Annotated in this window: 59 protein-coding genes (2 of these 59 cut by a window edge); 24 read left to right on the top strand and 35 right to left on the bottom strand. The window is 32.1% G+C overall.

Translation table 11 applies throughout. The features are described from left to right. Together NMK29_RS01595 and NMK29_RS01600 are read left to right on the top strand one after the other, a co-directional pair. A protein-coding gene (locus tag NMK29_RS01595) for a M20/M25/M40 family metallo-hydrolase (RefSeq protein ID WP_108802887.1) crosses the window boundary here: on the top strand, position 1 shows a 1-nt sliver of it. 944 nt of this gene lie to the left of the window's left edge; only 1 of the gene's 945 nt is visible here; its start codon lies beyond the left edge, outside the window; only part of the stop codon is in view: it crosses the left edge, with 1 base visible at position 1. A gap of 54 nt (positions 2-55) precedes the next feature. Continuing rightward, a complete protein-coding gene (locus NMK29_RS01600) occupies positions 56-736 on the top strand; it encodes an SDR family oxidoreductase (RefSeq protein ID WP_108802888.1) in 681 nt (226 codons plus the stop codon). 11 nt (positions 737-747) lie between these two features. Here NMK29_RS01600 and NMK29_RS01605 read toward each other — a convergent pair whose 3' ends face one another. From NMK29_RS01605 to NMK29_RS01615, 3 genes are all read right to left on the bottom strand, one after another. Further along, complete coding sequence (locus NMK29_RS01605) at positions 748-1,137, bottom strand: hypothetical protein (RefSeq protein WP_108802889.1); 390 nt, start codon at positions 1,135-1,137, stop codon at positions 748-750. 198 nt (positions 1,138-1,335) lie between these two features. Continuing rightward, on the bottom strand, positions 1,336-1,803 hold the full coding sequence (locus NMK29_RS01610) for a hypothetical protein (protein WP_108802890.1): 468 nt from the start codon (positions 1,801-1,803) through the stop codon (positions 1,336-1,338). After that, entirely contained in the window at positions 1,800-2,585 is a 786-nt protein-coding gene (locus tag NMK29_RS01615) for a hypothetical protein (RefSeq protein WP_108802891.1), read from the bottom strand. The genes NMK29_RS01610 and NMK29_RS01615 overlap by 4 nt, the downstream gene beginning before the upstream one ends. Before the next feature lie 254 nt (positions 2,586-2,839). Between NMK29_RS01615 and NMK29_RS01620 the strand changes: the two genes are divergently transcribed. The 5 genes from NMK29_RS01620 to NMK29_RS01640 all read left to right on the top strand — a co-directional run bounded on the left by NMK29_RS01620 (position 2,840) and on the right by NMK29_RS01640 (position 8,769). Beyond that, entirely contained in the window at positions 2,840-3,700 is an 861-nt protein-coding gene (locus NMK29_RS01620; protein WP_108802892.1) for a DUF4349 domain-containing protein, read from the top strand. Between the two features lie 147 nt (positions 3,701-3,847). Then, complete coding sequence (locus NMK29_RS01625; RefSeq protein WP_234424239.1) at positions 3,848-5,560, top strand: VWA domain-containing protein; 1,713 nt, start codon at positions 3,848-3,850, stop codon at positions 5,558-5,560. Positions 5,561-5,627: 67 nt separating this feature from the next. Next, entirely contained in the window at positions 5,628-6,224 is a 597-nt protein-coding gene (locus NMK29_RS01630) for a SprT-like domain-containing protein (protein ID WP_108802894.1), read from the top strand. Between the two features lie 2 nt (positions 6,225-6,226). Then, positions 6,227-7,303, top strand: coding sequence for a mannose-1-phosphate guanylyltransferase (locus NMK29_RS01635; RefSeq protein WP_108802895.1), 1,077 nt, complete (start codon positions 6,227-6,229; stop codon positions 7,301-7,303). Between the two features lie 5 nt (positions 7,304-7,308). Next, the gene (locus NMK29_RS01640; RefSeq protein ID WP_108802896.1) at positions 7,309-8,769 is read left to right on the top strand and encodes a DUF389 domain-containing protein; all 1,461 of its coding nucleotides are present in this window, start codon (positions 7,309-7,311) and stop codon (positions 8,767-8,769) included. Between the two features lie 140 nt (positions 8,770-8,909). Here the strand turns inward: NMK29_RS01640 and NMK29_RS01645 are convergent, their stop codons facing one another. Beyond that, on the bottom strand, positions 8,910-9,674 hold the full coding sequence (locus NMK29_RS01645) for an ABC transporter ATP-binding protein (protein ID WP_027392641.1): 765 nt from the start codon (positions 9,672-9,674) through the stop codon (positions 8,910-8,912). Then, entirely contained in the window at positions 9,674-10,411 is a 738-nt protein-coding gene (locus NMK29_RS01650) for an ABC transporter permease (RefSeq protein ID WP_027392640.1), read from the bottom strand. Before NMK29_RS01650 ends, NMK29_RS01645 begins: the two co-directional genes overlap by 1 nt. Positions 10,412-10,527: 116 nt before the next feature. On the opposite strand from NMK29_RS01650, the gene pafA reads away from it, so the two are divergent. Continuing rightward, entirely contained in the window at positions 10,528-12,192 is a 1,665-nt protein-coding gene (pafA, locus tag NMK29_RS01655; RefSeq protein WP_035084950.1) for an alkaline phosphatase PafA, read from the top strand. Here the strand turns inward: pafA and NMK29_RS01660 are convergent, their stop codons facing one another. The 10 genes from NMK29_RS01660 to NMK29_RS01705 form a co-directional block, all read right to left on the bottom strand. Continuing rightward, positions 12,193-13,248: an FAD-dependent oxidoreductase gene (locus NMK29_RS01660; RefSeq protein ID WP_108802897.1), complete on the bottom strand. Its 1,056-nt coding sequence runs from the start codon at positions 13,246-13,248 to the stop codon at positions 12,193-12,195. Between the two features lie 67 nt (positions 13,249-13,315). Beyond that, positions 13,316-13,621, bottom strand: a complete 306-nt coding sequence (locus NMK29_RS01665) for a carboxymuconolactone decarboxylase family protein (protein WP_108802898.1) — start codon at positions 13,619-13,621, stop codon at positions 13,316-13,318. 16 nt (positions 13,622-13,637) lie between these two features. After that, positions 13,638-14,384: an SDR family NAD(P)-dependent oxidoreductase gene (locus tag NMK29_RS01670; protein ID WP_108802899.1), complete on the bottom strand. Its 747-nt coding sequence runs from the start codon at positions 14,382-14,384 to the stop codon at positions 13,638-13,640. A gap of 63 nt (positions 14,385-14,447) precedes the next feature. After that, on the bottom strand, positions 14,448-15,011 hold the full coding sequence (locus tag NMK29_RS01675) for a TetR/AcrR family transcriptional regulator (RefSeq protein WP_108802900.1): 564 nt from the start codon (positions 15,009-15,011) through the stop codon (positions 14,448-14,450). 76 nt (positions 15,012-15,087) lie between these two features. Continuing rightward, positions 15,088-17,391 carry a chondroitinase-B domain-containing protein gene (locus tag NMK29_RS01680; RefSeq protein ID WP_108802901.1) on the bottom strand — a complete coding sequence of 768 codons (2,304 nt, stop codon included), beginning with the start codon at positions 17,389-17,391 and terminating at the stop codon, positions 15,088-15,090. 443 nt (positions 17,392-17,834) lie between these two features. Continuing rightward, on the bottom strand, positions 17,835-18,683 hold the full coding sequence (locus NMK29_RS01685) for a glycosyltransferase family 2 protein (protein ID WP_108802902.1): 849 nt from the start codon (positions 18,681-18,683) through the stop codon (positions 17,835-17,837). A 21-nt stretch (positions 18,684-18,704) separates the two neighbouring features. Beyond that, positions 18,705-19,226, bottom strand: coding sequence for a methyltransferase (locus tag NMK29_RS01690; RefSeq protein WP_108802903.1), 522 nt, complete (start codon positions 19,224-19,226; stop codon positions 18,705-18,707). Positions 19,227-19,318: 92 nt separating this feature from the next. After that, entirely contained in the window at positions 19,319-20,377 is a 1,059-nt protein-coding gene (locus NMK29_RS01695; protein ID WP_108802904.1) for a 3-oxoacyl-ACP synthase III family protein, read from the bottom strand. Between the two features lie 107 nt (positions 20,378-20,484). Further along, complete coding sequence (locus NMK29_RS01700) at positions 20,485-20,862, bottom strand: group III truncated hemoglobin (protein ID WP_234424241.1); 378 nt, start codon at positions 20,860-20,862, stop codon at positions 20,485-20,487. A gap of 72 nt (positions 20,863-20,934) precedes the next feature. Then, positions 20,935-21,201 (bottom strand): hypothetical protein, encoded by a 267-nt coding sequence (locus NMK29_RS01705; protein ID WP_108802906.1) that lies wholly within the window; start codon positions 21,199-21,201, stop codon positions 20,935-20,937. A 111-nt stretch (positions 21,202-21,312) separates the two neighbouring features. Here NMK29_RS01705 and NMK29_RS01710 point away from each other — a divergent pair, with 111 nt between their 5' ends. Then, positions 21,313-21,663 (top strand): hypothetical protein, encoded by a 351-nt coding sequence (locus NMK29_RS01710; RefSeq protein WP_108802907.1) that lies wholly within the window; start codon positions 21,313-21,315, stop codon positions 21,661-21,663. 43 nt (positions 21,664-21,706) lie between these two features. Here the strand turns inward: NMK29_RS01710 and NMK29_RS01715 are convergent, their stop codons facing one another. Further along, on the bottom strand, positions 21,707-22,060 hold the full coding sequence (locus NMK29_RS01715) for a hypothetical protein (RefSeq protein ID WP_108802908.1): 354 nt from the start codon (positions 22,058-22,060) through the stop codon (positions 21,707-21,709). A gap of 149 nt (positions 22,061-22,209) precedes the next feature. Here NMK29_RS01715 and NMK29_RS01720 point away from each other — a divergent pair, with 149 nt between their 5' ends. The 8 genes from NMK29_RS01720 to NMK29_RS01755 all read left to right on the top strand — a co-directional run bounded on the left by NMK29_RS01720 (position 22,210) and on the right by NMK29_RS01755 (position 31,357). Continuing rightward, positions 22,210-22,896 (top strand): TetR/AcrR family transcriptional regulator, encoded by a 687-nt coding sequence (locus tag NMK29_RS01720; protein WP_108802909.1) that lies wholly within the window; start codon positions 22,210-22,212, stop codon positions 22,894-22,896. Then, positions 22,889-24,556: a peptidase domain-containing ABC transporter gene (locus NMK29_RS01725; protein ID WP_108802910.1), complete on the top strand. Its 1,668-nt coding sequence runs from the start codon at positions 22,889-22,891 to the stop codon at positions 24,554-24,556. Before NMK29_RS01720 ends, NMK29_RS01725 begins: the two co-directional genes overlap by 8 nt. Before the next feature lie 6 nt (positions 24,557-24,562). Continuing rightward, positions 24,563-25,915, top strand: a complete 1,353-nt coding sequence (locus NMK29_RS01730; RefSeq protein ID WP_108802911.1) for an HlyD family secretion protein — start codon at positions 24,563-24,565, stop codon at positions 25,913-25,915. Positions 25,916-25,918: 3 nt separating this feature from the next. After that, on the top strand, positions 25,919-27,322 hold the full coding sequence (locus NMK29_RS01735) for a TolC family protein (RefSeq protein ID WP_108802912.1): 1,404 nt from the start codon (positions 25,919-25,921) through the stop codon (positions 27,320-27,322). 328 nt (positions 27,323-27,650) lie between these two features. Further along, positions 27,651-28,052 carry a hypothetical protein gene (locus NMK29_RS01740; RefSeq protein ID WP_108802913.1) on the top strand — a complete coding sequence of 134 codons (402 nt, stop codon included), beginning with the start codon at positions 27,651-27,653 and terminating at the stop codon, positions 28,050-28,052. A 145-nt stretch (positions 28,053-28,197) separates the two neighbouring features. Continuing rightward, entirely contained in the window at positions 28,198-29,466 is a 1,269-nt protein-coding gene (locus tag NMK29_RS01745) for an alpha/beta hydrolase-fold protein (RefSeq protein ID WP_108802914.1), read from the top strand. A gap of 82 nt (positions 29,467-29,548) precedes the next feature. Beyond that, a complete protein-coding gene (locus tag NMK29_RS01750) occupies positions 29,549-30,304 on the top strand; it encodes an isocitrate lyase/phosphoenolpyruvate mutase family protein (RefSeq protein ID WP_108802915.1) in 756 nt (251 codons plus the stop codon). Positions 30,305-30,307: 3 nt separating this feature from the next. Then, the gene (locus tag NMK29_RS01755) at positions 30,308-31,357 is read left to right on the top strand and encodes a bifunctional transcriptional activator/DNA repair enzyme AdaA (RefSeq protein WP_108802916.1); all 1,050 of its coding nucleotides are present in this window, start codon (positions 30,308-30,310) and stop codon (positions 31,355-31,357) included. 93 nt (positions 31,358-31,450) lie between these two features. Here the strand turns inward: NMK29_RS01755 and NMK29_RS01760 are convergent, their stop codons facing one another. Next, entirely contained in the window at positions 31,451-34,681 is a 3,231-nt protein-coding gene (locus NMK29_RS01760; RefSeq protein WP_108802917.1) for a chondroitinase-B domain-containing protein, read from the bottom strand. A 335-nt stretch (positions 34,682-35,016) separates the two neighbouring features. Between NMK29_RS01760 and NMK29_RS01765 the strand changes: the two genes are divergently transcribed. From NMK29_RS01765 to NMK29_RS01775, 3 genes are all read left to right on the top strand, one after another. Beyond that, complete coding sequence (locus tag NMK29_RS01765; RefSeq protein ID WP_108802918.1) at positions 35,017-35,427, top strand: DUF3010 family protein; 411 nt, start codon at positions 35,017-35,019, stop codon at positions 35,425-35,427. Positions 35,428-35,575: 148 nt separating this feature from the next. Further along, entirely contained in the window at positions 35,576-36,955 is a 1,380-nt protein-coding gene (locus tag NMK29_RS01770; protein ID WP_108802919.1) for an exonuclease domain-containing protein, read from the top strand. Between the two features lie 94 nt (positions 36,956-37,049). Beyond that, positions 37,050-37,772, top strand: a complete 723-nt coding sequence (locus tag NMK29_RS01775) for an alpha/beta hydrolase (protein WP_159092177.1) — start codon at positions 37,050-37,052, stop codon at positions 37,770-37,772. A gap of 74 nt (positions 37,773-37,846) precedes the next feature. Here the strand turns inward: NMK29_RS01775 and gcvP are convergent, their stop codons facing one another. After that, on the bottom strand, positions 37,847-40,699 hold the full coding sequence (gene gcvP / locus NMK29_RS01780; protein ID WP_108802921.1) for an aminomethyl-transferring glycine dehydrogenase: 2,853 nt from the start codon (positions 40,697-40,699) through the stop codon (positions 37,847-37,849). A 135-nt stretch (positions 40,700-40,834) separates the two neighbouring features. Here gcvP and NMK29_RS01785 point away from each other — a divergent pair, with 135 nt between their 5' ends. Further along, entirely contained in the window at positions 40,835-41,662 is an 828-nt protein-coding gene (locus NMK29_RS01785) for a hypothetical protein (RefSeq protein ID WP_108802922.1), read from the top strand. Here NMK29_RS01785 and NMK29_RS01790 read toward each other — a convergent pair. Genes NMK29_RS01790 through NMK29_RS01800 form a run of 3 tightly spaced genes read right to left on the bottom strand, consistent with a single transcriptional unit; the run spans position 41,651 to position 42,769 of the window. Then, entirely contained in the window at positions 41,651-41,905 is a 255-nt protein-coding gene (locus NMK29_RS01790; protein WP_108802923.1) for a hypothetical protein, read from the bottom strand. The genes NMK29_RS01785 and NMK29_RS01790 overlap by 12 nt on opposite strands. 42 nt (positions 41,906-41,947) lie before the next feature. Next, entirely contained in the window at positions 41,948-42,208 is a 261-nt protein-coding gene (locus NMK29_RS01795; RefSeq protein WP_108802924.1) for a hypothetical protein, read from the bottom strand. A gap of 6 nt (positions 42,209-42,214) precedes the next feature. Further along, positions 42,215-42,769 carry a sigma-70 family RNA polymerase sigma factor gene (locus NMK29_RS01800; protein WP_027392615.1) on the bottom strand — a complete coding sequence of 185 codons (555 nt, stop codon included), beginning with the start codon at positions 42,767-42,769 and terminating at the stop codon, positions 42,215-42,217. Between the two features lie 176 nt (positions 42,770-42,945). Here NMK29_RS01800 and NMK29_RS01805 point away from each other — a divergent pair, with 176 nt between their 5' ends. Further along, complete coding sequence (locus NMK29_RS01805) at positions 42,946-43,509, top strand: hypothetical protein (RefSeq protein WP_108802925.1); 564 nt, start codon at positions 42,946-42,948, stop codon at positions 43,507-43,509. A gap of 167 nt (positions 43,510-43,676) precedes the next feature. Here NMK29_RS01805 and NMK29_RS01810 read toward each other — a convergent pair whose 3' ends face one another. The 11 genes from NMK29_RS01810 to NMK29_RS01860 all read right to left on the bottom strand — a co-directional run bounded on the left by NMK29_RS01810 (position 43,677) and on the right by NMK29_RS01860 (position 52,986). Next, the gene (locus NMK29_RS01810; protein WP_108802926.1) at positions 43,677-44,144 is read right to left on the bottom strand and encodes an SRPBCC family protein; all 468 of its coding nucleotides are present in this window, start codon (positions 44,142-44,144) and stop codon (positions 43,677-43,679) included. Next, complete coding sequence (locus NMK29_RS01815) at positions 44,141-45,058, bottom strand: TIGR01777 family oxidoreductase (RefSeq protein ID WP_108802927.1); 918 nt, start codon at positions 45,056-45,058, stop codon at positions 44,141-44,143. The genes NMK29_RS01810 and NMK29_RS01815 overlap by 4 nt, the downstream gene beginning before the upstream one ends. A 10-nt stretch (positions 45,059-45,068) precedes the next feature. Further along, entirely contained in the window at positions 45,069-45,509 is a 441-nt protein-coding gene (locus NMK29_RS01820; RefSeq protein ID WP_108802928.1) for a hypothetical protein, read from the bottom strand. Positions 45,510-45,513: 4 nt separating this feature from the next. Further along, positions 45,514-46,395, bottom strand: a complete 882-nt coding sequence (locus tag NMK29_RS01825) for a methyltransferase domain-containing protein (RefSeq protein ID WP_108802929.1) — start codon at positions 46,393-46,395, stop codon at positions 45,514-45,516. A 15-nt stretch (positions 46,396-46,410) separates the two neighbouring features. After that, positions 46,411-46,821, bottom strand: a complete 411-nt coding sequence (locus NMK29_RS01830) for a hypothetical protein (RefSeq protein ID WP_108802930.1) — start codon at positions 46,819-46,821, stop codon at positions 46,411-46,413. A 19-nt stretch (positions 46,822-46,840) separates the two neighbouring features. Continuing rightward, entirely contained in the window at positions 46,841-47,185 is a 345-nt protein-coding gene (locus NMK29_RS01835) for a hypothetical protein (protein ID WP_108802931.1), read from the bottom strand. Next, the gene (locus tag NMK29_RS01840; protein WP_108802932.1) at positions 47,160-47,534 is read right to left on the bottom strand and encodes a hypothetical protein; all 375 of its coding nucleotides are present in this window, start codon (positions 47,532-47,534) and stop codon (positions 47,160-47,162) included. The genes NMK29_RS01835 and NMK29_RS01840 overlap by 26 nt, the downstream gene beginning before the upstream one ends. Before the next feature lie 95 nt (positions 47,535-47,629). Then, positions 47,630-48,133 (bottom strand): GbsR/MarR family transcriptional regulator, encoded by a 504-nt coding sequence (locus NMK29_RS01845; RefSeq protein WP_108802933.1) that lies wholly within the window; start codon positions 48,131-48,133, stop codon positions 47,630-47,632. Between the two features lie 532 nt (positions 48,134-48,665). Then, positions 48,666-50,687, bottom strand: coding sequence for a M3 family metallopeptidase (locus NMK29_RS01850; protein WP_108802934.1), 2,022 nt, complete (start codon positions 50,685-50,687; stop codon positions 48,666-48,668). 584 nt (positions 50,688-51,271) lie between these two features. Then, a complete protein-coding gene (gene purE / locus NMK29_RS01855) occupies positions 51,272-51,757 on the bottom strand; it encodes a 5-(carboxyamino)imidazole ribonucleotide mutase (protein ID WP_108802935.1) in 486 nt (161 codons plus the stop codon). A gap of 71 nt (positions 51,758-51,828) precedes the next feature. Next, on the bottom strand, positions 51,829-52,986 hold the full coding sequence (locus NMK29_RS01860) for a 5-(carboxyamino)imidazole ribonucleotide synthase (RefSeq protein ID WP_108802936.1): 1,158 nt from the start codon (positions 52,984-52,986) through the stop codon (positions 51,829-51,831). 169 nt (positions 52,987-53,155) lie between these two features. Between NMK29_RS01860 and NMK29_RS01865 the strand changes: the two genes are divergently transcribed. Then, positions 53,156-54,262, top strand: a complete 1,107-nt coding sequence (locus NMK29_RS01865) for an adenylate kinase (protein ID WP_108802937.1) — start codon at positions 53,156-53,158, stop codon at positions 54,260-54,262. A 96-nt stretch (positions 54,263-54,358) separates the two neighbouring features. Beyond that, entirely contained in the window at positions 54,359-55,357 is a 999-nt protein-coding gene (gene obgE, locus NMK29_RS01870; RefSeq protein WP_108802938.1) for a GTPase ObgE, read from the top strand. A 14-nt stretch (positions 55,358-55,371) separates the two neighbouring features. Here the strand turns inward: obgE and NMK29_RS01875 are convergent, their stop codons facing one another. The 3 genes from NMK29_RS01875 to NMK29_RS01885 all read right to left on the bottom strand — a co-directional run. After that, entirely contained in the window at positions 55,372-56,799 is a 1,428-nt protein-coding gene (locus tag NMK29_RS01875; RefSeq protein WP_108802939.1) for a polysaccharide lyase, read from the bottom strand. A 255-nt stretch (positions 56,800-57,054) separates the two neighbouring features. Continuing rightward, on the bottom strand, positions 57,055-57,507 hold the full coding sequence (locus tag NMK29_RS01880) for a carboxymuconolactone decarboxylase family protein (RefSeq protein WP_108802940.1): 453 nt from the start codon (positions 57,505-57,507) through the stop codon (positions 57,055-57,057). Between the two features lie 76 nt (positions 57,508-57,583). Next, positions 57,584-57,671, bottom strand: the final stretch of a protein-coding gene (locus NMK29_RS01885; protein ID WP_108802941.1) for a Crp/Fnr family transcriptional regulator. 488 nt of this gene lie beyond the right edge of the window; only the last 88 of its 576 coding nucleotides appear in the window; the start codon falls outside the window, past its right edge; it ends in the stop codon at positions 57,584-57,586.

Here is a 57,671-nt window from a genome sequence, read left to right on the forward strand (position 1 = left end):
AAAAATTCAATCCTTTCGAGTTTTCAACACTCGAAAGGATTTTTTTATGAAAAACATGAAAAACATTATAATTACTGGGGCGAGCAGAGGAATAGGGTATGAGATGGCTAAGTTGTTTGCAGATGAAGGACATCAAGTTTTGGCTTTATCTAGAAATGAGAAACCTATTACTGCTCTAAATCATAAAAACATCCATACTTTTTCTTTTGACTTATGTAACTCTTCGGATTTACATAAATTAAAAAATTACGTTACTGATTCTTGGAATCAGGTTGATATCTTGATTAATAATGCTGGTAAATTATTGAATAAACCTTTTGGTGAAATTTCTACTCAAGAATTTGAAGAAGTGTATCGAGTAAATGTTTTTGGTGTAGCAGAAATTACTAGACTTATGTTACCTCATATGACAAAAGGAAGTCATGTGGTTACAGTTAGTAGTATGGGTGGAATTCAGGGAAGTATGAAATTTCCTGGTTTAGCGGCATATAGTTCCAGTAAAGGTGCTGTTATTACACTAAGTGAATTATTGGCCGAAGAATATAAAGAAAGTGGTGTTGCATTTAATGTTTTGGCTTTGGGAGCAGTACAGACAGAAATGTTAGAAGAAGCATTTCCTGGATACCAAGCACCGCTTACGGCTATTGAAATGGCAAATTACATTAAAGATTTTTCGCTTACCGCTAATAAATTCTATAATGGTAAAGTATTACAAGTTTCTAGTAGTACGCCCTAATTAACGAACTATTAAATATCGGTTAGCTTAAGATATTTGTAAAACTGATGAACCGTTAGCACTTTTTTAAACTCTTCATTTTGGAAGTACACAATATTACTTAAGTCCTTTGTTTTTTCTTTTTCAGAGGCGTTTGATTGAATTACTTTATTTGCTTGGATGGAGTATTTTATAATGACTCTTTTAATACGATTACTTGTATAATTACTAAGATTAAGTTCTTGTTGTAATAAAATAGTTCTTTGTTCAGCTAGATCAGCAAACAATTTTTTTTCAGCCTCCAGTTCCTCTTTTGTAAGTTCAACAACTTCTTGTTGATCTTGATTTTCATCTTCAATCTGGGTTTGCGCAATATTAGACGCACTGATGAAAAAAATAATTAAAATTGTAAAAATTCTCATAATACTCACTTTTAAATTTTCTTTAAGAAATGTTAAAAATAGGATGTCAAAAATATTAATTATTGATTAACAACAAGTTAAATGTAGCGAAAACTCGATAAATGTTAGCTTTTTTTCGATCAAAAACCCAAAAAACAATGGTTTTGTTACCATAAAAAGAAGGAAAAACCGTAAATTCTTGTTAAAAATTGGCTTTTTTTAATTTTTTGATGATGTAATTCTTTCAAAATTGGCTTTTGAAGTTTTAAATTGTACACCGTCAATTATTGTAGTTGAGGTTGTTATATATGAAATAATAGTATCACTTTTTTTATTTGCAAAGTGTATTTCAGTAATTATTTTGGTAACAGAATCAGAGAGTATTTCTGGTTGTTCTAGAAATTTTATTTGCCGTATTTTTTCTTGATTTTCTAGCCCTAATGAAGGTGTAGTGTCTTTCTCTATTTTAAATTCTGGATGATTCTTGATCAAGGTTTGCTTGTCTATATGATCTTGCAGTTTCTCTTCAACTAAAATAATATAGGCATCTTCTAGAGAAGTGGGTGACGCTTCTTCTTCAATATAAATATCTGCTTCTTCTGCATTAACAGGTTCCATACTTTTATGGGAATTGTTAGCACAACTCGTAATCACAATTAACAATAGAATATATACAAACTGTTTCATGGTTTAACTCTGAATTTTAGTTTAACAATTTGTCCCTTTACCCTTTTGGATTCTATAATTTCAATATTTTTTAGACTTTTTGTTGGTGTTGTAAGTTTTGTGATAAATTCATTTTTTGAATATACTTCTATTCCTAAACCTGAAGGTAAAACCTGAAATATAATTGCATTATCAGCAATCATTTTTGATAATTCACTTTTTCTGTTTTTCCAGTCTTCGAGTCTTCCATTAGCATAATAATGTAACATTAATGCGTAATCGTCCGTACTTACTTGGATGTTTTCGTTAGTAATCTTAGCTGTACTTCTAAAGATGGTATCCGTCTTATGATATGGTGATTTAATTACAAAACGAATAAAATCATCTTTTGTACTCCATCTAAAACACCCCAAACTATCACTTTTAGTATAGAAGGGTGATTGTTTGTTGTTTAATACAATGATGTCAATAGGTGTTTTGATAATCGGTTTGTTTCTATCTTGATCAATGAAGCAAAAAGTAAACGTATGATTTCTTGGAATAAGGAAATAAGCGGAGGTGATAAATAACACTCCGAGTAATAAAAAAACAAGCCATTTTGGTTTTAGTTTTTTCTTTTCTAGAATTTTGTTTTGTGGAATTGAAGATTTAAAATGAACCCAATTTTTATAGCCACAGTATTCAGATAACATATTAAGTACATCTACACGTGGTAATTTCTCGGTAGTGTTTTTAAAATAACTGTAGAAAGATTTTTCACTAATACTTCCTTTTACCTGTTTTCGTAAATCCTCCTGAAACAATATAATATCTTGCCCTTTCCATAGAGAGATATCATCGCTTGAGGCATTATTTTTCTTTAAAAACTGCTGAGTAGCTGCTTTTTTCAGATGAGAGAATGCTATGTGTTCTTCGCGAGTGATGAGTTTATTATTTTGATTGTCAGGTTATTATTTTTTGTAAAATAGTTTACAATTGTTTTACAAAGGTAATACAAGAATACTCTTTGGAGTGATACTATGTTTGTTTTCAGTTTAACAAGGTAAAAACAATAAATATGAAAACAAATATTTTAAAATTAATTAGAAATGTAATTGGGGTAGGTTGTTTGGTAATCAGTTTTTCCTGCTCGCAAGCAGAAAAAAGTTACTCAACAGCTACAGAAAATATCGTAATGGAAGATACTGGAGAGACACCGGCTTTAAATGCATTTGAAACAGAAGATGAAATCAAAATAAAAAATGAAACAGAAAACGCAAATAATAGACTTAAGATTATTAAAAATGCAAGTTGCCGTATTAAAGTGGGTAGCGTAGAAGAAGTAACTACGCTTTCTAAAAATATAGCAGCAAAATATAATGGGTATGTGTCTGATGAGCGTTTTACAAATACTAATTATTCTAAAGAAAATAGATTTACGATTAGAATTCCTCAGGATAAATTTGATGAAGTACTAGATAGTATTTGTGCTTTAGCGGAGTTTGTGGATCATAAAAATATATCTACTGTTGATGTTACTGAAGAGTATATAGATATAAACTCTAGGTTGAAAACCAAATTAGAGGTAAAGCAGCGTTATGAAACAATTCTTAGAACAAAAGCTAAAAATGTAGAAGATATTTTACTAACCGAAGATAAATTAAGGGAGCTTCAAGAAGAGATTGATGCGGCTAAAGGTAGATTGAAGTACATGTCTAATAAAGTGTCATTTAGTACTATCCAATTAGATATGTATGAAACTGTGCTTCCTAAAGATGAACCAAAAAAATATGTAAAAAGCTTTGTAGATAGAGCAGAGGATGGATTGTCTTTTGGTTGGAATCTGTTACAACACCTTTTTTTAGTGCTTTTTTATGTTTGGCCACTATTACTATTGGGAGTATTAATTCTAATCTATTACAAATGGATTAGAAAATAGCCTTTCGCTTTTTTAAAATAGTATAAATATCAATAACAAAACACTAAAGCATTCAGCAATAGCAGCAATCGAGTAATATTATCCTGTAACAAGCTCTATTGTGGTATTATGTTTGTTTCAGTATTCAGTGTAACAAAACTAAATAGTATGAAAACAATGAGTATTAAAAAAAGCAGATTATGGATGGCAGGGTTATCCATATTATTGATCATTTCTTGTGATCCTAAAGCAAAAACGCCTTCCGCATTACCAGATATTATGGAGGAAACGGATGCAGTTGTCAAAGAAGATAATGCTCCGCCTATTTTGAAAGAGAAAGTTTTTGAAGAAGAGCTTGTGGTTGAAGATATAGAAGTTCCAGAAATTGAAGAAGCTGAGGAACCAGTGGCGTTTATGATGGAAGTGGAAACTGATGAGGTTATTATGGAAAGTCCTAGTAGTTTTATTAAGGAAACCAATAATGAATCATATGCAGAGGTAGTGGAGAATACATTTAAAAGGACAAGTTTGGCTCCGCTGTCTACATTTTCCATTGATGTAGATAAAGCTTCTTATAGTAATATCCGTAGAATGATTAATAATGGCGAAAAAATCCCAGATGATGCGGTAAAACTTGAAGAAATGATAAATTATTTTAAGTATGACTATAAACAGCCATTGGATAAACATCCTTTTGCGATTCATACAGAATCAGGAAGTACTCCTTGGAATGAAAATACCCAGTTGGTCAAAATTGGGTTAAAAGGCAAAGAAATACCTGCAGAAAGTTTTCCTGCTTCCAATTTAGTTTTTTTAATAGATGTTTCGGGATCCATGAATGATGCAAATAAGCTTCCATTGCTTAAAAAAGCTTTTAAATTATTAGTAAATCAATTAAGAGAAAAAGATAAAGTTTCTATGGTGGTATATGCCGGCGCAGCTGGAGTTGTTTTAAAACCTACATCTGGTAACAATAGTGAAAAAATACTGGACGCACTGAAGAATTTAGAAGCAGGAGGCTCCACAGCAGGAGGAGAAGGTATTAAACTTGCCTATACAATTGCAGAAAAACATTTTATAAAGAACGGGAACAACAGAGTTATTTTAGCAACTGATGGTGATTTTAATGTTGGTATACGAAGTGATAAAGGGATGAAGGAATTAATCGAAGAAAAACGAGAGTCTGGAGTATTTTTGACTTGTTTAGGGTTTGGAATGGGGAATTATAAGCATAGTAAATTAGAAACTTTGGCAGACACTGGTAATGGTAATCATGCGTATATCGATTCTATGCAAGAAGCGCAAAGAGTATTAGGTACTGAATTTGGAGGAACATTATATACGATTGCAAAAGATGTAAAAATTCAAGTAGAATTTAATCCCGGTAAAGTAAAAGCGTATCGCTTGATCGGTTATGAAAATAGGTTGTTAAACGATGAAGATTTTATCGATGACACGAAAGATGCAGGAGAGTTGGGTAGTGGTCATACCGTCACCGCACTGTATGAAATTATTCCTTCAGGAGTAAAAAGTAAATATCTTGGAGAAATTTCTGATTTAAAATATACTGGTAAAACAAATAATAAAGAATTTGGAGATGAGCTATTAACTGTAAAGTTTAGATACAAAAAACCAAAGGAAAGTAGAAGTATAGAAATAGTTCATATACATAAAACGGGAGACAATGATCTAGTGTCAGGTGATTTTAGATTTGCAGCTTCTGTAGCTTGGTACGGAATGATCTTGAAAAATTCAAAATATATACAGAATCAAAATGTTGAGGATGTGGTCTCTTTAGCAAGAAATAGTAGAGGGAATGATGAACAAGGATATCGAGCAGAGTTTATACGATTAATGAATAGTTATGATAAAACGAATTAATACTATTTGATAAGAATTCTTTAGTAAGCGCATCTTTCCGATGCGCTTATTTTTGTATTTTGCGACAATGAAGGAAATCTTGGCAAGATATATCCCTGAAAGAGCTATAGAACCTGCTTTCGATTTGATTGTGAGATGTAATGTTCATCTTAAAATTGTTAATGAACGAGCTTCGCGTCATGGAGATTACCGTAAAATGCCAGATGGTAGACATCTGATTACTGTAAATGCTTCTTTGAACACATATCGTTTCTTAATTACTTTAATTCATGAAATTGGACATTTAGTAGCTTTCGAGAAGTATGGGCGCAATATTAAACCTCATGGGATAGAGTGGAAAAGAACTTTTCAGCAACTCATGTTACCATATATTAACCCTGATGTCTTTCCTTCTAAATTATTACCTGTTATTGCAAATCATTTTAAGAATCCAAGGGCAAGTAGCGATACTGACGAAAAATTATCACTTGCATTAAAACAATATGACCCAGAGAATGATAAAAATTATATCTTTGAGATACCATTAGGAAGTCGATTTAGATTATATAATGGAAAAATTTTCCAAAGAGGAAATAAAAGAGTTAAACGTTACGAATGTATCGAACTAAGCACAGGCAGGGTATACCTGTTTAACCCCAATGCAGAAGTCGAATTATTAAATTAATTATGGAAAAAAATTATTATGCTATTTTAATGGCTGGGGGAGTTGGGTCTAGATTTTGGCCTGTTAGTACTACAGAGTTTCCAAAGCAATTTCACGATATGCTGGGAACTGGAGAAACTCTGATTCAAAGAACATTTAGTCGACTATCAAAGATTATCCCAAAGGAGAATATTTTTATATTGACTAATGAAAGATATAATGATTTGGTTTTAGAACAATTACCAGAGGCAGCGCAGCGACAAGTTGTAACAGAACCTGCCATGCGTAATACGGCCCCTTGTATATTATATGCAGCTTTAAAAATACAGAAAGAGAATTCTGATGCAGTTATGGTGGTTGCGCCTAGTGATCATTGGATTGAAGATGAAGATGCATTTACACAAAATTTAAGGCAAAGTTTTGAAGCCTGCTCAAAAGAAGATATCTTAATGACTTTGGGGATACAGCCTACTTTTCCGAATACGGGTTATGGTTATATACAGCACAATGAAGAAGCCGATGCAATAAAAAAAGTAGCTCAATTTACAGAAAAACCAAATTACGAAACGGCTAAAAAATTCTTGGATCAAGGCAATTATCTTTGGAATGCAGGGATCTTTATCTGGAGCGCAAAAAGTATCGTGAATGCCTTTGCTAAGTTTCAAAAAGAGATGACAGCATTATTCGAAAAAGGCATAGAAGTGTATAATACATCCGAAGAAAGTAGTTTTATAGAAAAAAACTATCCACTAGCCGAAAACATTTCTATCGATTATGCTATTTTGGAACATGCAGAAAATGTATATGTATTACCAGCTACTTTTGATTGGAATGATTTAGGTACTTGGGGGTCTTTATATGATAAATTAGATAAGACAGCAGCTAAGAATGCTGTTGTAAATGCTAGAGTTCTATCAGAAGATTCTTCAGGGAATATGATTAGAACTTCTGGAGATAAAATCGTCGTTGTCGATGGCTTAGAAGATTATATTATAGTAGATAAAGAAGAAGTTTTGTTGATTTATCCTAAGAAAAAAGAACAGGATATTAAACAAGTTCTTAAAAAAGTAAAAGATACGTACGGAGAAAAATACGGATAATATTGATGGAAGAAAATACGCAAAATCCTCAAGGGAAGTCTCAAGATGAAAAGGTAGAAGAACAAAAGCAAGCGGTAAAAAAAGATGCCAAAGGATTATTTCGTAGTGGTTCTACTTTTTTGAAGGAATTGTTAGATTTTCGTCATGATACTGATAGAGAGAGTACCATAGAATTGATAAAAGCAGATATACCTTTTAAAGGAGCTACTGCTTGGATTTTGATATGTTCTATATTTATTGCTTCTATTGGTTTAAATGCAAATTCAATTCCCGTAGTAATAGGAGCGATGTTAATATCACCGTTAATGGGGCCTATTTTAGGAATAGGAATGTCTATTGCTGTCAATGATATAGACACTTTAAGAAAGTCTTTGGTTAATTTCACCGTTATGGTGGTTCTTAGTATTCTTACGGCCTGGTTGTTTTTCTTTTTATTTCCATTAAAAGTTGAATCTTCAGAATTATTAGCTAGAACTAAACCTGATATAAGAGATGTATTGATTGCCTTTTTTGGAGGGTTAGCATTAATTATTGCTAGAACAAAAAAAGGAACTATTGCTAGTGTGATATTTGGTGTGGCAATTGCTACAGCTTTAATGCCACCGTTATGTACTGTTGGTTTTGGACTGGCTATTGGTAAGTATGAATATGCTTTGGGAGCGATGTTTTTATTTACTATTAATACTATTTTTATCGCTTTGGCAACATTTATTGTTCTAAAGCTATTAAGGTTTCCAATGCTTCGATATGCGAATTCTGCAAAACGTAAATTGATTGCTAGATTAGTTTCTTTTACGGCAGTGTTAGTCATGATACCGGCTATCTATACTTTTGTTATTACGTTAAATCAAAGCAAGATGGAAGGAGATTATGATCGTTTTATAGCAGAAGAAATTGATGAAAATCCAGATCTATATCTAAGAAAACCAATACCTGATTATGATAAGAAGACAATTAAACTTTTCTTTGATGGTGAGATAACCGAAGCAACTAAAAGTGATCTCGAAAACGAAATTCTCAAGTATGAAAATATAAGTGATTTTCAGCTAATAATTAGAGGTAATAAAGCTAGAGGAATAGATCAAATTTCTAAGGCAAATGATCGATATATTGTAGAGTTAAATCGACTAGAAACTGAGAACGAAGAATTGCTAGATAAAGTTGAAGACCTAAAAATTCGATTGGCACTATTGGAAACTCAGTTAGCCGAAGCCCAGAAAGTTATTCCTGCAGATATATTACCATATAACAATATTGCTAAAGATGCTAAAATTCGCTTTCCGGATTTGTTACAACTGGGATATGGCGAAGTTTTACAATCTAATTTCTTAAAAGTGGATACGGTAAAAGTAATTTTTCCGCAATGGAAATTTCAGGTGTCTGACAGTCTTAACGAGGTTAGAAATAAAGATTTAAGAGAGTGGATAACTGGAGAACTAAAAGCTGATACGTTGTTAGTAAAGTAATTCTGTTAGTTTTTGGATTTTATTAAAGACAGTGATTTAAGTTTAGCGTTTGCTAAGATGGAAAATATGATTCCAGAAAATGTTTTAATGACAAATAGAAAAATATCTTAAAATTTATAAGATTCGTAGTAAGTAACTTTTTACAACCCTTTGAGCTGCGCATCACGTACTTTTTTAAATAAGTTAGAGGAATAGACAAATTCGGTTACTGCTTCATTATCAGTTTTAAAAATTTGTGTTTTATCTCCTTCCCATTCTAGATTACCAAATTTTAAGAAAACGATTTTTTCACCAATTTCCATAACAGAATTCATATCATGGGTATTGATGATAGTTGTAATATCATATTCTTCAGTAATTTCTTTAATCAAATTGTCAATTACTATGGCCGTTCTTGGATCTAATCCAGAGTTAGGTTCATCACAAAAAAGATATTTAGGCCTAGTTACAATTGCTCTTGCTATGGCTACACGTTTTTGCATTCCACCACTTATTTCTGAAGGAAGTTTATTGTTAGAATTTTCTAGATTAACACGAGCTAATACTTCATTTACTCGTACCAGCATTTCTTCTTTCTTCTGTTTTGTAAACATCATTAGAGGAAACATTACATTTTCTTCTACAGTCATAGAATCGAATAATGCACTTCCCTGAAATACCATGCCCATTTGTTCTCTTAAGTCACGTTGTTCTTCTGTAGAAAGATCTGAGTAGGTAGCTCCGTCATAACAAATAGAGCCTTCCTCTGGAGTAAATAAACCCAGCATGCATTTAAGAAAAACTGTCTTACCACTACCACTTGTTCCAATGATTAAATTTGTTTTACCGCGTTCAAATGTAGTTGTGATTCCCTTAAGAATTTGTTCGCCATTAAAACCTTTATGTATATCTTTTACTTCTATCATTAGCTTAACAATAATTGAGTTAATATATAATTAGAAGTTACTATAACCACTGTTGTCCATACAAAGGCAGAGGTACTTGCTTTACCAACTCCTAAGGCACCGCCGGTCATGTAATATCCATGAAAAGATGGAATTGTTGCCAATAGAAAGGCAAAGATGAAGGTTTTAATAAACGCATATGTTAAGTGATACGGTATGAATTCTTCTCGCAAACCTGTTAAAAATTCTGAGCCTGAAACAAATCCTCCATAAACCCCAGCAATATAAGCTCCAAATACACCTACGAACATTGCAATCGCTATTACAAATGGATACATTAACATCGCTATGATTTTAGGAAATACAAGATAATTTAATGAATTTATTCCCATTACTTCCAAGGCATCAATTTGTTCAGTAACTCTCATCGTTCCGATACTAGATGTAATAAAGGATCCTACTTTTCCAGCCATAATAACAGAAAGGAAAGTGGGAGCAAATTCGAGAATCATAGATTGTCTAGAGGCAAACCCAATTAATTGTTTAGGAATTAATGGATTTGTTAGATTCAAAGCTGTTTGAATAGCGATTACAGCTCCAATAAAGAAAGCAAGAAATACGGTAATTCCTAAAGAACCAATAATAAGATCATCTATTTCTTTAAATATCAGGCTTCTAAGCACAGAGCCTTTAGTCATTCGACTAAAAACTTTTTTCAGCATTAAAAAATAGCGACCAATATCGTCGAGATAAAACATATGTTCTACATTAGAAGGGCTAAAATAGAAAAAAAAATAGGGACAGCATTTAACCTTCTATTAAAGTTTTACATTTGCATAAAAGGTATTTTAGCCTTTTAAAATGTAAACAGATAATGATAAAGAAGATATTTTTAGCAATTATTTTAATAATAACAGTTACTCAGTGTGCAACCAAAGATTCATCATCAATAAAGATAAACTCTGAAGAAACAATTTCTGTCCGACCAAAATTAGTTGTAGGGATAGTAGTGGATCAGATGAGGTATGATTATTTGACTAGATTTTATGATCGTTTTGGTCAAGGAGGGTTTAAAAGAATGATTAATGAAGGTTTTAATTGTAAAAACAATCATTTTAATTATATACCAACATATACAGGGCCTGGACATGCTTCGGTATTTACAGGGACAACACCTCAAAATCATGGAATTATTTCTAATAATTGGTATGATAAGTTTGGGAAAGATATGGTGTATTGTGCTAGTGATTCTTTAGTACGTGCTGTTGGTTCTGATAGTGAATTAGAAAGAATGTCTCCTCGACGTATGAAAACAACAACTTTTGCCGATCAAAACAGATTGCATACGCAATTAAAAGGAAAGAGTATTGGTATTGCGATAAAGGATAGAGGAGCAATATTGCCTGCTGGCCATGCAGCTAATGGAGCTTATTGGTTTAGAGGAAAAGATGAAGGTAATTGGATTACTAGTACGTATTATAGAAATGAATTACCGGATTGGGTGCAAAAATTTAATGAATCTGATAAAGCAGCTTCTTATTTTAAGGAGTGGAATACTTTATATGATATTACTACTTATGGAGAGAGTGGAGCTGATGAGAACAATTTCGAACGTGGTTTTAAAGGAAAAGAAAAGGCGACTTTTCCTTATGATTTAGCTGCATTAAAAGATCAAAATGCAGGGTATGATATTATTAAGGGATCTGCATATGGGAATAGTTTAACAGCCGATTTCGCAATAGCTTCCATAGATGGGGAGTCATTAGGAGCGGATGATATTACAGATGTTCTTACTGTGAGTTTTTCTAGTACAGATTATGTTGGTCATAATTTCGGAGTTAATTCAAAAGAAATCGAGGATACCTATTTAAGATTAGATAAGGATCTTGAACGCTTTTTTGGAGTATTAGATACTAAGGTTGGGAAAGGTAATTATACAGTTTTTTTAACTGCAGATCATGGAGCTGTTCAAGTGCCGTCGTATCTGAAAAAAGTAAAAATACCTTCAGGTTATTTTGATATGGTAGAGCTCACTGTTAGTGTAATGGATTTTGCAAAACGAACTTTTAAAGTTAACGGACTAATCGAAAAAGTAGCTAATGATCAAGTGTTTTTTGCGTATGATGTACTGGAAAAAAATAAGATAAACCCACAAGAATTACAGAAAGCTATAGCACATCATATATTACAATATGATCAAATAGATAAGGTTTTTACTAGAGAACAATTACAAATGGGAACCTTTACAGAAGGAATTGGTGCACTTATTCAAAAAGGATATAACCAAAAAAGAAGTGGTGATTTGGTATATGTTTTAGATCCTGCCACTATAGCGTATTCTCGTACTGGATCTACGCACGGTAGTGGTTTAAATTATGACACACATGCTCCGTTATTATTTATGGGTAAAGGAATTAAACAAGGTAGCACCACTACTAAGACAACAATTCCAGATATTGCTCCAACTATTTCTGCATTATTAGGGATTACATTTCCTAATGGAGCTACTGGTGATGTGTTGTCTTTTGTTTTAGAGTAATCATTTATCTGATAATTTTTGATATATGGATTGTGCGCTAAGTATAGCACCTTCCATATATCCTCCATGCATAGGGGATGTTTCTGTACCTCCTATAAAGAACTTGTCGTCGTAGTATCCTTGTTGATATATTTTATGACCATTATTTTGATGTGGGAATATAAAATCATTAGAAGGTAAAGAAGTAAAGGGTTCTCGTTTCCAGACTAATTCCTCATAGGATAAATATTCTAATGCGTCCTCTCCAAATAATTTATGGAGTTGATGAATCACTTTTGATTTTCTTTCATCCTTAGTATACGCGGCCATACCATTTTGTAAAAAACCTTTAAGGGAAAAATGAGTGTTTTCTGCATTAGAGTGATCGTATAATTCAGTTAAGGGACCGACATTGCTAAAAACGGTTCCTGAGTAATTACTATTTTTCCAAAAAGGAGTTTCATAGGATACACCAAATTTAATAGAATCTCCCATCCATGTGTGGGTTTTATTGGCAATTTCAATAACCTTATTTGATAATGCGGGATAGAATTGTATAGAGTTTACTAAAAGTGAAGGAGGAATAGTAGAAACAACTTTATCCGTATAATATATATTATTGGAAGATGTAACTTTAAAACTATTGTTTGTGTAATTAACGTGTTCTATTTTTTCATTTAGAATCAATTCTTTTTGATCCAGAAGGTCAACAAGTTTATGTATAATAGCGATAGTTCCATGTTGTATTCGATAGCTTGGTTGTTGGTTTGTTGGTAATTGAATTTGTTGTGGAGGAGCAGTTGATAATGGTTCAAAAAGTGCTATTCCTTGCATATATTGTTCAAAAACAGGAAGCTCTAATTCTTTTAATAACCTTAACAATTCTTGATGTTGTAAACTTAACCAAGTTGCTCCCATTTCGATTGGGGTTTCTTTTGCGGATTTAAGGGTATGGATTCTTCCGCCAACCCTGTTTCTAGCTTCAATAATCTTTACAGATTTCCCATCTTTTTTTAATCTGTAAGCTAGTAGTAAACCGGTTAGACCAGCTCCAATAATAAGTACTTCTGATTTCATATACTTAGTAAATGTAAAAAGTAAAACTCCTAATAAAAGGAGTTTTATTTTGTTAAGTTAAGAAAACTCAATCATTCATTAAATGGGTGCCATGCACAACAGCAGCTCCTGCTCTAAGAGCAGCAGATACAAATGTAGCTTCCGCTAATTCCTCTTGTGTAGCACCTGCTTTTACCGCATTTTTTTTATGAATTTCTAAGCAATATGGGCATTGAGTTGTTAGTGCAACGGCGACAGCCATTAATTCTTTATACTTTACAGGAATAACTCCTTCTTGCAAAGCAATACTGTCAAAAGCTTGAAAAGCTTTCATAGTTTCAGAAGCATTTTTGCCAAGTGTGCCTAACTTTTTTAGGTGATTCATATCATACATAATCAAACTTTTTATGTTAATTTCTTCCTGCGATTACACCTCCATCAGTATCCCAAATAGCTCCGGTTACCCACGATGCTTGATCAGATAATAAAAAAGTAATGCTATTAGCTACATCTTGAGCAGTTCCATTTCTTCCTATTGGATGAAAATTATTAAATCCAACAAGTGCTTTTTTTGCTTCGTCAGCACCACCGAAAACACCATCATATACTGGAGTTTCAACCACAGCAGGTGATACAGCGTTTACTCTGATACCATGATCTGCTAATTCCATAGCTAAATGTTGTGTTAGCGAATGTAATCCTGCTTTTTGCATAGAATATGCAGAAGAAGGAGTCGCTTTTACGGCTTGTTTAGCCCACATAGAACCAACATTAACAATCGCACCAGTATTGTTTTCTTTCATTTTCTTAGCTGCAGATTGCGTAATAAAAAAGAAACCTCTATTTAGATCTTGATATGAGTCATAATCTTCTAGAGTATGATCAAGAAAAGGTTTTGGACCAAAAATCCCTGATGCGTTTACTAAATAATCTAAACTATCTAAGTTAGCAATTGTATTACGCAGTTGATCTACACTATTTTTATCAGTGATGTCAACTTGATGTTTAATAATGTTTTCGCCATCTTCAATTTTAGATGTATTTCTTCCTACAACGTGAACTGTGGCACCTTCATTAATTAAAGATGTTACTGTTGCTTTACCAATTCCGCTGGTTCCTCCGATAACTAAGGCTGTTTTGTTTTTAAATTGTGTCATTATTTTTATGTTTAATTAATTAAAAATAGACAGACAAGTCTGTCTTTGTTAAGATAAATTTTTTTATTCTAGAATCTTTTCGCAAAGAGATAACGAAGCCTCAATGGGCCAAGTATTCTGGTGTAATTTGCTTTCAGAAATTGCTCCTTCATATAATAGGTAAATTTTTCTTGCTAACATTTTATTTTCGTTGTCAGAATTTTGATTATAATTTTCTATAACTAATTCCTTAATGAAATTTATGAAATCCTGCTTTTGCTGTTGAATCTCTAATCGTACCGTTTCATTTTCTTTAGGCATTTCGGCGTATGTATTTAAACACCAACATCCATTAAAGTCTTTTTGATCAAAGAATAATTTTAGAAAATTAAACAAAGCGTATATCCGTTTTTTACCTTTAGGCACTTTATATACATACTCTCTAATATCTTTAGTAAAAGTGTCATTCTTAAATTGTAGGTAAGCAATACAAATATCTTCTTTAGAAGGAAAATGATTGTATAGTGTTGCTTTTGCTATTCCTGCTTCTTTAATAATCTCATTGATTCCTGTTAGATTATAACCCTTATGATAAAATAGAGTAGAGGCGGTTTGTACGATATGAGCTCTTGTCTTAGAGTGTTTCATATGACAAACATATAAAAAAAATATTCAAAAACAGACAAGTCTGTCTATTTTTGAATATTTTTAACAAAATCTACATTTATTTTACGGGCTTGTAGCCACTATATTTAGCGGGATATTTAGTTGGGTTTAGAGTATTTATAATCTGAATGTTTTTACCAGTGCGTTCTCCAAAGGTTTCGATTCGTCCCGAATTGATCAAGCTAATATCATCTATTGTGCTAATTGCCCATCCTGGATCTTCATATTTTAATGCGCGCCCTCCTTTTCCGGAATTGATAAATAATAAATTGTCAACATTTAGTTTTTGAACACCCCATAATAAAACCACACTTCCTAAATCTTTATTATTTACATCTATAAAAGTAGAGTTTTTTAGTTCTAAGTAAGGTCCAGTAGTACTTTCATCATTCCCCATTCTTAAAAGAGCAATTGCATTCCCCATGACTTTACTAAAATGACAATTATCTATTTTTATATATTCTGCATTGTAACGTCCTCTGTTTTCATTTTCTCCATCGAGACTGATAGCATTTCCAGAAATATTATGAAAGGTTGAGTTTTTGAAAACAATGGTATCAGCGTATGTATTTTTATAAGCTCTAAAAGCTGTTTTACGACTGGCATCAAAATTTTTAAATTCGCAAGACATAACTTTTAACTTATAATGCGCTATCATTGGTTTCGATGAGGTAGCTATAGCAGATTGTGCAATTCCATTTTCTGAAGCACCATCGAATTGAACCCCTTGAATAGAAAGGCTTCCTCCATTCTCTATAACTACTAACGGCTTTTGTGATTCATTTTGATCATATTTAAATATGACTGGCTTACCGTTTTCAGATGTGGTAAGTGTTAATGGTTTATTTATAATCAAAGGTTTAGTAAAAGTATATGTCCCTGGTTTTAATAAAATAGTATCACCAGAAACTGCACTCTTTATGGTATTGAATAACGCGTCATTTTCATTCCCGGATACTTGTGTCGCATTCGAGTTCTTATTTGTGATTTCAAAATATTTTTGCTGAGGAGTATACCAATTTGGTCCTACTTCACTTTTAATAAATGGAAGTTTAGGTTGATAATTTTCATTCTTTAATAAACCATCCTTCGGATCTTTTATAAAGGAAATATTTGTTGTTTCGAACCCATTATGGTTAAATTTTGAATTAGCGGAAACCACTTCATTTTCAGAAAATGAGAAGGTACTATAATCCGAAATTGCTTCAAAAACTTGTTTTCTTTGAGGATGATAAAATATATTTTTTGTGAATCGTATATTCTGAGGAGGATCTGTTCGCTCATTATCTGCGCCAACGCCAAATTGAATGTGATCACATTTTAAAAACATATTTCCCGTAATATCAGTGTTTTCAGCTCTGTGATATCTGTTAATAAGCGAATTAGGAACTCCGTTCATTACAGGAAGAGCTCCAAAAAAACGTTTTCCTTTTAATTCCTGAAAATGATTATTTTTTATGGTATGTCCTTCATTGATGACCCTGACACCACCAGTTCCTGGTTTGTTGTTTCCGATAAAAAAATTGTTTTCTATTAAGTTTCTATTTCCGTGTCTTAAAGCTAGAACTCCAGCGGACTCATAAAAAATATTGTTGCGAACGATGTTGTCGCTCGATTTTAATGATACAATTTCTACTTCACCATCACATTGCTCAAAGTAGTTGTTTTCTATCAAAGTTCTTGATGGGCTTAGAGAATATGTAGAAACTCCTACTCTTAATGTTTCTCCACCATTAGATCCAAGGTTTGGTCTATAACCAAAATGATTATGGTCAATCCTATGATTGTTTTCTAGACTATTTTTGTTGTTTAATCTTACTACTAATGTTACACCTGCATTAAGCTTTCCTCCAAAGTAATTGTGATCTACTCGATTGTTTTTTCCGTGTAAATGAATCCATTCTGATTTATCAAATCTATTACTTGGATTAAAGTGATCAATAGCAATTTCCGTAAGTCTGCAGTTTTCAGCTAGTTTTCCGTCGTCAGTTTTGAAAATGATTAATGCGTTTTCTTCGGTAAAACCATTGGTAAATACGAATCCTTTTATAATTACGTGTTGACCTCCAATTTTTAGAGAAGTATTACCAGAAAAAATGACTTTTCCCTTTTCTTCAGCTTTTATTGTAATTGGTTTTTCTTCTGTTCCTATAGCATCAATTACTAATTGAGCATCTTGCCATATCCCATTACCCAGTATAATTTCATCTCCAGGTTTTGCATTGCTAATAGCATCATGAAATTCTTGAGTATTGGTAACAAGGTCGTTGTTATCAGATTGTTTTGTTTTACTTGCTTCTGAGCAAGAACTTACAGTAAATAGCGTAGCTATTAGGTAGCTAAAGAGCCTACTTTTCTTCATTAGTTTCTTTTGAAATATTTGTATTAAACATTTCCCATTAAACTACTAAATCGTTTAATGCTTCAATAGAAGTGAATACCCATAAGTTGTGTGTGGGACCAATTTAGGTCTATTTTTTATAATAACCAAGTATATAGCATCCCATAAAAGTAAATTAAGGATGAATTAAAAAGCTACAGTCTTTTAGGGACTGTAGCTTTTATAATAATTCGTTTATGATTCGCATTCACAGGCGGGCGCTAGAACAAGTTGACCCCGGTGTAGACAGGTCCAATGATAACATTGATATCCTCCTTTAAGTTTCTTTTGTTGCTCTTTTTTTTAAAATTTCAACTCCTTTTAGACTGAAATTTTTGTGTAACATATTCTTATTTTTAAATTATTAATGACTTAATTTATAAAAAGCATTACTTAGAATATATAGAGCGAGTGTTTTTTTAGGATTAAAATAACTTTTGGAGGATTTTTCCCCATCTTAGTTTGCGGATAAAATCACCTTCAGGTTTAGAAACTAAATAAGGTTGTTTTGATTTTTTAGCTTTAAAAAAACCTATTAAATAGTCAAGTAATAATTTAGGTTGTTTTTTTAGGATAGCAAGCTTTAAAGATGCAATTAATGTAATGACTAGACCGTATCGCATTGCATAGAAAGCTTCTCCTTGCTTGTATTTAGCTTTGAGGTTGTATGTGTTCCCTGTTGGTTTCAAGTGCTTTACTTTTAGTGATTCGTCTGTTTTGATTTTCCAGTTATGATATTGCGCTAATAGCTCGTCTATTGTGTCCCAACCCATCGCAGGTTTTAATCCCCCAATGTCTTGAAAACAGGACTTTTTGTATGCTTTTAGTGCTCCACGGATATGATCTTTATTAGTTAGATTTTCCAAAATCCAGTTGTTGTCTTTTTGGATATAACAGAAGCCACCAAACATTCCGATTTTTTGATTTTCCTGGAAATTTTTCACTAGAGTCGCTAGATAATTTTTTGGAAAAATAAGATCTGCATCAAACTTACAAATCACATCATATTGATCATTTAACGAAGCATACCCTTTATAAAACGCATTAATAACTTTACTTCCTGGCATATGATCCTTAGAAGAACTGGTATTAACTAATGAAATGTATTCGTGTTTGTTTATAAAATCGAGAACTACAGCCTCTGTATTATCGGTGGAATTATCATTAACTACCACTATTTTTTTTGGAAGAAATGTCTGAGACACTAAAGATTCTAGAGTTTTAGCAATCAATAGTTCTTCATTATGAGCTGGTATGACAATATAAATGTTCAAAAGGGCGGTGATTGATGTAAACTATTTTCTCTCTGCATATACAATATAGTATCTAGGAGTAAAGTATCGAAGTAAGGGCCTAAATCCAATTTTACTAATTGGATGCGTCCATTTTTTTGTTGCTTTTATTTCCCATCCAGCTTTTTCTAATAACCAATCGAATTGCCAATCTTCAAACTCGTGATAATGACGATCCCAAGGGTCAGTCTTGCTTTTATAAGCTGGGGAGAACCATAGTTTTAATGGGACAGAAGTTACTAATTTTGTTGCTTTTATATCACGTAAAACATTGAATGGTGCAATCAGATGTTCAAAAATTTCGAAAGCCGTAACAACCTCGTATTCACTTAATTTTACAGCATCAGTTTGTAGGTCAAGATCTTCTCCGGATGTATTCGTTACCGAGTAACCTTCCTTTTCCATAAAGTCTACAAAAGGGTTATGGACACCAAGATCTAATATGGTTGCTGGAGCAGTGATGTGCTCTCTTAAGAATTCTAACGTTTCTTTATATCTCTTATGAGGAAAAGTTCCTTCGTACATCTGGGAATAATTACTATCTGACTAATAAGTTGTAAAAATAGACAATTACATAGATTACTATGTGTTCCTCCTGTAGAATTTTCTATTGGCGATTAGAACTGATAAAGAAATGCATTGATATTCATACCGGCACCTACACTAGCAAATAATAGAATATCACCAGAATGAAAAGAATGATCAGAGATTTTACCTTTTAGAATCAAATCATATAATGTTGGAATAGTAGCTACACTGCTGTTTCCAAGTTTTTGTATACTCATTGGCATAATGTTGCCAGGGACTTCTTGTTCATAAAGTTCATAAAACCGTTTTATAATAGCCTCATCCATTTTTTCATTAGCCTGATGAATAAGGATTTTTTTTACTGTAGAGATGTTAATATCTGTTTTATCTAAACATTTTTTCATTGCCATAGGCACGTGAGTCAAAGCAAACTCATAAATCTTACGACCATACATTTTGATGTATTTAGTTTGGTCATTTGAGGTAGTGTTGTAGGTATCTCCAAAAAATAAGAAATTAGATTCTTCAAAAGTATGTGAAGCACTAATCGAAGATAATATTCCACCAGTATTTTCGGTGATTTCTAATATAGTTGCACCAGATCCGTCAGAATAAATCATAGAATCTCTATCATATTCATCAATAACACGGGACAATGTCTCGGCTCCAATAACCAAACATTTTTTAGCCATACCACTTTTCATAAAGGAAACTGCTTGTATTACACCTTCTATCCAACCTGGACATCCAAATAAAACATCATAGGCTACACAATATGGGTTTTCTATTTTTAGAAGGTGTTTTACCCTAGCTGCTAAACTTGGAACAGTATCTGCCTGAGATGAATTTTTATCAACATCTCCAAAGTTATGAGCAACAATAATATAGTCTAAAGTTTCTTTGTCTATATCAGCATCTTTAATAGCTTTTTTTGCTGCAAGAAAAGCAATATCCGAAGTGTTTAATGTTGAAGAAGCGTATCTACGCTCTTCAATACCTGTAATTTTTCGAAATTTATCAATAATAACAGTATTAGAGTTGTTGATTTGTACGCCATCTGAATTAAAGAACTGATGATTTTCAAAATCTTCATTTTGTATGATCTCTGTAGGAATATAGCTTCCTGAACCTGTTATTTTAATACCCATCTTTCTTTTTTTAGCTTGTGTATATAGAAGATAGATATTAATTGGCTATTTGTTATGCTTGCATAATAAAATTTACGATGCCTATGGTATACGAATTCTAGATATCATTATGTTTTTAGCTGAATTACTGTAGCAATTGACAGAGCTCGTGTTTTCATGAGTTCGGCTTTTTCTCCCATAAAATTGGCGTCTATAATTGTTTTAAATAATGTTAGCCAAGTATCAAAATGAATTTTCTCCATTGCCTTTTTTAGATGTAAGTCTTTATGGATTTGTAGTACATTTTTTTTGTAATTTCCAGTGTAAAACAATTGTTGTTCCCAGAAATCTGAAATATGAGGCATGTGGGCTTCTAAGTTAATTTTTGCTATTTCCGTGAAGAACATACCAATGTTAGAGTCCTTTAATGCTTTTTTGTAAAAAGCCCATAAAATTTGCTCGATATCTTCTCTATTCTGTATATCTCTTAAATTATCCTTGTCCAAAATACCTTGATTTGTGCACATAAGTGTAAATACAAAATTACAAGGTATCTGGACAAGTACTCTGGTTTTGGGTTATAATTTTTGTTTCGAAACAATTAAATCTCTTAATTCTTGTTGTTTTTCTTTCTCTATCATTTTTTGATGTGCATAGGCAAAGATTGCGTTCTCTACAATTTCATTTTCTCTTTCTCCAGAAAGAATATAGGATATACTTGTTTTTGAATATGGTTTTTTTGGGGAACTATAAATCTTGTTTTGGTTTAGATAAGCTTGTATTTTTTTTACGTGCTTGCTTCCAATGACCTTTAAGATCGCAGTACGTTCTTCAGGTGTTATCATAAATAAGTTGGCTAATGTTATAGGTATAAGTATCTTTGTGAATGTAATGTTATCGTTTTGGTATACAATATTATATAAAATATTAGATATACGCAAATAACAATCAATATTTTGGATAAAAAAGATAAAATTTTAGATAGAGTTATTGTATTTGCTGCTCATTTGGGTATCAGCCTTAGGAGTTTTAGCCTTTCTATAGGGGCAAGTGCAGGTTATTTACATAGGCTACAGTCTGCAAATAGTAATATCGGAGGTGACTTTATAGAAAAAATTATACAATTGTATACAGAAATTAATCCTACTTGGCTTGTTACTGGAGAAGGAAATATGCTAAAAGAAGATCATATCGTTCAAGAATCCGCGGTAACATATGGTAAGAAGGATTATTTTAAGCAAGTTTTGTTGCAGTATTTAGATGATAAGGATATTAGAGATAAACTTCTGGAAATTGCTAGTAAATGATAATGTAATTATCAATTCATAATATATCCATTTTTCCTATTTTCTAAAAAATTTCTTTTGCTTTTAAAGCAGCTTCAAGATTTACTTTTACTATCCGAATACTGTTCAGAAATTGTTTTTGATCATTTCTTTTAATAGATATAGTCGTTTTTCCTTCTTTGGTTTCTTTGTTAGTAATAATTACTCTTAAACCACTTAATTTCTTATAGTTTGTGGTTCCCCCTTTTTTAATAATAAAATTAGTTTTTGGAAATAGAATATGCTTATATGTTTTTCCAGATGGTTTTCCTAAAGTCATAATATCCCCAATATTTACAGTATGAGGAGATATAAAGTTTTGCTCTTGCGCATTTATCGATAGTACCGATATAAATGCAATAAATAATAGTTTTTTCATGTGTATTGTATTGAGTTGATTGAGAGAGACGTCTACAATAAATATAGCATTATTTACTTAACATTAAAACATAAATTTTGGTTAAATAATAGTTAATGTATTAAATTATAATAGTAATACTATTACTTTTGAGCAAAATAGTTTTAGTTATGAAATATATACTCCAAGACTTAAAGGTTAATATCAACAATAATATATATTTAAAGGATCCGGAATCTTCTACTTTAGGAAAGAAAATTGTAGAATATAGTATTCTTTTAATCGATGAAATCGGTTTTGATAGTTTTACCTTTAAAAAATTAGGCGTTAAGATAGGATCTAATGAAAGCTCTATATATCGCTATTTTGAAAACAAGCATAAGCTCTTGTTATATTTAACTTCTTGGTATTGGGGTTGGCTAGAGTATCAATTAGTATTCACTACTAATAGTATTTCTGATGCTAAAGAAAAATTAACCAAAGCTATAGAAATTGTAACTCGTACTACAAAAGAAGATTCTTCCTTCTCGCACATCAATGAGGTTTTATTAAACAAGATTGTCATTAATGAATATTCTAAGTCATATCTGACAAAAGAAGTTGATAACGAGAATAAAGATGGATACTTTTCTATTTATAAAAGGCTGGTAAACAGGATTAAAGATATGATTATACAAGTGGATGAAACATATCAATATCCTACTAGTTTGGCCAGTACTATTACTGAGGGAGCATTACATCAACATTTTTTAAGAGATCATTTTTCTTCACTAACAGATTGTGATGAGAAAGTTACACCTACCAAATATTTTATTGATTTAGTATTTAATTCTTTAAATAACCACAAGAATGTCTAAAAATATATTGACTGCTTGGCAGCGGCTGATGGGACTCTTAAAACTTGATAAAAGAGATATCCTCCAAGTATTTTATTATGCAGTTTTTGCGGGACTGGTAAGTTTATCTTTACCCTTAGGAATACAGGCGATTATCAATTTATTGCAAGGAGCCCAGGTAAGTACTTCCTGGATAATCTTGGTAATTCTTGTGACTGTAGGGGTGCTATTCGTCGGAATTCTTCAGCTTATGCAAATTAGAATAATAGAAAATGTACAACAAAAGATCTTTACCAGAGCATCTTTTGAATTTACCTATAGATTTCCGAAAATTAAAATGAGTGAATTGCATAATTTCTATCCACCAGAATTAGCCAATCGTTTTTTTGATACTTTAACCATACAAAAAGGGCTGTCTAAGATATTAGTGGATTTTCCTACGGCGCTGGTGCAAATCATTTTTGGACTCTTGCTACTATCGTTTTACCATCCATTCTTTATTATCTACGGACTTCTGTTGCTTGTCCTAATTTATGTGGTATTTAAATATACTGCAGTTAAAGGTTTAGAAACAAGCCTGCGTGAATCGAAAAGTAAATATAAAGTGGCTCATTGGATACAAGAAGTTGCCAGATCAATTGTGAGTTTTAAATTATCCGGTAGAACGAGTCTGGCATTACAAAAAAATGATGCTTTGGTTGTGGATTATTTGGAAGACAGAGAGAGTCATTTTAGAATCTTAGTGTTGCAGTTTGTTCAAATGATAGGTTTTAAGGTGTTGGTTACCGGAGGATTATTAATCATTGGAGGTATTCTAGTATTGAAGCAACAAATGAATATTGGTCAATTTGTAGCAGCAGAAATTATCATTTTATTGATTATTAGTTCTGTAGAAAAGTTAATTGTTGGATTAGAATCGTTATACGATATACTAACTTCTTTAGAGAAAATAGGACAGGTTGTTGATAAAGGGTTAGAGCCTCAGGTAGGAGAAAAACCTTTTAAAGAAGATCAAGGGTTTACTGTAGAATTAGATCAAATTTCTTACAAATTACCTGAAAAGGATAAGAGAATTTTAAATAATGTTTCTTTAACCGTGACCGAAAACTGTTCTGTGTTAATACAAGGTCCTATAGGTTCTGGGAAATCAACACTCTTGCAAATGATCGCTGGTTTGATAGAACCGGATAGCGGCAGTATTTATATAAATAATATTTCCTTAAAGGCAGTGAATCTTAGTTATTATAGAGGGTATCTTGGACAATCTCTTGCGGCAGAGTCGCCTTTTGAAGGAACGATTTTGGAAAACATAACTTTTGGAGATGTAAGTATAACAATGGATCAGGTGTATTGGGCACTAGAAAAAGTAGGGTTGCTACAATTCGTAAAGGAACAGCAAAAAGGATTGTCGACCATGCTATATCCTGAAGGAAGACAATTGCCGTATACGGTTACAAAGAAGATTCTTTTGGCTCGTAGTGTTGTAGCAAAACCCAAATTATTGTTGCTAAAGGATCCACTAGATCAATTCCACGAAGAAGAGGCTAGTGCCATTATGGATTTTCTTGTAGACCCTTCCAATCCTTGGGCATTAATTGTAGTAAGTGAAAACAATAAGTGGGCATCTCATTGTAAACGAATTATTAACATGAATAATGGTAAAATAGTTACTGAAAAATAAATAAAGATGTTAAATATTTCAAATAATAAGCTGAATAAAACGGTAGATCTTTTAGGATACAAAGCATCAGAAAAAGTATTTGATAAAACACATTACAAGTATTTTAATCGCTTTTTGTTAGGGTTTACAATTTTTACTTTTATTGTATTGTTTTTTCCGTGGACACAGAACATTTCCGGAGAAGGCTTTGTTACTACACTAACACCGGATCAGCGACCTCAAACGATTCAATCACCCATACCCGGTAGAATAGAGCAATGGTATGTAAAGGAGGGAGATTACGTAAAAAAAGGAGATACAATTTTACGAATTTCGGAGATTAAAAATGAATATTTTGATCCCAATCTTGTTGCTAGAACAGGACAACAGATAAAAGCAAAATCCATGGCTGTTACTTCTTATGAGGAAAAGGTAAAAGCCTTAGGAAATCAAGCAGATGCATTAGTTAGAGAAAGAGTTTTAAAACTAAAACAAGCACAAAATAAGCTATTACAATCGGGTTTAAAAGTAAAAAGTGATAGTATTGATCTAGAAGCTGCAAAGACAAACATAGCAATAGCCGAAAGACAATTTAAGCGAACCGAGCAGTTAGAAACTGAAGGACTGAAGTCGTTAACAGATGTAGAAACGAAACGGTTAAAATTGCAAGAGACTCAAGCGAAATTAATTTCGCAAGAAAATAAGTTATTGGCTAGTAAGAATAATGTGATCAATGCGCAGATAGAAATGAATCGAATCAAAGCGGAATATGCGGAGAAAATATCTAAATCTCAGAGTGATCGATTTACTGCACAGTCAAGCCAATTTGACGCAGAAGCGCAGGTAACTAAATTAGAAAATCAGTATACCAATTATGAGATAAGAAATGGATTGTATTTTATCACTGCACCACAAAATGGGTATATCAATAAAGCGATACAATCAGGTATAGGAGAAACGTTTAAAGAAGGAGATCGATTAGTAGGGATTATGCCATCAGAATATGATATGGCCGTAGAAACTTTTGTAAGACCCATTGATCTTCCTTTGGTACACATTGGTGAAGAGGTACGAGTGCAGTTTGATGGTTGGCCGGCCATCATCTTTAGTGGGTGGCCTAATGTATCATACGGGACCTATGGAGGAAAAGTAGTGGCTATAGAAACGTTTATTAGTCCAAACGGAAAATACAGAGTATTGATATCGCCAGATCCTAATGATCACAGATGGCCAGACGGTGTGCGTGTTGGATCAGGAGCTAATACTATTGCATTACTAGAAGATGTGCCAATTTGGTTCGAGTTATGGAGACAGCTGAACGGTTTTCCACCTAATTATTATCAACCCGAAGATAAAATAGCAACTACCAAAAAGAAATAATCTATGAACAAACTTTTGTTGTACAGTTTTCTTTTTTTGACAACAGCAATCTATGCGCAGGGACAAGACTCGATAAAACTGAATTTTAGAGAGTATTTAGGGTTTGTAAAAAAACACCATCCCATCGCAAAGCAAGCGGAGTTAAATATAAGTGTAGGAGAAGCTAATCTACTAAAATCTAGAGGAGGTTTTGATCCTAAAATTGAAGTAGATTATGATCGAAAAAAATTTAAAGGTTTTGAATACTATGATTTATTAAACGCTACGTTTAAAGTACCTACTTGGTATGGGATAGAATTAAAGGCTAATTTTGAGCAGAACGAAGGGATATTTTTAAACCCAGAAAGAACTGTACCCAACGAAGGGTTATATAGCGCTGGTATATCGGTTCCAATTGCACAAGGATTGTTAATTAATGATCGAATGGCTGCACTTAAAAAAGCAAAATTATTTAGAGAACAAACCAAGGTAGATAGAGATATTTTGGTGAATGAAATTTTGTATAATGCATCGTTGGCTTATTTTAATTGGTTAGAAGCATATAATGAAAAAGAAATCTATCAGAACTTTTTGATTAACGCGAGGGCCCGTTTTGGTGGAGTAAAGAAAAGTGCATTAGCCGGAGATAAAGCGATTATTGATACTGTAGAAGCACAGATCACAGTACAGAATCGTCAATTAAGTTTAGAACAAGCTAAAGTAAAATTGATGAAATCAAGTTTGGAATTATCTAATTATTTATGGATCGGAAATAATATTCCCGTAGAGATACAACCTAATGTGATTCCGGATAATGAAGTAGATGTTGTTATTGATCAGACATTGCAGATACAACAAGCCTTATTTACAGAAGTGGATTTAGCGAACCATCCTAAATTAAGATCTTTGAATTATAAAATAGAAGGTCTAGAAGTGGATCGTAAATTAAAAGCAAATAAGTTACTGCCTAAAATTAATTTGGAATATAATTTTTTAACTCCTTCGCCAGAAATTGCGAATTCATTTAATACTGCAGATTATAAAGGAGGAGTGGCATTTCAATTTCCATTATTTTTACGAAAAGAACGTGGTGCGGTTAAATTGGCTAAGTATAAAATCCAAGATAGTCAATATGAGTTAGCAAGTGTGCAATTGCAAATCGAAAATAAAGTAAATGCAATCAATAATGAGCTAGATTCTTTTAAAACTCAAAATAAACTGATTGCGGATATTGTAACAGACTATACTACATTATTAAGAGCTGAAGAACGAAAATTTAGTTTTGGAGAGAGTTCTTTGTTTTTGATCAATTCTAGAGAAAGTAAATTAATTGATGCTCAATTGAAACAGAATAAATTACAAAATAAGTATTTCGATACCAAAGCAAAACTATTTAAAAACTTAGCGGTAAATCCAGAAAATTTGTAGCCATTAGATTCAGGCTAAATTTTTAACTACTGTAAATAATTATTATTTATAATAACTATTTATGTGTACTATTCACTTTTATAAATTATCTAGTAAATTTTGTAATTAGATTATAACTATTGTTAAATAGTCATTAGTTTTTGATAATTTAATGGATAAAAATTCAAAATTATTTTATCTCTTTTATTTTATAAAATAAGGGAAAACTCCCTATTATTGCATGATTTAAAAACGGGGGATTTTACCCGTTTTTTGTTAGGATATACTTATATAGTTTTGAGACTATATAACAATCTAATAACCAGCAGTTTTTAAAAGAGCTATCAAAATGTCAACCACTTTTTCTTTGATGGTTAAACAAATCATCAGTGAAGGCAGTAAGGACGCAATTCCTAATCCTGCACAATCAGGATATTTGTGCATGCCAAGAGAATTTTTATCAGAATTGATACGTCTAGTATCAATGATGCAGGTAATGAAAATTGGTATCAGTAGTGAAATTGCTGATATAAAAAACAAACTAGAAATAGCGAATCAATCTCCTGTTATTACTAAATCCGATGATCGATTGTATAATTTAATGGAAGGTGCTATACAGCGTATAACACGTGTATGCCGAATAGAAGGAGAGCTTGCACAAAGTCGAGGAAAAAGAGAGTTGTCTGAAACATATGCTTGGACAATAGCTGGTTGTAAGTTGTTTTTAGAATATACAGAGTCCATAGAATGATTATATTACGATACGAGATTTTGTTGTTTAAGGTTTTTGCAGATAACCGGTTTAATTAAAATTACCATATTTTTAATAGTATCGCAATTGATGTTTCTTATTTTGCAATGTAAAGATTATTCTGCTTGCTTTTTAAATCATTTTTATGAAACATTTCTCTCTCTTACTACTATTAGTTATAACGTTTAATACATTTGGTCAGTTTACAGATAATGCGTTAATTCCTGTGGAACGACATTCTCTCAATTCGAGTATTTTACAGGAAAAAAGAAGTTTCCAGGTGTATTTACCACCTAGTTATTTTTATAGCGATCAAGGGAACTTTCCAGTTATCTATTTAATGGATGGAGATTACAATTTTTATCATGATTCTGGATTGGTAGAATTTCTATCTAGTGTAGCGGATAAAATACCGGAGATGATTGTGGTTGCAATTTCTGATAAAGGAAGTGTAAAGTATCGAGAATATTGTCGCCCCAATGCAGAAGGTTCAGAAGGCGGAAGTGCAAATAAGTTTATGTCATTTTTGGAACAAGAATTAAAACCTTTAGTGAATAAGAAATACAGGACATCTTCATATGATATACTAGTAGGACATTCTATGGGAGGTTTATTTGTTGTAAACCATTATCTAGAAAAGCAGACTGCATTTGATAGTTTTATTGCGATTGATCCTTCTTTATGGTGGAATGATTATACACTTAATAAAACAGCAGATACGGTTTTTAAAAATCAAAAAGAGTTAAGTGCTAACTTATTTTTGTCTTTAGCCAATACGCAGGGTATGGGTGTGAGAGGTTTTGTAGGGGTATTAGATAAATACTTTCCTTACGATACTAATTGGAGCTTTACATATTATAAGGATGAGAATCACGGATCCGTTCATATGATTGCATTGAAAGAGGCATTAATTCAATTATTTAAAGATTGGGAAGTTAGTAGAGATAAATTCTACTCATTTTCATCTGCGAAAGATCTAATAAATCATTTTAAAAAATTAAATACAGATTTTGATACTAAGTTTTCACTACCTGCTTATAACTTTGGTAATATGATGAATTATTATTATCGTAAAAATTTAAAAGAAGATATAGCAATTTTGGAATCAGAGATAAAAATTCATTTCCCAAATTCATTAGATATTTTTTATAGTACACTAGGAGGGTATCAGTTAGAAGATAAGAAATATAATGAAGCGGAAGTAACTTTTAAAAAGAGTTTGGAAAGCCACCCGAACTCGTTCCGTGCTTATGATGGTTTGTCAAAAATATATACCGCTAGAAAAAAAATAAAAGAAGCTGAACAGGCAAGTCGTCAGGCTATTTTGCTAGCCAAAAAAGTCAAAGCAAGACAATGGCAATTAAATGAATTAGAATCTAATTTGGATTTGATTCTTAAGTTTTCCAAAAAATAAATTTTTCAGAATAAAAATACTTGTCAAGTTTTCGGTTGCTGAATAAATATCGTCATCGGTACTTTGTTACAAACAAAAAACGATGAATTTTAAAGAATTACATAATCAAGAAAGACCATTGCTTTTAGGAAATGTATGGGATGTTCCTAGTAGTAAAATGGCAGAAAAACTAGGTTTCCAGGCGATAGGAACATCGAGCTCCGCCATTGCAGCTCTATTAGGATATGAAGATGGCGAACAAATGGAATTTTCTGAATTAAGATATTTTGTCGAACGAATTAAAGTAAATTCTAATTTACCTTTATCTGTAGATTTGGAGGCTGGTTATAGCAGAAACCCTATAATTATTACGGAGCATATAAGAAAAATGGCTGATTTAGGTGTTTCGGGAATTAATATAGAGGATAGTATTGTTGATGATAAAAGAATATTGTTACCTGCAAAAGAATTTGCTAATAAGTTGGAAAGAATAATGAATGTAGTATCAAAAGAAAATTTGGATATTTTTATAAATGTAAGAACAGATACTTTTTTGTTAGAACATCCTAATGTGCTTGAGGAAACTAAAAAACGAATACAATTGTATGAAAAAGCAGGTGCCGATGGGATTTTTATTCCATGTATTAAAAAAGAGCTAGAAATCAAGGAAATTGTAAGGTATACTCAATTGCCTGTCAATGTAATGTGTGTACCTGATTTATCAGATTTTGATACTTTGAAAAAATTAGGAGTACGAAGAATTAGTATTGGTAATTTTTTGTTTGATAAAATGTATAGTCAATTAGGTAGTACCACCAAAAGAATACTAGATCAAGGATCATTTCAATCTATTTTTTGAGATATGCTGATTACTGAAAATGATAAAATAGAATTATATTATAGAGCTTTATTGGAACGAAAAGAAAGCTTTGTAGGGATCTTTTTTGTAGGTGTAAAAACAACTTCGGTTTTTTGTATAGCTACTTGTAGGGCGAGAAAACCTAAATTAGAAAATGTAGAGTTTTATACATCGATTAAAGAGGCTTTGGATAATGGATACAGACCTTGTAAAATTTGCAAACCAACAGAGAATGCCAATAAGGCTCCTGATCAGGTAGAAAGAGCAATAGCTTTAGTGCAACAAAATCCAAAAGAGAAAATTACTGATAATCAATTGCGTAAACTGGCAATTAGTCCAAATATTATAAGAAGGTGGTTTAAGAAAAGCTATGGAATGACATTTCAGAGTTATCAAAGAATGTATCGAATTAATAATGCTTTTCAAGAATTAAAAAAAGGTAAAAATGCCACACATACAGCCTTTGATATGGGCTATGAGTCTTTAAGTGGTTTTGGGTACACTTTTAAGAAGATGATAGGAAATTCTCCTAAAAAAAGCAGTGATAAAAAAATCATTTTAATTGATAGATTAACAACACCGTTAGGTCCAATGTTTATTTGTGCTACCGAAAAGGGAGTTTGTCTTTTAGAATTTGTAGATAGACAATTACTAGAAAAAGAATTTGAAGATTTGCAAAAGCGATTGAATGCTTCGATACTGGTAGGAAATAATAAACATATTAAACAAGCTAAAAGAGAGGTGGCAGAATATTTCGAAGGTAAAAGAAAAGTCTTTGATGTGCTTCTTGAAACACCAGGAACTGAGTTTCAAAATATAGTTTGGGGTTGTATAAAAGAAATTAAATATGGAGAAACGATAACATATCAACAACAAGCAGAAAGGATATGTAAACCAAAAGCAATTAGAGCCGTAGCTTCTGCTAATGGATGTAATAGAATATCCATCATAATTCCTTGTCATAGAGTTATAGGAAAAAATGGGAATATGACAGGATATAGCGGAGGAATAGAACGCAAAAAATGGTTGTTAACGCACGAAAAAGATAGTTAGCCTTTGTGACTATTTGATATAAAAACTACGGCTGAATTTCTAAGTTTTACTTTAAAATTCAGCCTTACTTTATAAAATTTATTAAATCACGATTTAGTTAGAATCGCTGATCACTTTTTTCGTTTTAATTACTTTGTTTGCAGAGTTCAATAACCTCAGGAAATAAATACCCTTAGGTAAGTTTGTGACAAAACTAACGTTGTTAGATGAGGAATTTGGTATAGATTTACTAGCAACTTCTCTACCAAATATATCAATGATTTGTGCTTTGGTAATTTCGGTATTGTTTTTTGGTAATTGAATCGTAAGGTTTGTGGTAAAAGGATTTGGATATATCAAAATATCAGTATTCTCTATAGATTCGCTTCTGTTTGATAGGCTTTGACTACTACCAGAACAGATTACTTCAAATTCTTTAATAGATGACCAATTGCCAGAATATCCAGATGCACCTGTTATTGTAAGCTTGACATATCTAACTGATTGCTCCGAAAAATCTCTGTTAATTACTGAGCCGCCAGAGGTATTATTGGAAGCATTTGTTAAAATGGAAAACCCAGAAGTAGGGGAGTTGCTAGAACCTTCTACAATGAACTGATACGCTCTGTCATTATACGGATATAAGTTAATTTCATTAATCGTGTATTCTTCTCCTAAATCTATTACAGCGTTTTGTGGAAAACCTTCTGCAGACCATCTGTTGTCGATATTATCATCTAAAATGTTGCTTGCTGGATTTTCTGTTTGTTGGTTGCTGTAACTAGATAGGTTTGCGTTTAATGATAGATTACTTCCTGCAACACAATTTGGAGTATCAATAGAAGAACCAAAAGCTCTAAACTCTAATATGCTAATCCAAGGTCCTGAATAACCTGACGCTCCAGAAACAGTTACTTTAATGAAACGAGCATTTACAGGAGAGAATAGATCGGTTACGGGAGAAGCAACGGTTCCTGGAGTTGAGTTATTACTTCTGTCAATTATTTCTGTATACGAACCATTAGGTTCTGTAGCTGCTTCTATAGTATATTGATAGGCTCTATCTTGGTAAAAAACCAGTTCTGTTTTATTAATACTAAAAATAGCTCCAAGATCTACGGTAAAGGAATTTGGAAAGCCATTAACCGACCAACGCGAAGTAGTAGAATTATCTACAAGATTAGAAGCAATATTATTACCATCTGGTGTGCCCGTAGCAATGACTGGTTTATTTAAAGCTAGATTTGTTCCTGTTGTTGAAGGAACTACATTTATAGTAGTTGTGTCTGTAAATCCTCCATCATCTGTTGTAACTGTTATAACAGCTTCTCCAATATTAATAGTGTTAATTAACCCATTTGAATTAACTGTTACAATAGTAGGATTATTACTGGTATAACTAACATTTTGGTTGGTTGCATCCGAAGGCGATATGGTGGCTGTTAACTGTAATGTATTTCCTATTTCAACAGAAGTATCATTAGGTGTAAGAACCACAGAATCTACCAAAATGTCTGATGCAATACTCAATTGCGTAATAGTAATAGTTCTAGTTATAGAACCTCCGGCGACTGTTATGATGCCAGTTCTGGAGGTGTTTTGAGAATTAGCAGTGACTGTTATTGTAGCATCTCCATTATTTGTTCCGGATAATGGGCTTACAGTAATCCAAGAACTGTTATCGGATATTGTCCAATTAACATTGGATGTTATGGTAAGTGTTTTGCTTTGAGAACTAGCACTAAAATCATCAATGTTGGATACGGTTAATATATCAGTTGGAGGTGTATTACTACATGTGCCTAGAGAATTTCCAATAGAATTAACAAAGCAAGCACCAACGTTCGATCCTACATCATTATTAGAGTAAGGAGATTGTGAGATGTTGGACCCTGCATTAGTGCCAGAAATACTAAAAATCCCACCATTATTACTAGCGGATAAATTTGCTGAAGAAAACCCATTAACAGATGCTCCTAAGTTCGTATTATTATAAACGTTCCCAGAATAAGTTACAGAAGAACCGATATCTGAAAAATCTCCAGGATCGTCTTCAGTTATAACATCGGTAATATTTGATGAGTTATTGGAGAAGAAAATAACATTGTTAGAAACGTTACCAGTATTGCTGCTAGTACCTTTATCTCCATTAAAAAATAATGGTGCATTAGTGTTTACTATAGTATTGTTTGAAACAGTAATATCTTCTGATTTTTGATATCCATTAGAGACACTTGTAGAGTTACAATCATCCTGAGAATTGGTAGAACCTCCCATAAACGTAATTCCATTGTTCCATTTTGCTTGATCAATAACAGTAATACAATCCTGAATGTAATTGTTAATAATCGTATGGTCACTATCAACAATTCGAATTCCACCTGTTCCATCAACATTTTCTCCTAAGAAATAATTTCCTTCTACCGTAGCACCAGAACCATGACGTAGTGTTAGAGAACCTCTACACCTTCTAAAAGTGTTGTTTTGGTAAATGTTATTGTCACTTTTATTAGTAATAATTTCATTTTCTCCATCAGCTTCCACAAAATAGTTATTGCTAACGGTTGTTCTACAATCTACATTTTGGAATTCACTAGTACCTACGCGAATTGTTTCGCTATCACCAGCGTTTGATAGTGAAGGATCCATTTTTTCATATTTGTAAAAATAATTGTTGCTTATGGTATGACCAACAATGTCACATCGGTTAGTTTCTGCATTGTATTCTAATTCTACTAGTACTAAGGCGCCAGCAGTAGATTTATTCAAAAAAGAACAATGTAATACGCTATTATTGTTTCCGTATAATACGATCCATCTATGTTTTACGATTGCTCCATCTTGTTCGGCTTCTGCGGCATCGCCTGGTTCAACTCCTAAACCATCAATTACACAATTTCGAATTGTAGAATTTTGTGCATATGTAGTTCCATTTCTGAATTGGATGAAATTACTAGCTCCGTAACCTCCTTTCCAATGAAAGCCTTCTACTATTAGATAATTTCCTGCAATATCCATTTGTAGTCCATTATTAAAAACAACACCACCTGGAGTTTCGGCTTTTAATGTAATTGGATTTGATGAGGTGCCATTAGCTCTGAATACAAGTCGTTCATCATCGTTATAAACCCCATCTTCCCAAATAACTACATCACCTGGAGATAAGCTTAAATTGTTGAAGTCATCTATTGAGTTAATTGTGTATTCAGTAGCAAAAATGTGAGACGAAAACAGAAAAGAAATTATAAACAATTCTTTCAACCCTCTTTTTTTTACTAACCCTTTATTAAGAAAAACGGCAAAATCATATTTTTTTTTAGACCAAAATGTGCGAAGATTTTTCATATTAAATGTGTTAAATAGTTTAGTTATAAAATGAGCTAGCCTTCGAAGTTTTGGTTTGATTTTTAGGTTTTAAAAGCTAGTGTTAATTTTGTGTTTTTAAATTGGTTGACCAATTTAATCATTTTTTTGATGATATGTTAATTTTGTTTTGCTTTAAATGTGATTGATATATTAATTTCGTTAATTAATTAAATAAATAAGAGTTGTTGCGTTCCTGATGTATAAGGATAAATCATTGAGAAAGCTTATGTCATTCTAGGTTAGTTTTGTTAAATGAGATTTTCAAATAAATGTTGGAGGATATCTTTTAGAAATTATATACTAACTTTGATAAAATGAAAGTAATAGGAATCGAAATAAATAAAAAAAGAGTTATCTCTGTAGTGTTGTCTAAGAATGAACAGGGGGACTATATAAATCTTACAGGTAAGGAAAAATATATAGAAATTAAAGATGGCCAAAAAAATGAAGATATTCAGACTTTTTTAGAAGAGATTCATGGCTTTTTTGATACTATTAAGCCTGATCATATTGCTATTGTTACTAGACAAACTAAGGGGAAATTTGCAGCAGCTTCGGTTTCTTTTAAATTAGAAGCATTGATTCAATGTTACTCAAAAGCAACAATGAGTTTTGTCTCTAAACAAACCTTGACTGCTTATTATAAAAAGAATGAACTTCCTGTTTCTTATGCAAATACATATCAAGAGAATGCTACTCGGTTAGCTGCTTATCTTCTTAGGTGATAATTAATGTTTTATACTAAAGATTTATAACCATCATTGTATTTTTCTCCTGTTTATTATAAACTATATTTAGGAAAAATTCCATTCTGAAAGGAAAAATTCCAAATATCAAATATTTCTTTTAGATTTGCATTTCAAAAGAAATGTAATGTCAGAAAAATTATATGCTATTATTGATGTCGAAACTACAGGTAAAGGCATTAATGGTAATCGCATTACAGAAATCTGTATTGTATTGCTAAAGGGTGATATTATTATGGATAAATTTACTTCTTTGGTGAATCCAGAATGTCATATTCCTCCTTTTATAACGGGATTAACAGGAATAGATAATGATATGGTAAGAAATGCACCAAGGTTTCATGAAATTGCAGAGCGAATTATAGAGATGACATCGAATGCTATTTTTGTGGCTCATAATGTAAATTTTGATTACAATGTGATCAAAGGGGAATTTAAAAATTTAGGATATTCTTTTGTCCGTAAGAAATTGTGTACGGTTCGTTTGTCTAGAAAGTTAATTCCTGGTATGTTTTCTTATAGTTTAGGAAAATTGTGTTCCTCACTTAATATTCCTTTAGAAGGTCGACATAGAGCAGAAGGCGATACGGATGCTACAGTTATATTGTTTCAGCGTATTCTTAGTCTTGATCCAGAATTTAAAATTATCAATAAGTTTTTAAATGTACGATCTAAAGAAGCAACATTACCTCCTCATCTTAAAGCAGAAAATATAGATGTATTACCAGAAGAAACAGGGATCTATTTGTTTAAGGATCAAAAAGGGAAAGTTATATATGCAGGTAAAGCGAAGAATATTAAACAGCGTGTGATTAGTCATTTTTATGATAAAAAAAATAAAGAATACGCTTTAGGTCAGGAAACGTATGCGATAGATTATGAAGTTACTGGTAATGAATTAGTAGCTCTATTATTAGAATCAGAAAAAATTCAAAAGCACTACCCAAAATTTAATAGAGCTCAAAAAAAACCGGTAGCTCCATATTGTATTATGTTTTATACGAATAGAAAAGGTGTTGTTCAATTAGCAATAGATAGATCACAAACATTTGATCACTCTGTTGAGATTTTTTATAGTAGGGCAGAAGCAATAGAGAAGTTAGAACAGCTTTGCGAAATGTTTCAATTATGTCCTAGGTATTGCACTCTGCAGAGTACTACAGATAACTGTTCTCATTATAAAATTAAGAATTGCAAAGGTATTTGTATTGGGAATGAATCTGTTGCATTATATAATATGAGAGTGCAAAAAGCATTATCTTCTCTTAGGAGAGATCAAAAAAGTTATTTTATAAAAGAAAAAGGGAGAACTTTTAATGAACAAAGTTTTGTAATGATACAAGATGGGATTTATAAGGGGTTTGGATATCTTCAAGAAGATGAACAAATCATTTCTATAGAAGATTTTGATAATTTCTTGAATCTTCAGAAGCATACATATCATACCACTAAAATAATTAAAAGTTATCTCCGTAAAAATGGAGATAGAAATATTGTCCCTATATAATATCTCTAGAAACTATAACAAAACAATAATACCAATCGAGTAAGTAATTTAGTATTTTAACGACCGTATGGTTTTAACTAATTATTTATTTTCTATGAAAAATATTCTTACCTCAGTAATCATATTTTTAACAGTTTCACTATATGGTCAAAAAACAATTGATTTTCCATCTAAAGATGGATTAATGATGACCGCAGATCTATATGAAGCCAAAGAAAGTGGTCGGTTTATTATTCTTTTTCATCAGGCAGGATGGAGTAGAGGGGAATATGTGGAGATTGCCCCAAAGCTAAATAAATTAGGGTATAATTGTTTTGCTGTGGATCAACGATCAGGAGGTTCAGTAAATGATATAACAAATAAAACGAATACTGTAGCTAAAACAGAAGGTAAGCAAACTGAATTTAAGGATGCTTATCAAGATGTGGAATCTGCTATTGCATATGTAAAAAAGACATATAAGCCTAAGAAAATTATTATTTGGGGAAGTTCATATTCTTCATCTTTAGTATTAAAATATGCAGGAGATCATCCAGATGTTGTGAATGGAGTATTATCGTTTTCTCCTGGGGAATATTTTGGCGAAAAGAATTATATTACTAGTAGTGCGGCTAACATTAAGATTCCGGTATTTATTACTTCTGCACAAAACGAAAAAAAGAGTTGGTCAGGAATCTATAACGCAATTAACGCAGAAAAGAAACAATTCTTTTTACCTGAGACTAAAGGGAATCATGGTTCTAGAGCGCTTTGGGAAAGGTTTTCGGATAATGAAAGCTATTGGAAAGCTGTCAAAGGCTTTCTAAAAACCATTTAGTTATAAAATAAAAATTGCCTGACACTATCATTCTATGTCTCAGGCAATTTTATTATTTATTGTATAATGATGCTTTATACTTCCTCCATATATTCTTCAATAGGAGTACAAGTACAAATTAGATTTCTATCACCATAAGCGTCATCCACACGTCTAACTGTAGGCCAGAATTTATTATCTGCAACATAAGGTAGTGGATAAGCAGCTTGCTCTCTGGTGTATGGGAAATCCCATGTATCTGCTGTTAGCATTGCCATTGTATGCGGAGCATTTTTCATAATGTTGTTTGGATTGTCAGAGCTTGCTTCCGAAATTTCCTGACGGATACTGATCATTGCATCACAAAAACGATCCAATTCTGCTTTACTTTCACTTTCTGTTGGTTCGATCATAATAGTTCCTGCAACAGGAAAAGAAACAGTCGGTGCATGGAATCCATAATCCATTAATCGCTTAGCGATATCAGTTACTTCGATCCCGTGTGCTTTAAAAGGCCTACAGTCTATAATCATTTCGTGAGCTGCGCGACCACGTTCACCAGAATATAGTGTGCTATAATGACCATCTAATCGATCTTTGATATAATTAGCATTAAGGATTGCGTATTCTGTCGATTCTTTTAAACCTTGTGCTCCTAACATTGTTATATATCCATAAGAAATTAAACAAGCCAAAGCCGATCCCCAAGGAGCTGCAGAAATTGCAGTTATTGCTTGATCACCTCCTGTAGTTATTACTGGATTCCCAGGTAAAAATGGTACTAGTTGTTTGGCTACACAAATAGGTCCAACACCCGGTCCACCACCTCCATGAGGAATTGCAAATGTTTTATGTAAATTCAGGTGACATACATCTGCTCCGATAGCTCCAGGATGAGTTAATCCTACCTGAGCATTCATGTTAGCACCATCCATATAAACCTGTCCACCGTGATCGTGGATTATTTGAGTAATTTCCTTGATGGCTGATTCATATACTCCATGAGTAGATGGATATGTTACCATCAATGCAGAAAGATTATCTTTATATTTTTCTGCTTTTTCTTTTAGATCTTCTACATCTATATTTCCTTCCTCTGTTGCTTTGGTTACAACAACTTTCATTCCAGCCATTACTGCTGATGCAGGATTTGTCCCGTGAGCAGATGAAGGGATTAAGCAAATATTTCTATGATGATCTCCTCTGGATTCGTGATAAGCACGAATAACCATTAATCCTGCAAATTCTCCTTGCGCACCTGAATTGGGTTGTAAAGAAGTTCCTGCAAAACCAGTAATTTCCGTTAATTGATCTTCTAATTTTTTTAATACTTCTTGATATCCTTGAGCCTGTTCAACAGGAACTAATGGATGTATATTACCCCATTGCGCATTACTTAACGGAAGCATTTCCGATGCGGCATTTAATTTCATAGTACAAGAGCCTAAAGGAATCATAGAATGATTTAAAGAAAGATCCTTACGTTCTAGTTTTTTGATGTAACGCATCAATTCTGTTTCAGAATGATAGGTGTTAAATACGTCGTTTGTTAAGAATTCAGTATTTCGTTTTACAAAATCAGGAATACTCGTGGCAGCATCAATTGCTGTTATCTTGATAGATTCCTTTCCAGCTGCTTTTGCAAAAATTGATACAATATTATTGATATCAACAATTGTGGTAGCTTCATTCAAAGAGATGGATACAGTTTCTGTATCGGGATAATAAAAGTTTACTTCTTGAGCTTCAGATATTTCTTTAATTTTATTAGCATCTGCTTTAAATCTAATAGTATCAAAGAATACGGTGTTTAGTTGCTTATAGCCTAGTTTGGTTATAGCATTTGCAAGACTTGTAGTAGAACTATTTACTTTATTGGCGATATATTGTAGTCCGTCTTTACCGTGATATACAGCATACATTCCTGCCATTACAGCAAGTAATACTTGAGCTGTACAAATGTTTGAAGTCGCTTTATCACGTTTGATATGCTGTTCACGTGTTTGTAACGCCATACGCAGAGCACGATTTCCATTCATATCTTGGGTAACTCCAATGATCCTTCCTGGAATATTTCTTTTATATGCTTCTCTTGTTGCAAAATATGCTGCATGAGGACCTCCATATCCTAATGGAATTCCAAATCGTTGTGTTGTTCCAACTACTACATCAACATCAAAACTACCTGGAGATTTCAGGCTTACTAAGCTTAGAATGTCTGCCGCAACAGCAACTTTGATTTCTGATTGATGCGCTTTTTCTACAAAAGATGCATAATCATATACTTGACCAGAAACTCCGGGATATTGTAAAATAGCACCATAAAAATCAGAAGAAAAATCAAATGTAGTATGATCACCAACAACCAATTCAATTCCTAAAGGAATTGCTCTTGTTTTTAATAACGAAAGTGTCTGCGGTAGAATTTCTTGAGAAACAAAAAATTTGTCAATGTTTTCTTTTTTCTGAGCTCTAGATCGCACTGCAAATAACATGGTCATAGCTTCTGCAGCAGCTGTACTTTCATCAAGTAAAGAGGCATTGGCTAATTCCATTCCTGTAAGATCACAAACCATCGTTTGATAATTCAATAAAGCTTCTAATCTACCTTGAGCAATTTCTGCTTGATAAGGAGTATACGCAGTATACCAACCTGGGTTTTCTAGAATATTACGTTGTATTACTGCAGGTAAACTTGCTTCGTGATATCCTAAACCAATATAAGTTTTAAATACTTTGTTTTTAGCAGCTAACTGTTGCACATGAGCAGAATATTCTTGCTCACTCATAGCTTCATCTAGCTGTAGGGGTGATTTTAATAAAATATCATCTGGTACCGTTTCGAAGATAAGTTGATCTATAGAATCAGCTTTGATGGTGTTTAACATGTCACCTAGATCTTTTTCTGAAGGCCCAATATGACGTAGTTTAAATGAGTCAGTTTTCATAGCAAAAAAACAGTTGAGATTTAAAGCGCAAAAGTACATATTTAATCCATAAAATTTTCACAATAAATTAACCTAACACTAGTAAGTTTTTAACCAACTTAGAGTGTTATTAACAGATTCCCCTAAATTAGCAAAGTGAAAACCATACAAAGTATATTTAATTTTTATCTAAATAGCAGTATTCACGTGGCTTTAGCTGTGGCTTCCTTGGTAAAACTTACTTTTTTGAAGTTCGAGATTTTGGAAGGTGATATGTATGTGTATTTCAGTTTTGTTGGAGCTATTGTCGCATATAATTTTGTGAAGTACGCTACGATTTCAAAATTGTATCATAAGCGATTAACAAAATCAATGACAGGAATCAAAATATTAACAGGTATCTGTCTATTGATATTTGTATATTTTGCTTTTCAGTTATCTATAGATACGTTAATGTATATGCTCCCCTTTATACTACTAACAATTCTTTACACCGTTCCAATTTTTCCGAATAAGAAGAACTTAAGAAGTGTTGCAGGGATTAAGATTTTTATTATTGGAACAACCTGGACAGGAATTACAGTTCTAGTGCCTATGCTCTATGCAGAAGGAAGTTTAGGTCTTGACATGGTTATAGAAATTATTCAACGTTTTTTGTTCATAGTGGTAATAATGTTACCTTTTGAAATAAGAGACTTACAATACGATAACAGAGAATTAGAAACAATCCCCCAGAAAATTGGAATTACAAAAACTAAGGTTTTTGGAAGTATATTATTGGTTATCTTTTTGCTATTAACAGCTTTTAAAGAGGACCTTTCCTTTGCAGAGATTTTGACTACTGTATTGATTACAATTGTAAGTCTACTTTTTTTATGGGGTACTGATAAAAAACAATCGGAATACTTTTGTTCCTTTTGGGTAGAAAGTATTCCGATTATGTGGTTGTTTATATTGGTTATGATGCAAAGCCTATTTGGCTAATTTCTTTCGCAATGCTTCTTTCATTTCTTCTTTTTTAGAAGATGATATCACTTCTATATTAGATTTTTTTATTGTCTTAGTAAGCTTGATATTTCTTTTAGAATATGCACGTGTTACCTTACAATAGATTAATCTAATATTTAATTTGATGATTTCCATAACGGATGCTTCACCATATTGATTTTTATCACAGATAAATTTCGCCTGTTCACAGGATACTAATAAACTATTACTTGTTTTCATTACAATTTTAAAATGCTAATTATTTGGGGTTTTGTTAATTTTTTATTCTTGTTCTGACATTTTTTTCTTCAATTGTTCTTTCATCGAATCCTTCGCTGATTGATTGATACTTATCACCTTAGGGTCTTTGAATAAATTAGTTAGTTTCGTATTCTTTGACGAATATTTTCTGCAAGCCTTACAATAAATTAAATGAATATTTAATTTTACTTTTTCCCAAAAAGAGGCTTCTTTATATTGATTTTTATCGCAAATGTGATTTGCATTTTCACAACTTACAAATATTTTATTTTCCTTACTCATGTGTTATTAAAACCAGTTTTTTTCTAGGCACTCGGCCATCGCAGTACGAGCGCGATGAATGATAACCCATAAATTAGACGCAGTAATATCAAATTCATTACAGATTGCTTCTGTATCAAATCCTTGAATCGTTTTCATAGAGAAAATACGAGCTTGTTTTTCTGGTAATTTACCAATGCAATTATGTATGGCAACTCCTAATTCAGTATTTTCAATTTTACCTTCGGCGTTCTGGTCAAAAGGATCAGCAACTCTTTCTTCTAGCCAATCTCCTTCTGTTTCGCCATCATTAGTATAATTGATACGTACTTCTGCCTTTCCTTTATTGCTATTTATTTTCCTATAGTGATCAATAATTTTTCTTTTTAGAATTGAAATTAGCCAAGTACGCTCACTAGCTTCTCCTTTAAAGTTTTTCATTGATTTAAGACCTGCAAAAAAGGTCTCCTGCACTAAATCTTGTGCAATTTCTCTGTCGTCGACTCTTACTATGGTGTAATTAAATAAATAATCACTGTATTTGTCAATCCACGTATTAGGGTCTATCGTGTTTGTAGGCATAGTTTATTTGCTCTTTTCTCCAAAAATAGGATAAAAAGTTGAATCTCAAATAAGTTTGAACCATTGAATTAAAGGAAAGGTGTATTAAGAACTCAACAATATACCAGTAACTGGGTATTTTTTTAATATCAATATGACTCTATGTTTGTGCATATCATTTTTTTAAAAACAGTCAGATGAAAAAAATTACATTTCTTTTAATTATTCAATTAGTATTGTCAAGCGGAATAAAAGCACAAGAGGTTCAAAAAAACTTCGTTCCATATTTTATGAAAGATGGAAAGGTGGAATCATTCGAACGCAAAGGTGCTAAAATCGAAGCCAAAGCTATTGGTTTTGGTTATGGAGGAGTAAACCAGTACTTAACTATTTTTAATAGTAAATATTCTAACGTTAGATTTAAATCTAATGATGTTCCTAAGTTTATTATGTCTTTAGATGAAGGGATTGATCCTCTTGATATTGTAATTATCTCTAAGGCGGATGTGGTAAAGAAGCGAAAAAAATATAGAAGATTTATACAAAAAGGAAATTCTATGGGAGGCGGCAGTAAAGATATAAGTCAGCATCTTATCGTTCCAGAACTTAAGAAAATAGACGAAAACCTTTATGAAATTATAATGCCATCACTGGTTCCTGGAGAATATGCTTTTCAGCCTATTTATAAAGGTGTTGAAGCCAATAATATTATGGGTACATCAGGAGAAGTACGTATTTATTGTTTTGGTATTGATGATTAGAATTTATAACTGAATTGGGAGTTGTTTGCCTGGGAAGTGAGTATCCATATGTCTGAATGAGTGAAAAACTAGTTGTGATTAATGACGTTCATAATTAGACTCCACCAGAATTGCCCACGATGGTAAATTCAGCATGTTTTACTACTACTTTTCAGGTAAACTCTTATTTATATTGAGGTGGATTGAGATTGTTCGGTTTTTAATTTGATAAATTGATTCCTTGTTTTTAGAAATTTAATTAAGTGCTTTCTTAAAACTATTTGATCAAATATTTCTCCAAAAATACTATAAGGTGTTGTATATTCTAAAACATCAATCATTTCAGTTCCCTTTGATAGTTCTTTAAAAATGTGTTGATGTTTAAAAGTTTTAAAATGACCACTTATCATTTCATCAATGAAATAGGTAGAATGCCTTAATGATGTTATTTTACTTTGATGTTTTAGATATAAGCCAAAGTGCTTTCCTCTCCAGGTAACTGTGTCATAGAGATCAATTAATCCAGAAGTTTTTCCAGCAATAGCAACTTCCTTTGTTTTCGAAGCAGAACCCATATGTATGTCAATATTTCGAGCAGCATCGAAAACAACTTTAATCGGAGCTTCTATTTTGGTGTATAATCGGATTGTAGTCATAACTTATTAGTTAATTCTTTAGTAGCGTCTATTAAATCTGGATATTTAAATTGAAAACCATTTTGTAATAGTTTTTTTGGAATAACGTTTCTGCTTTTTAAAATTAATTCAGTTTCGGTTTTAATAATACGTGCACCAATTTCTAAAAGAGGTTTAGGTAGCGGAATTCCAAAAGTAACTTTTGTTACGTTTCGTAATGTTTTCATAAGATTATTATTGTCCGTTGGTTTTGGAGCAACGATATTAATAGGACCTTCAATCTCTGGGTTTTCTATAATAAACTCCAGACTTCTAGCGAAATCAATTTCGTGAATCCAACTAAATTTTTGATTTCCTTTTCCTTGTTTTCCCCCAAAACCAATTTTTACCAAATTGAGAATAGGTTGCAATGCACCACCATTTTTTCCTAATACTATAGAAGTTCTGAGAGCGACTTTTCTAGTTTTTGGAGTTTTATGCGTAAAAAAAGCATTTTCCCAATTGGTAGCTACATTAACAGAGAAGCCTGTTCCAATTTCGCCATCGATTTCATCCATTTCTTTATCTAAAGAATGTCTATAGATGGTTGCTGTGGATGAGTTAAGCCATATTTTTGGTGGATGTTCACAAGATGCTATAGCTTCACCTAATATATTCGTAGATACGACCCTAGAAGAAAGAATTAGATCTTTGTTTTTTTGATGATATCTACAGTCTACAGATTTTCCTGTCATATTAATTAACACATCAGATCCTTCTAATTCGTTTCTCCAAGCTCCTATAGTTTTGCCATCCCAATGCTCATATTTAATAGTACCTTCAATTTTATTCTTTCCTCTGGTTAGAATGACAATGGTCTCAACTTTAGTTTTAAAATAATCGACGAGTACGTTTCCTAAAAAACCGGTTCCTGCAGCAATAACTATTTTTTTCATGTTTTTTAATTTAAAATAATAATATGGGTAGCCATAATAATCTATAGGTTATCCAGGTGACAGTTAGATACCCAGGTAATTTAAGTTTTTTGACTCTTCTAGTATGATCTAATATCATAAGACATACAACTAATAAGAAAAGTAAAATTTTAATTTCTAGAACAATTATTTCTTGTTTATACAACAATATCAAAGGGATTAATGCTAAAGATCCTAATAAAGAAACTGAAATCATATTATATAAGTAACTATGAATTTTTTTCTTTATAAAAATCATAATGATACTACCTTGCCAAACTAGTTGACCAGAACACATTACTATTTCTTTTATTAGATTGTCATTAGGAATTAACTCGGGGAGCTCTTTTGCATAATGATATAACACTATTGTCGATAGTAACGTAGCAATAATTATATATATCCAACGATATGTTATTTGAAGTAGACTCATAGGTTTATTTCTCGGCTGTTATAATGTAGTACCCAAAACTTTTCATATGCAATCCAGAAAGTAAAGCAAATAAGGAACCTTTAAGATTTTTCCAACTTTGGAGTTTTAATTTTTCTCTCTTAAAAAGCTTTCTGAAAATAAAACCCATAATAGCAAAAGGCACATGTAATACAGAAGGAGCTACTCTAAAAGAAATATCTTCTATGGATACATTTCTAAAACCGATTTGTTCTAAGGATTCTTTTACATTTTGTATGCTACCTAGACCTTCTAAACTCCATCCTTTACATAATTGCTGATAACAATAATGACTTCCTGGACATAATTGTTCTACATCTTTTTTAAGAAAAGCATCAGCTATAACTAATTTTCCACCTGGTTTAATAATCCTATATGCTTCTTTAAAAGCAACAGTACTATGTCCAGAATGGCAATAACTTTCTATAGCATATGCACTATCAAAACTGTTCGGAGTAAAAGAGGTGCTATTATAGTTTTCATTAAGAATAAGACCATTCATATTTTTTAGTCTTTTATTCCCTTCAGTTACCTGAAAATCAGAAAGAGAAACTCCTAGGATATTGATTCTAGGATATTTGCGTAACCCATACTTCATGGTACCTCCTATTCCGCAACCTAAATCCGCAACAATGCCATTTTTTTTATTGAACTGTAATCGGTTAAAAACTTGATTATTCATTTCATTAAGCATTGTATCTCTTTTGAGTAATGTCGTTTTAAAAGGAATATAATACCCGAAATGCATATTAAAATCTTTACTCCAGAATTCATAATCTTCTGTTGCTTCGTCATAAAGTTCAATCAGTTTTTCTTTATTTGATTTTTGAAATCTAATTTTATGTAATAATGGAAGTGTAGTACTCATAATGATATGTTTTAATTATTGAACTTGAGGATTATTGGGTCTTATTACCTGAGTCACAATGGGAGTCTTTTGTTTGGATTTTTTTCTTCCTCTAAAGAATAGATACATATTTAAGAATAACATTAACCCTAAGTAGATAGAAAACCCACCAATTTTGAAGCTTAATATTTCTATTAAATTTTGATAAGTATCATTGAAATGGTAGCTATCAATTTTTAGAATTAATAATGCCCAACCAATATTTAAAAGGTAGAAACCTACTTCAAAAAGACGATTGGTTGCAATCGCGATATCATCTTTACCTTTAAAAATATCAATCATAAAAGTTTTTCCATTTTTGAATAAAGTTTTAGATACAAAGTATGTAAGTACAATTGCTATAGGTAAGTAGATGATGTATCCAATAAAAATTTTAGAAGTTTCCATATAGTTGTTGTATTTGTAGTTATTTAAAGTTTTTAATAAATTTTGTTATCCAGAATAAGTTGAAATAATGTAAGATTGCAAGTATACAGATAATGATTGCTGTGTTTCTTGATAAACTTTCTATCAATTGTGAAATAGAATTTACAGTAGTCCAATCTGATAAAGTAATTACGGTATATCCGATGTTTATGAGATAGTATCCTAATAGGAGAATGTTGTTTACTCTTAAACAGAAATCCTTGTCGTTAGGAACCAAATGGGTTACAAAAATGTTTCCATTTCGATAGCAAACCAATCCTACTTTTATAATGATAAAAACAGTAATCAATATGTATATACTATATGTAACTAGGTTTAAATTCATTAATGTTTATTTTACTTTTGTAAGTTATGTATACGGAGTATGATGCGATTAACATAGGTATGATACAGATAAATAAAATATAAGGATCCATCACCATTGAATTAGTTCTCCAAGTATTAAATATATCTGTTGTCCATAAAAGACCATATGCTAAAACTATGAACCAATATATTAGAAGGTGTCGTTTTATTTTGATATTAAGTTTTTTCCAATGGAATAATATTATTACTCCTAGAACAACCTGAATAACACCAAGTGCCATTTGAGCTAATAAACCTCCTATGATGGTAGTGTAAAGAATTAAGGTGATAATAAAACTCCATTTGTTAATGTTATGTATTGTTTTCATAATTCTAATAGTTTTAAAGTTTCAATAATTTTTGAAATATAATTTGAAAAAGAAAAGGAATTGCTTCCCTTATCTCTTTTATTATATTATGGTTCTTATTTAATTAGTTTCATCAAAGTTTTAGTAATCCAATTAGATTCTTGATTCACTATCTTATTCATCATTGTATCAGCACTATCCGCTAATTCGTATAAAGCCTTGGTTTGCTTAATTAATTCTTCTGTTTTTTTTGTTCCATCTCCCTCAATCGCGGATACCTCTTTCAATACTTTAATAACTGGCTTTATTTCTCGTCTGCTTCTTTCTTTTGCTACTTGTCTTGCGAGTTCTTGTACATCCTTTTCCGAAGCAAAATATTCCTTTCTCTCTCCCGGTTTACTTTCTTTAAAGACGATACCCCAATCCATAAGTTGGCGTAAATTCATACTTGTGTTTCCTCTGGAGATATGTAATTCTTCCATAATATCTTCCATAGATAAAGGATCAGGCGAAATCCATAGTAGCGCATGGATTTGTGCCATTGCTTTATTAATTCCCCACAAGGTACCTAATGATCCCCAAGTGGATATAAACTTATCTTTTGCTTCTGTGTAATTCATAGAGCAAATATATAATAAATTTTAAACTTTCAGTAATTTTTGAAAGTTTAATTTTTTCAATTATGCTAAAACCATAAACTAACAGGTTGTAGTACAGTTGTTTTTTTGTGGAGAATCCATTTTTATAACACTTTGATTTTATGTAAGTTACGAGGTAAATACTGATTTTATAAGAATCAAAAAAATGATACTATTATTCTATCAATATTTCTCTTTTTTTTGAAGATAAGAGTGATGAAAGATAAATATTAGATATGTTTTTATCTAGTTATATGAGTAAATAGGGTTTTAGATTGAAAAAATTCGCTATTAAGTGAGGTCAGTTAATAAATGTTATTGCAGAATTATCTTGTTGATAGGTTTCGAATTGTATCAGAATATGGTAGTCTGATCAGGAGAAAAGTTAGCTATTCATAAACTAGTAATTCAATAAATTTTAAATAAAACGATAAATATCCTCAGAACCTTAATCCAAAAAAGGTGCTTCTAAGAATTTTGAAGCACCTTTTTTATGAATAGGTTTTAAAAATTATTATTTAATCAATCCAGCACGTTTTAATAGTGCTTCAGGTTTTGGTTCTTGTCCTCGGAAACGTTTGTATAAAGTCATTGGATTCTCTGTACCACCTTGGGATAATACGTGATCTTTAAATTTAGTAGCTATTTCTTTATTAAAGATCCCATGTTCTCTAAAATATTCAAAAGCATCTGCGTCTAATACTTCTGCCCATTTATAAGAGTAGTACCCTGCAGAATAACCTCCTTGAAAAATATGAGAAAAAGAAGTACTCATGCAATTTTCTGCTACATCTGGATATAACGAAGTTCCTTCAAAAGCTTTCTTTTCGTGTGCTTTTACATCTTTGATATTACTTGGGTCTTGCGAATGCCAAGACATATCTAGTAACCCAAAACTTAGTTGTCTCATGGTTGCCATTCCTTCCATAAAAGTGGATGAATCTTTTATCTTTTGTATCATTTCCATCGGAATTACTTCTCCTGTTTCATAATGTTTAGCAAATAATTCTAGCGCTTCTTTTTCGTAACACCAGTTTTCTAAAACTTGAGACGGTAGTTCAACAAAATCCCAATATACACTGGTTCCTGATAAACCAGGATATGTTGTATTAGCTAACATTCCGTGTAATGCGTGACCAAATTCATGGAATAGGGTAGTAACCTCATTAAATGTTAATAAAGATGGTTTGCTAGGTGTAGGTTTAGTAAAATTACACACAATAGAAATATGGGGTCTTATATTATGATCATCTTTTTTCATCTGTGGTTTATAAGATGTCATCCAAGCACCATTTCGTTTTCCAGATCTTGGATGGAAATCCGCATAAAAAACAGAAATAAAATTACCTTGAGTGTCAGTTACATTATAGGTCTTTACTTCTTCATGATATTTATCTACCTGATCTGTTTCTTCAAATTGTAGACCGAATAAATTCGAAGCTACTTGAAAAACACCATCAATAACATTCTCTAACTTAAAGTATGGTTTTAGCTTTTCATCGTCTAGATCAAAAAGTTTTTGCTTTAATTTTTCGGAATAGTATGCTCCATCCCATTTCTGTAATTGATCAATTCCGTCAAGTTCTTTGGCAAAATTTTCTAATTGTTTAAACTCTCTTTCCGCGGCTGGTTTAGCTTTATCAAGAATTTCATTTAGGAATGAGAATACTTTTTCTGGAGTTTCTGCCATGCGTTCTTCTAAAACATAATTGGCATGAGAAGTGTATCCTAGAACTTGAGCACGGTTATGTCTTAATTGCGCTATTCGAAGAACAACTTCTTGATTATCTAATTCATCATTGTTAAAACCTTTAGAGGCAAATGCTAGAGATAATTTTTTTCTTAATTCTCGATTATCTGCGTATGTCATAAAAGGAATATAACTAGGGTAATCGAGAGTAACCATCCATCCTTGTTTTTCCTTAGATTCGGCAAGAGCTTTTGCCGCTTCTTTAGCTCCTTCTGGTAAACCAGAAAGTTCGGATTCTTTAGTTAATAACATTTCGAACTTGTTGGTTTCTGCAAGTACATTTTCTCCAAATTTTAAACTTAATTGAGAAAGCTCTTTATCAATTTCTCTTAGTTGTTCTTTTTTGTCAGTAGGAAGATTTGCACCATTTCTAGAAAATGATTTATATCTTTTTTCTAACAAAGTAGTTTGTTCAGGAGAAAGATTTAGTTCATTCTTAATGCTATATACAGCTTCAATTTTTTTGAAAAGATCTTCATTTAAAGCAATATCATTTCTAAACTCAGAAAGTAATGGAGAAGCTTGTTGAGCGATCTTTTGAATCTCGTCGTTAGTTTCTGCACTATTTAGATTAAAAAATATGCTCGTAACTCTATCTAATAATTCACCACTATATTCTAACTTCTCTATTGTATTAGAAAAAGAAGGAGACTCAGAGTTTTTAACTAAGGTGTCTACTTCTTGTTTAGCAATTGAGATTGCATTTTTAATAGCGGGTAAAAAATGTTCAGGTTTTATTTTAGAAAAAGGTGCTAAGTCGAATAATTCTAATAATGGGTTTTTCATTATTTATCTATATTTTTTTATGAATAATGTGTGCTTTTGTCGAAAAACTGTGTTCGTTGTCGATAAATGCCTTTCTAATTGTTTTATTTTTTGACACCAACGTATAGGATACGATTACATTTGTGTAGGTTTATTAGTAATGGTCTAAACAAAGTAATAAACACATTATTGTAATCAGGGGTATGGATATCAATAATACGCTTTGTGAAGACCAAATATATTGAAAGAGCTACAATTATTGTAGCTCTTTTTTGTTGATTTTTGGTTTACAACCTACTATTTTGATAGAGAATATTGAAAAATGTATGTTTTTTCTAAAAAAAACATGCAATAAACGCACGTTTTATGTGTTTTAACGATATAATATGTAATTTATCGAAAATGTTAATAAGTTTTGACAGATAATTATTGCGTAATTAAAGTAAGGGATTACCTTTGTATCAGGTTTTAAGAGTATGGTCTTACGATGAATTTTTTGTGTAATATATTTAAGTTGGTTAATAAATATTGTTATATTCTATTGTAAGACCTGATATTGGAAAGAGTCGCTGAGGAGCGGCTCTTTTTTTTTGCGATACTCTTTTTTACTTTTTTATCTGTTTTGCTCCTTCGATTACTTTTTGTTTAAGACCTTCTTTATAAACTAAAATTTTATCCAATACACAAGTGTCGGATGCTCCGATAATTTGCGCTGCCAGAATCCCTGCATTCATAGCGCCATCTAAAGCTACAGTTGCTACAGGTACACCTCCAGGCATTTGTAATATAGAAAGAACAGAATCCCAGCCATCAATAGAATTTCTAGATTTTACAGGTACCCCAATAACCGGTAGCGGAGATAAAGAAGCAACCATTCCAGGAAGGTGTGCCGCTCCACCAGCGCCAGCAATAATAACAGAAATACCTCTAGTATGCGCTTTTTTACTATAATCAAATAATTTTTCAGGAGTGCGATGTGCCGATACAATATCCACTTCTACTTCAATATCAAAACCTTGTAGAATTTCGATTGCTTTTTCCATCACTGGCATATCACTTGTGCTTCCCATGATGATTCCTACTTTACTCATGTATCTAATTTTATTATATTTTTTAAAAATTCAATAAGAATATATTATTAAGCTAGAAATAATGAATGGACTTATTCACTAACTACTTTTATGGTTTTCTTTACTTTTTCTGCAATTTCTCGGGCTTCAGCTATATCCTCATTTATGATAGTTACGTGTCCCATTTTTCTAAAAGGACGTGTTTGTTTTTTTCCATAGATATGAGGAGTAACACCTTTCATTTTCATAATAGTATCGATATTTTCATATACAACATTTCCTGTATACCCTTCAGCACCAACAAGGTTCACCATTATTCCGGCAACTTTACTTTCCGTATTCCCTAGTGGTAAATCGAGTATTGCTCGTATATGTTGCTCAAATTGATTGGTATAACTTGCTTCGATACTATAATGGCCACTATTATGAGGCCTTGGAGCTACTTCATTAACTAAAATTTCATCATCTTTTGTCTGAAACATTTCGACAGCTAATAAACCTACGTGCGTAAAAGCTTTAGAAACATTCTCGGCAATTGTTCTTGCCTTTTCAGCTATCTTATCATCTATCCTTGCGGGACAAATAACATATTCTACTTGATTTGCTTCTGGATGAAATTCCATTTCTACTACAGGATACGTTTTAATCTCATCCTGAGGATTGCGTACTACAATTACTGCTAGTTCATTTTTAAAATCAATCAGTTTTTCGGCAATACACTCTGTGTCAGGTAGTTTGGCTATGTCGGCACCTGTTCTAATAATAGAAACTCCTTTTCCGTCATATCCACCTTGCGTACTTTTCCATACAAAAGGTAGTTTTACTTTTCCACTAGTAATACCTTCTGTTAAATGGGCTTTGTTAGAAAACTGGACGAAAGGGGCAGTAGGTATTTCTTGGTTCTTGTAAAATAGTTTTTGCTTCCCTTTATTTTGAATTTTTTCTAATGTTTTAGAATCAGGATATACTTTTTTTCCTTCTCGTTCTAGTCTGGCTAATGCCTTAGTGTTGACCGTTTCGATTTCAAAAGTTAGTACATCTACTTTCTTGCCAAAGTTGTATACAGTATCATAATCCATTAAATCACCTTGTTGAAAGTGATCACATGCAATTCTACAAGGAGCATCGGGGTTGGGGTCCAGAACATAAGTACAGATATCATATTTCCGAGTTTCGTAGAGCATCATTTTGCCCAATTGACCACCACCCAGGATACCTAACTTAAAGTCTGACGAAAAATAGTTTGTCATTTTTTGGAGTATCTTATTTTGCCTTAAGGAACAAAAATAAATTTTTAATAAGTAAAAACCTCAATATTGTACGGCAAATGCAGTAGATATCTATTATAAGTGTTGTTTGTAATCACTATCTTTGCGCCTTTGAAAACGAAACGGTTACTGTGATAATCTTACAAAGACAATGATTACACTACATGATTTACAGTTTACGCCATTTATTGCAGAGGATAAAATAACCAAAGCAATAGATAAAATATCCGATAAACTTAATAGAGATTTATCTGATAAGAAACCTCTTTTTATAGGGGTTCTTAATGGTGCATTTATGTTCGTGTCTGAAGTACTGAAAAGATTTGATTACGATTGCGAAGTAAGTTTTGTGAAATTAGCGTCTTATGAAGGAACAGAAACTACTTCTTCTGTTCAAGAACTTATTGGATTAAAGGAAGATGTAACGGATAGAACAATTATAATTCTTGAGGATATTGTAGATACCGGAAATACTGTTGTAGAATTATTAAAAATGTTTAAGGATAAAGGATGTAAAGAGGTAAGAATTGCCACTTTATTTTTTAAACCTGAAGCATATACTAAAAAATATACGATAGATTACATAGGGATTGAGATCCCAAATAGATTTATTGTAGGATACGGACTAGATTATGATGGTTTAGGTCGTAATCTTACAGAAGTTTACCAATTAAAACAAAACAACATGACAAATTTAGTGTTATTCGGACCTCCAGGAGCAGGAAAAGGAACACAAGCTGAAGTTTTAAAAGAAAAGTATGATCTAGTACATATTTCTACAGGAGATGTGTTTAGGTATAATATAAAAAATGCTACAGAATTAGGGACATTAGCAAAATCATATATTGATAAAGGACAATTAGTGCCAGATGAAGTGACAATTAATATGTTGAATGCTGAGGTAGATAAAAATCCAGATGCTAAAGGTTTCATTTTTGATGGGTTTCCTAGAACAGAAGCTCAGGCAGAATCATTAGCAGAGTTACTATCTTCTAAAGGAGCAGAAGTTAGTGCAATGGTTGCTTTAGAGGTAGATGACGAGGTGTTAGTTAATCGTTTATTAGAAAGAGGAAAAACATCCGGTCGTCCTGATGATGCTGATGAAGGTGTAATCAGAAATCGTATTAAAGTATATTATAACGAAACAGCTATACTAAAGAATTACTACCAAAAACAAGATAAGTATTTTGGAGTTGATGGAGTAGGTGGTATCAGTGAAATTACTGATCGATTAAGTAGTGTTATAGATAAATTATAGATTTATTATTGCAGAGTAGTAAATCTCTGTTTTTAGTAAAAGGTTTCAAATTCAAAAGGTTTTGATCTATTGGTTAGAACAATTAGGTAGCGTATTATGACAGAAGGAAATTTTGTAGATTATGTAAAGTTACATGTTACTTCCGGAAATGGGGGTAAAGGATCTGTGCATTTACATAGAGAGAAATATATTACCAAAGGTGGTCCCGATGGAGGAGATGGTGGACGTGGAGGTCATGTTATCATAAAAGCGAATCCAAATATGTGGACGCTTTATCATCTAAAATTTAAAAGACATTTTAGAGCGGAACATGGAGGACACGGAAGTAAAAACAGGAGTAGTGGTGCTGATGGAGGTGATGTATATGTAGATGTCCCTTTAGGAACTGTGATCCGCGATACAGAAACCCAAGAAATTTTACACGAAATTACAGAAGAAGGACAGGAAATTGTCATCGCTGAAGGTGGAATGGGTGGTCGTGGAAACTGGCATTTTAAAAATTCGGTGAATCAAACTCCTAGATATGCGCAACCGGGTATAGAAGGACAACAATTTGATATCACATTAGAGTTAAAAATATTAGCGGATGTAGGTTTAGTAGGTTTTCCGAATGCCGGAAAATCTACTTTGCTTTCTGTTATTACATCGGCAAAACCTAAGATTGCGGATTATGAATTTACCACACTCAAACCAAATTTAGGAATTGTAGAGTATAGAGATTTTCAAACATTTGTCATGGCTGATATTCCTGGGATCATCGAAGGAGCAGCTGAAGGTAAAGGAATTGGTCATCGATTTTTGAGGCATATAGAACGGAACTCTACATTATTGTTTTTAGTTCCTGCAGATGCTCCGGATATTAAAGAACAATATGAAATCCTATTGGATGAATTAAGAAGGTATAATCCGGACTTATTAGACAAAGAACGATTAATTGCTATCTCTAAATGCGATATGTTGGATGATGAGTTAAGAACGGAACTAAAATCAGAGCTAGATGCCCAATTAGATGTTCCGTATTTATTTATTTCTTCTGTTGCTCAACAAGGTTTGCAAGAGCTTAAAGATAGACTTTGGCAAATGCTAAATACTTAATTTATCTCTAAAATTTACTTCAACACTAGTTTTAAAGTGAGATCAGAGATTTCTGTTTTTAGAAAATATATACCTTTTGGGTATCCAGTAAGATCAACCGTTTTGCCAATACCCTTCGTTATTTCTTTTCCCAAAAGGTCATAAATAATCCAATTCGTCTTTTTAGGAAGATTATAGGATCCCGAGCTAGGATTAGGGAAAACTTTAATATTAAGTAGATTACTTTGATCTTCTACAGACAAAGAATTTGTATAGAAATCCCATTCGTTAATTCTTTGTTCAGATACTCTAAATTCGTCAAACCACACATAATAGTCATTATCCTTTGGTGCGTAATCATCTATGTCAGACCCTCCTAAAAAAGTAGAAATTAATATGTGATTGATGGTTATGTTTTCTCTGTTTTCTTCTGGGTTTCTGTAGTAATTAAAATAGTCAGATCCGACAAAATCATAGTTTATACCGTCTACCCATCCTTCAAAAAGACCATCGTTACCATTTGGAGAACTTTCCAATACATAATGCAGTTCTATATTATGCCACCCTTGCATTCTAAGATAATTTTCATATTCAAAAGAACAAATGTCAGAACCGTCCACTACGCGATTTCCCCAAAACCGCAGTTCATTTTCATCTTCATTAGTTGCATTGTCCGCAGGTTCCTGTTCACCTGGTAATTCCATATAGAATTGAATTGCCCCACCTTTTCTAAACATTATGCGACCTTTCCATCTATTATTATCTCTTTCTCCATCAGGAGTATTCGGATCGGATCCACCAAGACTTGGCAGTTTACCTCCACAAAGGTTAAAGTCAAAATCATCACTGAATTTTATCCAATACGATAAATATAGATCCGAAGACTCGTAGTAATTATCTTTAAAGGTGTTCATTAGTGGTATTCTGGTATCAATACCCGAATTACCTGTTTTTAGTAATCCTTTCGGATATTTAACCTTTAAAGAAACTCCACCTGGGTCAATACTATTTTCATAGTCAATGGAGGCTCTATCTTGTGTGTCGTCTTTTTGACCATTTATAGTTTGGCCATCATAAAAACCAATTCCATTAGAGGTCGGAAAATCTTTTTTAAGTTCATCTTCCGTATAGGTGTCACCAATTCTTATATGATCAAAGCTAATGTGGTATTCATCATTTTCTAAAAGAGGATCTGGTGCAAGAACAATATTTCTTTGGGATGTAAATTTTAAAGTTTCATATTTTAACGCACCAATCCTAAGTTGCGTACTAGTATTACCTGTTGTTAAATCAAAAACTCCATTTTCATCTGTTTTGGTATAGTTGCTCACGTTATTTGCATCGCAGACTAATGCGTTTTCGATTGGATTACCCGATTGATCTTTAACAGTGCCTGAAACCTGTGCTTCTATGGTTGCAGTACATAGTAGTAATAATAGTAAATAAATTAAGTTGATTTTCATTTGGTTAAGTTTTCGGAATAATAATTCCTAAAACAATCGTAATAAATTGTTTTAGGAATTATTATTCTGTGTAATTTGGTGTTTGGTTAATTGTCAAATTTAAATGAAAAACAAATTTCTTGTTAATTTAGTATAAAGATTCTACGAAAATCTACTTAAAATTTGTGAGGTATTTTATAATATAGCTATGAAAACGTAATCACTTGAAAAAAGTTTGATATAAATGGTTTTCATAAGAAAATAACTAACCTTTTTTTATTCTTGTGATGGTGTAGGGGTTAGCAATGTAGCAACTCCAATTCTATTCCAAGCATTGATTCCACATATCGCCATAATGATATCAATTACTTTTTCTTCTCCAAGTGTATTGATCGCTTTTTGATATAAGGTCTCTGATAATCCATTATTAGAAATAAGGGTAATTTCTTCAGTCATTTCTAAAATGATTTGCTCTTCGGATTTAAAAAATGGAGAATCTCGCCATACAGGTAACGCGTGGATACGATATTGTTTTTCTCCTTTTTCAATAGCTTCTCTTATGTGCATTTGTATACAATAAGCACAACCATTGATTTGAGAAGCTCTTATTTCGATCAATAAAAATTCTAGGTCTGTTAAGGTGCTTTTTTTGCAATTGTTATGTAAATCAAACAATGGTTGGTATGCACTTGGTTTAATCTTACTGATATCTATTCTGTCTGTTTTCATAAGTATGTTGTTATTTGTTTAATGCAAAATTCAACATATGAAATGATGAAAAACTTAATCTAGATTAAGAAACGTATTAAGAACTCTTTTTTGCTCTTATTTTACTTAAAAATTCTGGAGTGAATCCTAAATAAGAAGCTAACATGTACTGCGGAACTCGCTGT

Source organism: Aquimarina sp. Aq107 (assembly GCF_943733665.1).
Taxonomy (GTDB): domain Bacteria; phylum Bacteroidota; class Bacteroidia; order Flavobacteriales; family Flavobacteriaceae; genus Aquimarina.

Bases quoted from the DNA above. Each gene is read 5' to 3' on its own strand.
- NMK29_RS01745 (WP_108802914.1), top strand. From the start codon at position 28,198: ATGAAACATTTCTCTCTCTTACTACTATTAGTTATAACGTTTAATACA.
- NMK29_RS01790 (WP_108802923.1), bottom strand. From the start codon at position 41,905: ATGAAAACAAGTAATAGTTTATTAGTATCCTGTGAACAGGCGAAATTT.
- NMK29_RS01670 (WP_108802899.1), bottom strand. From the start codon at position 14,384: ATGACACAATTTAAAAACAAAACAGCCTTAGTTATCGGAGGAACCAGC.
- NMK29_RS01730 (WP_108802911.1), top strand. From the start codon at position 24,563: ATGTTAAATATTTCAAATAATAAGCTGAATAAAACGGTAGATCTTTTA.
- NMK29_RS01600 (WP_108802888.1), top strand. From the start codon at position 56: ATGAAAAACATTATAATTACTGGGGCGAGCAGAGGAATAGGGTATGAG.
- NMK29_RS01815 (WP_108802927.1), bottom strand. From the start codon at position 45,058: ATGAAAAAAATAGTTATTGCTGCAGGAACCGGTTTTTTAGGAAACGTA.
- NMK29_RS01805 (WP_108802925.1), top strand. From the start codon at position 42,946: ATGAAAAAAATTACATTTCTTTTAATTATTCAATTAGTATTGTCAAGC.
- obgE (WP_108802938.1), top strand. From the start codon at position 54,359: ATGACAGAAGGAAATTTTGTAGATTATGTAAAGTTACATGTTACTTCC.
- NMK29_RS01705 (WP_108802906.1), bottom strand. From the start codon at position 21,201: ATGATAACACCTGAAGAACGTACTGCGATCTTAAAGGTCATTGGAAGC.
- NMK29_RS01625 (WP_234424239.1), top strand. From the start codon at position 3,848: ATGAAAACAATGAGTATTAAAAAAAGCAGATTATGGATGGCAGGGTTA.
- NMK29_RS01680 (WP_108802901.1), bottom strand. From the start codon at position 17,391: ATGAAGAAAAGTAGGCTCTTTAGCTACCTAATAGCTACGCTATTTACT.
- NMK29_RS01660 (WP_108802897.1), bottom strand. From the start codon at position 13,248: ATGAAATCAGAAGTACTTATTATTGGAGCTGGTCTAACCGGTTTACTA.
- NMK29_RS01645 (WP_027392641.1), bottom strand. From the start codon at position 9,674: ATGATAGAAGTAAAAGATATACATAAAGGTTTTAATGGCGAACAAATT.
- purE (WP_108802935.1), bottom strand. From the start codon at position 51,757: ATGAGTAAAGTAGGAATCATCATGGGAAGCACAAGTGATATGCCAGTG.
- NMK29_RS01755 (WP_108802916.1), top strand. From the start codon at position 30,308: ATGCTGATTACTGAAAATGATAAAATAGAATTATATTATAGAGCTTTA.
- NMK29_RS01750 (WP_108802915.1), top strand. From the start codon at position 29,549: ATGAATTTTAAAGAATTACATAATCAAGAAAGACCATTGCTTTTAGGA.
- NMK29_RS01690 (WP_108802903.1), bottom strand. From the start codon at position 19,226: ATGTACGAAGGAACTTTTCCTCATAAGAGATATAAAGAAACGTTAGAA.
- NMK29_RS01795 (WP_108802924.1), bottom strand. From the start codon at position 42,208: ATGAGTAAGGAAAATAAAATATTTGTAAGTTGTGAAAATGCAAATCAC.
- NMK29_RS01635 (WP_108802895.1), top strand. From the start codon at position 6,227: ATGGAAAAAAATTATTATGCTATTTTAATGGCTGGGGGAGTTGGGTCT.
- NMK29_RS01695 (WP_108802904.1), bottom strand. From the start codon at position 20,377: ATGGGTATTAAAATAACAGGTTCAGGAAGCTATATTCCTACAGAGATC.
- NMK29_RS01665 (WP_108802898.1), bottom strand. From the start codon at position 13,621: ATGTATGATATGAATCACCTAAAAAAGTTAGGCACACTTGGCAAAAAT.
- NMK29_RS01810 (WP_108802926.1), bottom strand. From the start codon at position 44,144: ATGACTACAATCCGATTATACACCAAAATAGAAGCTCCGATTAAAGTT.
- NMK29_RS01825 (WP_108802929.1), bottom strand. From the start codon at position 46,395: ATGAGTACTACACTTCCATTATTACATAAAATTAGATTTCAAAAATCA.
- NMK29_RS01840 (WP_108802932.1), bottom strand. From the start codon at position 47,534: ATGAAAACAATACATAACATTAACAAATGGAGTTTTATTATCACCTTA.
- NMK29_RS01735 (WP_108802912.1), top strand. From the start codon at position 25,919: ATGAACAAACTTTTGTTGTACAGTTTTCTTTTTTTGACAACAGCAATC.
- NMK29_RS01740 (WP_108802913.1), top strand. From the start codon at position 27,651: ATGTCAACCACTTTTTCTTTGATGGTTAAACAAATCATCAGTGAAGGC.
- NMK29_RS01605 (WP_108802889.1), bottom strand. From the start codon at position 1,137: ATGAGAATTTTTACAATTTTAATTATTTTTTTCATCAGTGCGTCTAAT.
- NMK29_RS01845 (WP_108802933.1), bottom strand. From the start codon at position 48,133: ATGAATTACACAGAAGCAAAAGATAAGTTTATATCCACTTGGGGATCA.
- NMK29_RS01800 (WP_027392615.1), bottom strand. From the start codon at position 42,769: ATGCCTACAAACACGATAGACCCTAATACGTGGATTGACAAATACAGT.
- NMK29_RS01850 (WP_108802934.1), bottom strand. From the start codon at position 50,687: ATGAAAAACCCATTATTAGAATTATTCGACTTAGCACCTTTTTCTAAA.
- NMK29_RS01775 (WP_159092177.1), top strand. From the start codon at position 37,050: ATGAAAAATATTCTTACCTCAGTAATCATATTTTTAACAGTTTCACTA.
- gcvP (WP_108802921.1), bottom strand. From the start codon at position 40,699: ATGAAAACTGACTCATTTAAACTACGTCATATTGGGCCTTCAGAAAAA.
- NMK29_RS01640 (WP_108802896.1), top strand. From the start codon at position 7,309: ATGGAAGAAAATACGCAAAATCCTCAAGGGAAGTCTCAAGATGAAAAG.
- NMK29_RS01830 (WP_108802930.1), bottom strand. From the start codon at position 46,821: ATGGAAACTTCTAAAATTTTTATTGGATACATCATCTACTTACCTATA.
- NMK29_RS01770 (WP_108802919.1), top strand. From the start codon at position 35,576: ATGTCAGAAAAATTATATGCTATTATTGATGTCGAAACTACAGGTAAA.
- NMK29_RS01720 (WP_108802909.1), top strand. From the start codon at position 22,210: ATGAAATATATACTCCAAGACTTAAAGGTTAATATCAACAATAATATA.
- NMK29_RS01650 (WP_027392640.1), bottom strand. From the start codon at position 10,411: ATGTTTTATCTCGACGATATTGGTCGCTATTTTTTAATGCTGAAAAAA.
- NMK29_RS01760 (WP_108802917.1), bottom strand. From the start codon at position 34,681: ATGAAAAATCTTCGCACATTTTGGTCTAAAAAAAAATATGATTTTGCC.
- NMK29_RS01880 (WP_108802940.1), bottom strand. From the start codon at position 57,507: ATGAAAACAGACAGAATAGATATCAGTAAGATTAAACCAAGTGCATAC.
- NMK29_RS01860 (WP_108802936.1), bottom strand. From the start codon at position 52,986: ATGACAAACTATTTTTCGTCAGACTTTAAGTTAGGTATCCTGGGTGGT.
- pafA (WP_035084950.1), top strand. From the start codon at position 10,528: ATGATAAAGAAGATATTTTTAGCAATTATTTTAATAATAACAGTTACT.
- NMK29_RS01865 (WP_108802937.1), top strand. From the start codon at position 53,156: ATGATTACACTACATGATTTACAGTTTACGCCATTTATTGCAGAGGAT.
- NMK29_RS01715 (WP_108802908.1), bottom strand. From the start codon at position 22,060: ATGAAAAAACTATTATTTATTGCATTTATATCGGTACTATCGATAAAT.
- NMK29_RS01620 (WP_108802892.1), top strand. From the start codon at position 2,840: ATGAAAACAAATATTTTAAAATTAATTAGAAATGTAATTGGGGTAGGT.
- NMK29_RS01835 (WP_108802931.1), bottom strand. From the start codon at position 47,185: ATGAATTTAAACCTAGTTACATATAGTATATACATATTGATTACTGTT.
- NMK29_RS01765 (WP_108802918.1), top strand. From the start codon at position 35,017: ATGAAAGTAATAGGAATCGAAATAAATAAAAAAAGAGTTATCTCTGTA.
- NMK29_RS01820 (WP_108802928.1), bottom strand. From the start codon at position 45,509: ATGAGTCTACTTCAAATAACATATCGTTGGATATATATAATTATTGCT.
- NMK29_RS01610 (WP_108802890.1), bottom strand. From the start codon at position 1,803: ATGAAACAGTTTGTATATATTCTATTGTTAATTGTGATTACGAGTTGT.
- NMK29_RS01675 (WP_108802900.1), bottom strand. From the start codon at position 15,011: ATGAAACACTCTAAGACAAGAGCTCATATCGTACAAACCGCCTCTACT.
- NMK29_RS01630 (WP_108802894.1), top strand. From the start codon at position 5,628: ATGAAGGAAATCTTGGCAAGATATATCCCTGAAAGAGCTATAGAACCT.
- NMK29_RS01875 (WP_108802939.1), bottom strand. From the start codon at position 56,799: ATGAAAATCAACTTAATTTATTTACTATTATTACTACTATGTACTGCA.
- NMK29_RS01725 (WP_108802910.1), top strand. From the start codon at position 22,889: ATGTCTAAAAATATATTGACTGCTTGGCAGCGGCTGATGGGACTCTTA.